The sequence below is a fragment of the Acetobacter aceti genome (genome assembly GCF_002005445.1).
Taxonomy (GTDB): Bacteria; Pseudomonadota; Alphaproteobacteria; order Acetobacterales; family Acetobacteraceae; genus Acetobacter; species Acetobacter aceti_B.
Window position 1 is genome coordinate 1,555,633 of record NZ_CP014692.1, and the last position, 57,509, is coordinate 1,613,141.

53 protein-coding genes and 2 pseudogenes (2 of these 55 only partly in view) are annotated in these 57,509 nt (G+C 56.8%); 27 read left to right on the forward strand and 28 right to left on the reverse strand.

What is annotated here, in order from left to right; genetic code table 11:
- The 7 genes from A0U92_RS07000 to A0U92_RS07025 all read right to left on the reverse strand — a co-directional run.
- Positions 1-641, reverse strand: the start of a protein-coding gene (locus A0U92_RS07000) for a [protein-PII] uridylyltransferase (RefSeq protein ID WP_077812603.1). It extends 2,326 nt beyond the left edge of the window; only the first 641 of its 2,967 coding nucleotides appear in the window; its start codon is at positions 639-641; its stop codon lies off the left edge, out of view.
- A 38-nt stretch (positions 642-679) separates the two neighbouring features.
- A complete protein-coding gene (gene mutS, locus A0U92_RS07005) occupies positions 680-3,316 on the reverse strand; it encodes a DNA mismatch repair protein MutS (protein ID WP_077814298.1) in 2,637 nt (878 codons plus the stop codon).
- A gap of 126 nt (positions 3,317-3,442) precedes the next feature.
- Positions 3,443-5,410: a lytic transglycosylase domain-containing protein gene (locus A0U92_RS07010; protein ID WP_077812604.1), complete on the reverse strand. Its 1,968-nt coding sequence runs from the start codon at positions 5,408-5,410 to the stop codon at positions 3,443-3,445.
- Entirely contained in the window at positions 5,407-5,997 is a 591-nt protein-coding gene (locus A0U92_RS07015; protein WP_077812605.1) for a TerC family protein, read from the reverse strand. The genes A0U92_RS07010 and A0U92_RS07015 overlap by 4 nt, the downstream gene beginning before the upstream one ends.
- A gap of 273 nt (positions 5,998-6,270) precedes the next feature.
- Entirely contained in the window at positions 6,271-6,741 is a 471-nt protein-coding gene (locus A0U92_RS07020; RefSeq protein ID WP_077812606.1) for a DIP1984 family protein, read from the reverse strand.
- Positions 6,742-6,791: 50 nt separating this feature from the next.
- Positions 6,792-6,938 carry a hypothetical protein gene (locus A0U92_RS17725; RefSeq protein ID WP_187668883.1) on the reverse strand — a complete coding sequence of 49 codons (147 nt, stop codon included), beginning with the start codon at positions 6,936-6,938 and terminating at the stop codon, positions 6,792-6,794.
- Between the two features lie 515 nt (positions 6,939-7,453).
- Positions 7,454-8,263 carry an IS5 family transposase gene (locus tag A0U92_RS07025; protein ID WP_077812350.1) on the reverse strand — a complete coding sequence of 270 codons (810 nt, stop codon included), beginning with the start codon at positions 8,261-8,263 and terminating at the stop codon, positions 7,454-7,456.
- A gap of 474 nt (positions 8,264-8,737) precedes the next feature.
- Here A0U92_RS07025 and A0U92_RS17250 point away from each other — a divergent pair, with 474 nt between their 5' ends.
- Positions 8,738-9,226 carry a hypothetical protein gene (locus A0U92_RS17250; protein WP_149026404.1) on the forward strand — a complete coding sequence of 163 codons (489 nt, stop codon included), beginning with the start codon at positions 8,738-8,740 and terminating at the stop codon, positions 9,224-9,226.
- 32 nt (positions 9,227-9,258) lie between these two features.
- Here the strand turns inward: A0U92_RS17250 and cysG are convergent, their stop codons facing one another.
- Both cysG and A0U92_RS07035 read right to left on the reverse strand, forming a co-directional pair.
- Complete coding sequence (gene cysG, locus A0U92_RS07030; protein ID WP_077812607.1) at positions 9,259-10,665, reverse strand: siroheme synthase CysG; 1,407 nt, start codon at positions 10,663-10,665, stop codon at positions 9,259-9,261.
- A 25-nt stretch (positions 10,666-10,690) separates the two neighbouring features.
- On the reverse strand, positions 10,691-11,221 hold the full coding sequence (locus tag A0U92_RS07035) for a UPF0262 family protein (RefSeq protein ID WP_077814299.1): 531 nt from the start codon (positions 11,219-11,221) through the stop codon (positions 10,691-10,693).
- A gap of 436 nt (positions 11,222-11,657) precedes the next feature.
- Between A0U92_RS07035 and guaB the strand changes: the two genes are divergently transcribed.
- From guaB to trpC, 5 genes are all read left to right on the forward strand, one after another.
- Complete coding sequence (gene guaB / locus A0U92_RS07040) at positions 11,658-13,136, forward strand: IMP dehydrogenase (RefSeq protein WP_077812608.1); 1,479 nt, start codon at positions 11,658-11,660, stop codon at positions 13,134-13,136.
- A gap of 88 nt (positions 13,137-13,224) precedes the next feature.
- A complete protein-coding gene (locus tag A0U92_RS07045; RefSeq protein ID WP_077812609.1) occupies positions 13,225-14,517 on the forward strand; it encodes an RsmB/NOP family class I SAM-dependent RNA methyltransferase in 1,293 nt (430 codons plus the stop codon).
- A gap of 50 nt (positions 14,518-14,567) precedes the next feature.
- The gene (locus A0U92_RS07050) at positions 14,568-15,164 is read left to right on the forward strand and encodes an anthranilate synthase component II (protein WP_077814300.1); all 597 of its coding nucleotides are present in this window, start codon (positions 14,568-14,570) and stop codon (positions 15,162-15,164) included.
- A 30-nt stretch (positions 15,165-15,194) separates the two neighbouring features.
- Positions 15,195-16,388 (forward strand): anthranilate phosphoribosyltransferase, encoded by a 1,194-nt coding sequence (gene trpD, locus A0U92_RS07055; protein ID WP_077812610.1) that lies wholly within the window; start codon positions 15,195-15,197, stop codon positions 16,386-16,388.
- A gap of 161 nt (positions 16,389-16,549) precedes the next feature.
- Positions 16,550-17,407: an indole-3-glycerol phosphate synthase TrpC gene (gene trpC / locus A0U92_RS07060; RefSeq protein ID WP_077814301.1), complete on the forward strand. Its 858-nt coding sequence runs from the start codon at positions 16,550-16,552 to the stop codon at positions 17,405-17,407.
- 82 nt (positions 17,408-17,489) lie between these two features.
- On the opposite strand, the gene A0U92_RS07065 is transcribed toward trpC, so the two are convergent.
- Positions 17,490-18,179, reverse strand: a complete 690-nt coding sequence (locus A0U92_RS07065; RefSeq protein WP_187668885.1) for a class I SAM-dependent methyltransferase — start codon at positions 18,177-18,179, stop codon at positions 17,490-17,492.
- Positions 18,180-18,400: 221 nt separating this feature from the next.
- Entirely contained in the window at positions 18,401-19,840 is a 1,440-nt protein-coding gene (locus A0U92_RS07070; RefSeq protein ID WP_077812612.1) for a helix-turn-helix domain-containing protein, read from the reverse strand.
- A 382-nt stretch (positions 19,841-20,222) separates the two neighbouring features.
- Between A0U92_RS07070 and pdhA the strand changes: the two genes are divergently transcribed.
- From pdhA to A0U92_RS07095, 5 genes are all read left to right on the forward strand, one after another.
- Positions 20,223-21,233 (forward strand): pyruvate dehydrogenase (acetyl-transferring) E1 component subunit alpha, encoded by a 1,011-nt coding sequence (gene pdhA / locus A0U92_RS07075; RefSeq protein ID WP_149026537.1) that lies wholly within the window; start codon positions 20,223-20,225, stop codon positions 21,231-21,233.
- A gap of 5 nt (positions 21,234-21,238) precedes the next feature.
- Positions 21,239-22,597 (forward strand): pyruvate dehydrogenase complex E1 component subunit beta, encoded by a 1,359-nt coding sequence (locus A0U92_RS07080; protein WP_077812614.1) that lies wholly within the window; start codon positions 21,239-21,241, stop codon positions 22,595-22,597.
- Between the two features lie 12 nt (positions 22,598-22,609).
- Positions 22,610-23,860: a pyruvate dehydrogenase complex dihydrolipoamide acetyltransferase gene (locus A0U92_RS07085; protein WP_077812615.1), complete on the forward strand. Its 1,251-nt coding sequence runs from the start codon at positions 22,610-22,612 to the stop codon at positions 23,858-23,860.
- Positions 23,861-23,927: 67 nt separating this feature from the next.
- Entirely contained in the window at positions 23,928-25,337 is a 1,410-nt protein-coding gene (gene lpdA, locus A0U92_RS07090; RefSeq protein WP_077812616.1) for a dihydrolipoyl dehydrogenase, read from the forward strand.
- Positions 25,338-25,508: 171 nt separating this feature from the next.
- Entirely contained in the window at positions 25,509-26,219 is a 711-nt protein-coding gene (locus A0U92_RS07095) for an HAD family hydrolase (RefSeq protein WP_236748303.1), read from the forward strand.
- Between the two features lie 21 nt (positions 26,220-26,240).
- On the opposite strand, the gene A0U92_RS07100 is transcribed toward A0U92_RS07095, so the two are convergent.
- From A0U92_RS07100 to A0U92_RS07110, 4 genes are all read right to left on the reverse strand, one after another.
- Entirely contained in the window at positions 26,241-27,719 is a 1,479-nt protein-coding gene (locus tag A0U92_RS07100; protein ID WP_077812617.1) for a mannitol dehydrogenase family protein, read from the reverse strand.
- 759 nt (positions 27,720-28,478) lie between these two features.
- A complete protein-coding gene (locus tag A0U92_RS18250) occupies positions 28,479-28,694 on the reverse strand; it encodes a hypothetical protein (RefSeq protein ID WP_236748304.1) in 216 nt (71 codons plus the stop codon).
- Between the two features lie 46 nt (positions 28,695-28,740).
- Positions 28,741-29,166, reverse strand: a complete 426-nt coding sequence (locus A0U92_RS18255) for a dihydrodipicolinate synthase family protein (RefSeq protein WP_236748305.1) — start codon at positions 29,164-29,166, stop codon at positions 28,741-28,743.
- A 58-nt stretch (positions 29,167-29,224) separates the two neighbouring features.
- Entirely contained in the window at positions 29,225-30,085 is an 861-nt protein-coding gene (locus A0U92_RS07110) for a DMT family transporter (protein ID WP_077812618.1), read from the reverse strand.
- A 15-nt stretch (positions 30,086-30,100) separates the two neighbouring features.
- On the opposite strand from A0U92_RS07110, the gene A0U92_RS07115 reads away from it, so the two are divergent.
- Positions 30,101-31,642, forward strand: coding sequence for an aminotransferase class I/II-fold pyridoxal phosphate-dependent enzyme (locus A0U92_RS07115; RefSeq protein WP_475638752.1), 1,542 nt, complete (start codon positions 30,101-30,103; stop codon positions 31,640-31,642).
- A gap of 120 nt (positions 31,643-31,762) precedes the next feature.
- On the opposite strand, the gene purN is transcribed toward A0U92_RS07115, so the two are convergent.
- Together purN and purM are read right to left on the reverse strand one after the other, a co-directional pair.
- Complete coding sequence (gene purN / locus A0U92_RS07120) at positions 31,763-32,389, reverse strand: phosphoribosylglycinamide formyltransferase (RefSeq protein WP_077812620.1); 627 nt, start codon at positions 32,387-32,389, stop codon at positions 31,763-31,765.
- An 11-nt stretch (positions 32,390-32,400) separates the two neighbouring features.
- On the reverse strand, positions 32,401-33,498 hold the full coding sequence (purM, locus tag A0U92_RS07125; protein WP_077812621.1) for a phosphoribosylformylglycinamidine cyclo-ligase: 1,098 nt from the start codon (positions 33,496-33,498) through the stop codon (positions 32,401-32,403).
- Positions 33,499-33,617: 119 nt separating this feature from the next.
- Between purM and A0U92_RS07130 the strand changes: the two genes are divergently transcribed.
- The 6 genes from A0U92_RS07130 to A0U92_RS17265 all read left to right on the forward strand — a co-directional run bounded on the left by A0U92_RS07130 (position 33,618) and on the right by A0U92_RS17265 (position 39,707).
- Positions 33,618-34,364 carry a P-loop NTPase family protein gene (locus A0U92_RS07130; protein ID WP_077812622.1) on the forward strand — a complete coding sequence of 249 codons (747 nt, stop codon included), beginning with the start codon at positions 33,618-33,620 and terminating at the stop codon, positions 34,362-34,364.
- A gap of 302 nt (positions 34,365-34,666) precedes the next feature.
- Positions 34,667-36,844 carry an RNA degradosome polyphosphate kinase gene (locus A0U92_RS07135; RefSeq protein ID WP_236748350.1) on the forward strand — a complete coding sequence of 726 codons (2,178 nt, stop codon included), beginning with the start codon at positions 34,667-34,669 and terminating at the stop codon, positions 36,842-36,844.
- 71 nt (positions 36,845-36,915) lie between these two features.
- The gene (locus A0U92_RS07140; RefSeq protein WP_077812624.1) at positions 36,916-37,794 is read left to right on the forward strand and encodes an aldose 1-epimerase family protein; all 879 of its coding nucleotides are present in this window, start codon (positions 36,916-36,918) and stop codon (positions 37,792-37,794) included.
- Positions 37,795-37,797: 3 nt separating this feature from the next.
- Positions 37,798-38,823: an endolytic transglycosylase MltG gene (gene mltG / locus A0U92_RS07145; protein WP_187668886.1), complete on the forward strand. Its 1,026-nt coding sequence runs from the start codon at positions 37,798-37,800 to the stop codon at positions 38,821-38,823.
- Positions 38,824-38,935: 112 nt separating this feature from the next.
- The gene (locus tag A0U92_RS17260; RefSeq protein WP_149026405.1) at positions 38,936-39,184 is read left to right on the forward strand and encodes a hypothetical protein; all 249 of its coding nucleotides are present in this window, start codon (positions 38,936-38,938) and stop codon (positions 39,182-39,184) included.
- A complete protein-coding gene (locus A0U92_RS17265; protein ID WP_149026406.1) occupies positions 39,168-39,707 on the forward strand; it encodes a hypothetical protein in 540 nt (179 codons plus the stop codon). The genes A0U92_RS17260 and A0U92_RS17265 overlap by 17 nt, the downstream gene beginning before the upstream one ends.
- A gap of 210 nt (positions 39,708-39,917) precedes the next feature.
- Here the strand turns inward: A0U92_RS17265 and A0U92_RS07150 are convergent, their stop codons facing one another.
- Together A0U92_RS07150 and A0U92_RS07155 are read right to left on the reverse strand one after the other, a co-directional pair.
- Positions 39,918-40,808 carry a lipid-binding SYLF domain-containing protein gene (locus tag A0U92_RS07150; RefSeq protein WP_077812625.1) on the reverse strand — a complete coding sequence of 297 codons (891 nt, stop codon included), beginning with the start codon at positions 40,806-40,808 and terminating at the stop codon, positions 39,918-39,920.
- 113 nt (positions 40,809-40,921) lie between these two features.
- Entirely contained in the window at positions 40,922-41,863 is a 942-nt protein-coding gene (locus A0U92_RS07155; protein WP_236748306.1) for a hypothetical protein, read from the reverse strand.
- A gap of 97 nt (positions 41,864-41,960) precedes the next feature.
- On the opposite strand from A0U92_RS07155, the gene A0U92_RS07160 reads away from it, so the two are divergent.
- On the forward strand, positions 41,961-42,938 hold the full coding sequence (locus tag A0U92_RS07160; protein ID WP_077812627.1) for a bile acid:sodium symporter family protein: 978 nt from the start codon (positions 41,961-41,963) through the stop codon (positions 42,936-42,938).
- Here A0U92_RS07160 and A0U92_RS07165 read toward each other — a convergent pair.
- The 5 genes from A0U92_RS07165 to A0U92_RS07185 form a co-directional block, all read right to left on the reverse strand.
- Positions 42,926-43,642, reverse strand: a complete 717-nt coding sequence (locus A0U92_RS07165) for a DsbA family oxidoreductase (protein ID WP_077812628.1) — start codon at positions 43,640-43,642, stop codon at positions 42,926-42,928. The two genes, A0U92_RS07160 and A0U92_RS07165, sit on opposite strands and share 13 nt — an antisense overlap.
- A 124-nt stretch (positions 43,643-43,766) precedes the next feature.
- A complete protein-coding gene (locus A0U92_RS07170; protein WP_236748307.1) occupies positions 43,767-44,591 on the reverse strand; it encodes a type II secretion system protein GspK in 825 nt (274 codons plus the stop codon).
- Between the two features lie 86 nt (positions 44,592-44,677).
- Positions 44,678-45,334, reverse strand: coding sequence for a type II secretion system protein GspM (gspM, locus tag A0U92_RS07175; RefSeq protein WP_077812629.1), 657 nt, complete (start codon positions 45,332-45,334; stop codon positions 44,678-44,680).
- A gap of 7 nt (positions 45,335-45,341) precedes the next feature.
- Positions 45,342-46,340, reverse strand: coding sequence for a PilN domain-containing protein (locus A0U92_RS07180; protein WP_236748308.1), 999 nt, complete (start codon positions 46,338-46,340; stop codon positions 45,342-45,344).
- Between the two features lie 221 nt (positions 46,341-46,561).
- Positions 46,562-47,356, reverse strand: a complete 795-nt coding sequence (locus tag A0U92_RS07185; protein ID WP_149026407.1) for a prepilin peptidase — start codon at positions 47,354-47,356, stop codon at positions 46,562-46,564.
- A 97-nt stretch (positions 47,357-47,453) separates the two neighbouring features.
- Here A0U92_RS07185 and A0U92_RS07190 point away from each other — a divergent pair, with 97 nt between their 5' ends.
- The 6 genes and pseudogenes from A0U92_RS07190 to A0U92_RS07215 form a co-directional block, all read left to right on the forward strand.
- Positions 47,454-49,145 (forward strand): GspE/PulE family protein, encoded by a 1,692-nt coding sequence (locus A0U92_RS07190; protein WP_077812631.1) that lies wholly within the window; start codon positions 47,454-47,456, stop codon positions 49,143-49,145.
- Complete coding sequence (locus A0U92_RS07195) at positions 49,142-50,398, forward strand: type II secretion system F family protein (RefSeq protein WP_077812632.1); 1,257 nt, start codon at positions 49,142-49,144, stop codon at positions 50,396-50,398. Before A0U92_RS07190 ends, A0U92_RS07195 begins: the two co-directional genes overlap by 4 nt.
- Positions 50,382-50,852 (forward strand): type II secretion system protein, encoded by a 471-nt coding sequence (locus tag A0U92_RS07200; protein WP_077812633.1) that lies wholly within the window; start codon positions 50,382-50,384, stop codon positions 50,850-50,852. The genes A0U92_RS07195 and A0U92_RS07200 overlap by 17 nt, the downstream gene beginning before the upstream one ends.
- Positions 50,842-51,252: a type IV pilus modification PilV family protein gene (locus A0U92_RS07205; RefSeq protein WP_077812634.1), complete on the forward strand. Its 411-nt coding sequence runs from the start codon at positions 50,842-50,844 to the stop codon at positions 51,250-51,252. Before A0U92_RS07200 ends, A0U92_RS07205 begins: the two co-directional genes overlap by 11 nt.
- A complete protein-coding gene (locus A0U92_RS07210; protein ID WP_077812635.1) occupies positions 51,249-51,836 on the forward strand; it encodes a prepilin-type N-terminal cleavage/methylation domain-containing protein in 588 nt (195 codons plus the stop codon). Before A0U92_RS07205 ends, A0U92_RS07210 begins: the two co-directional genes overlap by 4 nt.
- Positions 51,837-51,985: 149 nt before the next feature.
- Positions 51,986-52,409 (forward strand): annotated as a pseudogene (locus tag A0U92_RS07215) (transposase); the annotation flags it as partial.
- Positions 52,410-52,764: 355 nt separating this feature from the next.
- Here the strand turns inward: A0U92_RS07215 and A0U92_RS07220 are convergent.
- Both A0U92_RS07220 and A0U92_RS07225 read right to left on the reverse strand, forming a co-directional pair.
- Positions 52,765-53,064, reverse strand: coding sequence for a hypothetical protein (locus A0U92_RS07220; protein ID WP_077812637.1), 300 nt, complete (start codon positions 53,062-53,064; stop codon positions 52,765-52,767).
- A 67-nt stretch (positions 53,065-53,131) separates the two neighbouring features.
- On the reverse strand, positions 53,132-54,859 hold the full coding sequence (locus A0U92_RS07225) for a hypothetical protein (protein ID WP_077812638.1): 1,728 nt from the start codon (positions 54,857-54,859) through the stop codon (positions 53,132-53,134).
- Between the two features lie 362 nt (positions 54,860-55,221).
- On the opposite strand from A0U92_RS07225, the gene A0U92_RS07230 reads away from it, so the two are divergent.
- Positions 55,222-55,506: a hypothetical protein gene (locus A0U92_RS07230; RefSeq protein WP_187668887.1), complete on the forward strand. Its 285-nt coding sequence runs from the start codon at positions 55,222-55,224 to the stop codon at positions 55,504-55,506.
- 39 nt (positions 55,507-55,545) lie between these two features.
- On the opposite strand, the pseudogene A0U92_RS07235 reads toward A0U92_RS07230, so the two are convergent.
- Both A0U92_RS07235 and A0U92_RS07240 read right to left on the reverse strand, forming a co-directional pair.
- A pseudogene (locus A0U92_RS07235) lies at positions 55,546-56,313 on the reverse strand (IS5 family transposase).
- Between the two features lie 271 nt (positions 56,314-56,584).
- Positions 56,585-56,890, reverse strand: coding sequence for a hypothetical protein (locus A0U92_RS07240; protein ID WP_077812640.1), 306 nt, complete (start codon positions 56,888-56,890; stop codon positions 56,585-56,587).
- 415 nt (positions 56,891-57,305) lie between these two features.
- Between A0U92_RS07240 and A0U92_RS07250 the strand changes: the two genes are divergently transcribed.
- A protein-coding gene (locus A0U92_RS07250) for a phospholipase C (RefSeq protein ID WP_077812642.1) crosses the window boundary here: on the forward strand, positions 57,306-57,509 show its 5' portion. 1,698 nt of this gene lie beyond the right edge of the window; 204 of the gene's 1,902 nt are visible here — the first part of the coding sequence; the start codon lies at positions 57,306-57,308; the stop codon falls past the right edge of the window.

A 57,509-nucleotide genomic window follows, 5' to 3' on the forward strand; every position in this document is an offset into this window, starting at 1 on the left:
GCCTCGAACATGGTGAAGAGGCTGAAGTTACCAACTAGCAGCCGGGCGTCGAGAAGCGCGGTGCGGACCGTGGTGTCGGCTTCCGCCTGCGCGATGCAGTCGGTGATCGAGCGGGTCGCATGGCCCACTTTCAGGCCAAGATCCCAGAGGAAATACAGCACGTATTCCACCAGCGAGAGCGCCTCGCGTGATGGTTCCTCGCGGGTCAGGAAAAGAAGGTCAATATCGCTGAAAGGAGCCAGCAGTCTTTTTCCGTATCCTCCAGTGGCGGCGACGCTGATCTGGTTGAGCAGTGTTTCACCGCCTCCCAGAGCATCGGCTGCGAACACCACAAGGCCGGAGACCAGTTCATCCGTAAAGGCTGCGAGAATCTTTCCAGCCTGAACGCCTCTCAGTTCCCGTTTTTCGAAACGCCGACGGACATCGGTCTGATATCGGCCAAGATGGCGTCTGAAAATCGACAACGCGAGGTCGCGATCCGGAATTGTCCCGTTCCTGCCAGCATGTTCAGCCAACGCCTCCTTGAGCTGGAGCCCAAGACCCTGCGGGGTCAGGGTGCTTTCCGACAGGTCATTGAATGTCGTCTCGGACGTGTCTGACAGCACAGGATTGATGATACCTTCGACCTTGAGACTAGGCATGATAGCGGGAGATGCTCGACAGAAAAGCTAAAGGGATTTCATTCTCTTACAGAAAGGCGTTTTGCTTCAAGCGCCAATTTGCGAAGATCATACAAAGCTGCGAGAGCTTCCCGTGGAGACAGGGCGTCCGGGTCATGACTCATGATCGCATTGAGGACTTCTTCATATCTGGAAAAGTCTGTCGTCAGTTCGGGGGTCGGGTCCGTTGCGGGCGAGTGGATTGGGAGGCCATCGAACAGAGGCAGCGGAGCCGGGCCTGCGGCGTGGTCCTTTTCCAGTTCTTTAAGAAGCCGCGAAGCACGATCCACAACGGGCGTTGGTACCCCTGCCAGTTTGGCGACATGCACGCCCCAGCTTTTACGGGCCGATCCGGAGATGACTTCGTGCAGGAAAACTACCTGACCTTTCCAGTCTCTTACCGCCATGGTGTGAGGCGAAAGACGGGGAAGACTTCCTGACAGTTCGGCAAGTTCATGGAAGTGTGTTGCAAAAATGGTACGGCACCGCAGGGTGGAATGCATGGCTTCCAGAACGGCCCATGCGATGGAGAGACCGTCCAGGGTCGAGGTGCCGCGTCCGATTTCATCCACGACAACGAGGGAACGTGGACCGGCCTGATTGAGAATGGCCGCTGTTTCCGTCATCTCGACCATGAAGGTGGAGCGACCACGGGCGAGATCATCCGCGGCTCCTACGCGGGAGAACAGCTTGTCCACAATACCGATATGGGCCGATTTCGCAGGAACCGGCAGCCCGGCCTGTGCGAGGATGACCGCCAGCGCGTTCTGACGCAGGAAAGTCGATTTGCCGGCCATGTTGGGGCCGGTAAGGAGCATCACCCGATGGTCCGGCGCAAGGGAGCAGCCGTTGGCCGTGAAGCGCACGCCTGAGCCGAGAGCAGCTTCCACGACCGGATGACGGCAGGCGGTCAGGGTGAACGACTCGCTGTCGTCCACGGTGGCCCGACACCATGTTTCGCCGACGGCGAGGGAGGCGCAGGACTGCATCACATCGATAAAGGCGAGTGCCCGGGCCAGTGGAGGAAGGTGTTCGTCTTCCAGAGCCTGATTGACGAGCAGGTTGAAAATCTGCCGTTCGCGGATCGAGGCGCGTTCCGCTGCTTCCGCGATACGTGAATCAAGGTCCGAGAGTTCTTCCGTCGAGAAACGGGCGGCGGTTGTCGTGCCCTGACGGAAGCTGAGATCCTCGTTGGCGCGGAGTTTGGCGCCGGACGCGGTCGGTACCTCAATCACGTAACCAAGCTGGGCGTGGTGACGGATCTTCAGGCTCGCAACGCCAAAACGCTGGGCGTAGTCGTTCTGGAGCGTGGCGATAACGCGGCGGGAATCATCGCGGAGCGTGCGGTAGGCGTCCAGTTCGCCATCATAGCCGGTCGCAATGACACCACCTTCATCAAGGCGTGCCGGAAGGTCGTCGGCGAGCGCCCTGTCGAGTTCCGCAAGCAGTGCGTCACACTCGCCAAGATGTCTCAATATTTTCGAGATCAGCTCCGGCCTTGTATCCGGCGCGATGACGGCCAGTTCTTCCGCGATCCTGTGGGCTGCGGTGACGCCATCACGCAGGGTTGCCAGATCACGGGGCTGACCGCGTCCGAGCGAAAGCCGTCCGAGCGCGCGGTCTATGTCCGGCACGCCGCGCAGTGTCTGGCGCAGCAGTTCGACACGGGGGGTATCGGTTTTCAGCCAGTCCCAGCAGGCCTGCCGGGCGCTGATTCTGTCGGGCAGGGTCAGCGGGGCTGCGATCCATGACGCCAGAAGCCTTGAGCCGGGTGCGGTGGCGGTGCGGTTCACGGCGGAGAAAAGCGTGTGCTCGCTGCTGCCGTCTCGCGCCCGGAGCAGGTCGAGGCTGGCGCGTGTCGCCGGGTCAAGGCCGAGGGTGTGGCTGTCTTCCTGCGGGACCGGATGCGCCAGACGGGGCAGGGAACCGGCCTGCGATTTCCGGACATAGTCCAGCGCCATGAGACCGGCGGCGGCCTCTGAGTCGCTGAAGGTGCCGAATGCGTCCAGACTGGCGACGCCGAAGGCTTCCGCCAGACGGGTGCGCGCCGTATGGGCTAAGGGGGGCTGTTCGCCGGGTGCGCGCCGCAGATCGAAATCGCCGAGGTCACGATCGGGAGGAGCGAGAATTTCGGCGGGGTCGAGGCGGGCGAGCAGGTGGCCGAGTTCGGCGTCCGTGCAACGGGCTGTCTCAAACAGGCCAGTGGAAATGTCGATCCATGCCGCGCCCCATTCGACGGAGCCACGTCGGGCGGGGTGGGCTGCGAGCGCCATCAGAAGATTGGAGCGACCGGGTTCGAGAAGCTCGTCTTCGGTCAGCGTGCCGGGGGTGACCAGCCGTACGACCGCACGGGACAGCGGGCCTTTCTGGGTGGCTTTCCTGCCAGGCAGTTTTGAAGGGGGTGTTGATGTCTGTTCGGCGATGGCGACACGGAAGCCGCGTCGGATCAGGCGGGAGAGGTAGGCCTGCGCGGCGCTGACCGGCACGCCGCACATGGAGATCGGCTCGCCGCCATGCGAACCGCGCGCTGTGAGGGCGATGTCGAGAGCGGCAGCGGCTGTGATCGCGTCATCGAAGAACAGTTCGTAGAAATCGCCCATTCTGAAGAACAGCAGGAAGTCGGGATTCTCTGCTTTCAGTGCGAACCACTGCGCCATGGCGGGAGACGCGCCTTCTGCGGAAAGACGCTGTTTTTTGGAGGAACGTGCGGTTGCGCCGGTCTTCTGATCGGTCGTTTCCAAGATTGTCTCCGGAACTGTTTCTGTCAGAGGTGGAAGTTTCGTTTAATGCTTTCTCTGCGTCGCATATACAGCGATGCTTTCCCAGACGCGCTGCACGTAATTGCGCGGCTCTTCCAGCGGAATCTGCTCGATCCAGTCAATGAAGGCGTCCTGATCGGCGCCGGTACGGGCTGGATCGCCCCGGGTTTCAAGCCACTGGCTGACACGATGTGGACCGGCATTATATCCGGCGGCGGCATATTCCACCACATTGCCAAGCCGGTTATAGACGCGGCTCAGATAGGCTGTGCCAAGCTGCATGTTCAGTTCAGGCTGATGCAGGGCAGGAATGGTGACGGAGCCTTCGCCCATCTGATGCGCGGTTTCCCTTGCTGTGGCGGGAAGAAGCTGCATCAGGCCGATCGCGTTGGACGAGCTGACTGCATCGGGATTGAAGTTGCTTTCCTGCCGCATCAGAGCCAGTGAAAAGCCGTAAGGCAGATCCAGGGCAGGCGGCTGGAAGGGTTTCGGCCAGCCGTAATCAGGCAGACTGACGCCGTCCTTGCTGGCCTTGCGGGCGACCGCCACGCCGATGTCGGGAAGGCCGAGGCGTGTCGCCAGCGCTGCAATGGCTTCGCGGTCCTGCGGATCATTATCCTGTGCCAGAAGCAGGGTCAGGAAATCCCGTGCGTGCGTGGCGTCATTCCACGAGACGAGAATTTGCGCGGCGCGGGCGAGTTCGCTGCCATCCAGACGGGTGACGATGGCGGTCGCCGCATGTTCGTTGCCAGCGCTTGCTGTTCTCCACTGACGCAGGGCCGTGACAAGGGCTTCCGGGATTTCCGCTGGAGCAAGAAGCGTGTTGCCCGCACCCGCGAGTTTCGCAACCGCCATCTGGCCGTAGAAGGTTTCCGGCGCTTCGGCAGCCAGCCGCCAGTTGGCTCTGGCGGAGGTCATGTCGCCTGCCTGAGCCCGCGCCTGACCGAGCCAGTAGAACCCGCGCGCGCGGCTCAGGATGGATGGTGTTTCGGTCAGTTTGCGGAAGTGCGGTTCGGCGGCAGCAGGATCATGCAGGGCGCGGAGGGCGATCCAGCCGCTCAGAAAGAGGGCATCCGCCCGATTGCGGTCGCTGGTCTGCCGCGTGTCGTCGGCCAGAAGCAGAGCGTCTGCCGACCGGTTCTGATCAATCAGATCGCGGGCCAGTCTGTCGCGCTCTGTCCAGAACCGTCCTCGTGCGTCGGGAGCAGTATTCTCTTCGGTCCGGAAGCCGCTTGCCCGCCACAGGGCCAGAGCCTCATCGGTGCGACTGTTCTTTTCCAGCCAGTGGGCATGGTCGAGAAAGAGAGTCGCGTCGTTTGCGAGTGCAGGTGGAACCTGCGCCAGCAGAGCCTCAGCGGCGGCATCATTCCGTCGCAGGGCGAGACGCGCGGAAGCCAGCGCGGTGTGATCGCTGTCTAGGGACGCGATCGTCTGGGCGGCGGCCTGGATCTGTCCATGACGCTCTTCACGCTCGAAACGTACCCAGCTATCGGCAGGCGTCAGTGCTGAGCCGAACAGCGACTGAAGCGTGGACGCATCCTGCCGGGTGTCATTGCCGTCACGCCATGCCGCAATCCCGGCTGTGCGTAGTGATGCTGATCCACCCATCGCCTGCGCGCAACGGTCGAGGGCGGACCCGCTTCGGGGTGTCTGCGTGCGACATAGATCGGCGGCGATTGCGTTGTCCGGCTCTGCGGTCAGGGCGCGTTCATAGTGGGCCTGAATGACGGACCAGCGTGGCCAGACAGGACGGGTTGCGAGAAAATCGGCGTAGGTGCGGGCAGGGATGGCGGCGTCGTAGGACGCGACCAGTTGAAGCCATGTCGTCAGTCGTCCCGCAACGGTATCGACCTGACCTGTACCCGCCGTCTGCTGTTCGCTCGGCCATGGACCGGGGGTGCCGGACGTTTGGGACAATGCGTGAGGGGATGTTGAACAGGCGGAAAGGAGGACTATCAGGCTGACCGGGAGAAGCTGGCGGAATCTGTTCATGAGAACTGCCCCAGCACTTCGCCGCCACCCTTGTAAACCAGTTCTACAGCGACGCCGAAGACGACCAGCAGTCCGATCCACGCGATCCAGCGGAAGCGTTCGAGCAGTCTGGCGATCATGGTCGCGGCGAAGGCCATGAGCAGGATCGAGATGGCCAGTCCGCTGACCAGCACCCAGATGTGCTCGCCGGCGGCGCCTGCGACGGCCAGCACGTTATCGAGGCTCATCGACAGGTCGGCGATGATGATCCGGGTAATGGCCGAGCGGAGACCGCCGGATGTGGGGTTGCTGTCACCGTCATGATCTTCCGAGGTCTGCAATTCCCGGTACATTTTCCAGCAGACCCAGAGCAGCAGCAGCCCACCAGCAAAACGCAGCCCGATGATTCCGAGTAGTTGTGTGGCGATAAGCGCCAGCCCCAGACGGATCAGGGCGGCAGCGGCGACGCCGATAAAGACAGCGATTCTGCGTTGTTTTGTCTCAAGTTTCCTGACAGCCAGTCCCACAACAATGGCGTTGTCTCCTGCCAGAGTAATGTCGATCAGAACGACCTGGACAAGAGCCGTCAGGGAGGAGAGCGAAAGCATGGGCCTGCTATAGCGCAGGAAAGGGGAAAGCGACCAGTCCGCAGACTCGCGCTTTCCTCAATTCTCCGCGTCCTTTTTCCAATCCCCGAACCCACCCTCGCTGAACGCCGGAAACCTGTTCGTGGTGATAAAGGTAAGATGTGCCCTGTGCTGGTGTCAGGTGTGATGGACCTGCTCGGTTAATGCGGATTCGCACCGCTTTGATGTCCCGTATCAAACTGGGAATTCCCGGTCTGCCCTTCCGGGAGGGTGAACACGCTTTTCCGGTTTCAGCTACCGTGTCTGGTTATGCTCCAGCCATGTCTGTTGTCCAGTTGGCGGACTGAATTTTCGTATCCAGCGCACGCAGATCCCGCGACAACTGATCGATTCTTTTCTGAAGAGCGGAGACTTGACCGTCGCGACGAATTTGATCTCTGATCGTGTCTGCGCCGAACGGATAACTGTCGCGGCAGACGCCGTATCACGCAGCAAAGTAACCATCGCCTTGAGTCGATCCCGTTCCGCCAGAGCATCGGTCATGAAGCCTGTGTCGAAAGGTGTGGTGGCGTTTGTGTGGTTGATCGCAACGATCAGATCGCGCAGCTGGCGGGCTGATTTTTCATAAACGACCATCAGTTCATTGGGATCTTCAGGAGGCGTGTCACCTTCCTGCGCCAGAGCCGTTTTCCGGATGCGGACGGCAAGCTGTTCCATCTGCTTCTTGGTGTCGCTTCGCAGAATGAGGGCTTCGGCAAGTTTCATGGTCACTCTTCTTCAGGATGAGTAAGAATACATGAGGCTTCCGCAACGTTTCAAGAGGCTGTGACACCACGTGGTGTTTCACCACCTCGCCCGAAGATGAAGGGGGCACCACCTTTTGCTCGGCGGATGAGTTCGTCATTGATGGCGCGCTGTCGCAATCCGACACGAAAAACAGCAACGTCGTTCCTCGCGGTCATCCACATCGCGACCGCAGCAGACTGGATCAAGCCATGACAGGCCCTAAACACGTAGTAACCTGAATTTTCAGACGTTATCTTGCTTGTTCATTATTTTTCTTATATGGCTGAATAATAAGAATATTGTGTTGTATATTGTGCAATTTTTGTGCGGGTTGCCTGTGTTATGTTTGGCATAAAAAAATACTATATTTATATTTTGGTTCTTTTTTTTGCGTGAGTTTGTCTTTTGCTGAAATTGCTCAGGCTCCAAAAAATGCGGACTACTGTATTCCAGCAAAGCAATATATATATTTCAAGGAGGGGAGTGATATTCCTGTTGGTCGGGCATTTGAAATATTGAAGTATGTATCGGAGACATCTGTAAAACAATATAGTTACGTTCTTTTGGAGGGTAGCTTTGATAAAAATGAAAAACCTTATGATAAAAGTCTTTCCTCTAAAAGATTGAATAAGGTTATATACATACTGCGGAAACAGGGTGTTCCTGAGAATTATATCTGGTCTAGAAGGTGTTATGCACCTTGAGCGAGTATAGCGGCGTTTCTGAGCATGAAGCATGCGAAAGCGACGACATGGAGACTTGCGAGTGTTGAGGCATAGCGCTCGTAATCCTTGACGAGCCTACGGCATCGCGTGGCCCATGCGAAAGATCTTTCGACGACCCAGCGACGAGGTAGCAGAACAAAACCGCGCTTGGCCTCGGGCAATTTGACGACCTCAAGGGCGATACCGTGAGCCCGCGCTGCCTCTGCCGGCCTCTCACCCGTATATCCCTGATCGACATAGGCCAGTTCGACGCTTTCGTCCGTCACTTCCTGAATGGCGGCAGCGAGGCGTCCGACCTCGGCGCGATCGTCCCGATTGGCTGGCGTGACGTGCAGGGCCAGCAGATGGCCAAACGTGTCCACGGCCATATGCAGTTTCGAGCCCTTTTTGCGTTTGGCCCCATCATATCCGGCGCGTGCCCCGCTCTCCGGCGTCGAACGCAAGGTTCGGCTGTCAAGAATAGCCGCCGTGGGTTCCGCCTTGCGGCCTGAGGCCATGCGCAGCACAGCACGCAGGTCAGACGCCAGCGCTTCGAAGCAGCCTGCCTCCATCCAGCGACGGGATTGCTGATAGACCGCCGACCAGGGCGGCAGATCGTTCGGCATGGCGCGCCAGGCGATCCCGTAGCGGATCACGTAGCGCAACCCGTTGAACAGTTCGCGCAGATCATGCCGCCGCTGTTCCGCGTCCTCTCGCATCAGAACCAGATACGGAACAACCAACGACCATTCTTCGTCTGACACGTCAGAGGGATACGGCTTGCGAGCTTGCTTCATTCAGCATTACTGAAACAATCACGCGCGAAAGTACATAACACCCTCTAGAGATAATTTTGATAAAAGTACAAATACGGGTTCCGAGCGTGATTTTGCAGGAAAGTCTCCCGAGGCTCGAGTTGTGACTGCTTATATGCCTGATGAATACAGATTTTGCAGGAAAAAAGAAAAGAAAGATGCAGGTGACTATTTGAAAAAATATTGCACAAAAAAGAATACAATTCTTCTTGTGATTCGGCGATTGAGGATTTGGTGCAATGAGCCATCTTGGTCTTGATTTGAAATCATTGAGAAAATAAAATGAAAATGTTTATGTTAGTGATATGGTGGCTGTGTATTTGATTTGTCAGCGACTTCCGACTCAAACCTGAAAGTTCGAATTGTGCAGGCTATTGATTTGGGGTTTTCTGTAAAAAGAAAATCTTCCGAATTGCGTGTAGCTTGTAGTATTTTAGAAAAAATATTGATCCTAGATTGAAGATATTTGATGATATTAATAGATTTTACGCGCCGTTCTCTCCTCCATTTTTAGGAAATGCAACTAACGGAGCGAGTGTTTGGGAGGCTCCTGACTGTGAGTATATTTTAAAAAGACAGAGTCCCGATAAAAATCGAGCAATCAATGATTATGAAAAATGTCGTTTAGAATCTGCTCCGCTAAATAGGCCTAAGCGTAAACTGTGGGTAAATCCTTATGGAGGAAGACTTTTTATATCAGATGATGTGTTTTCGTATGGTGCTCTTATTAATATTGTTTGGCACGAAATACATCATTTAACGACAAGAGAACACCATTTGACGGATTCTGCTCCTTATTTGACTCCAGGTGATCCTTGGCCTGCTGCGATAAAAAATATTGCAGAATCTTTCCCTGAAAGAACCAGAGATCCAGTTACAGGCGAAGAGGTGTCCGTAGGACAATCATCATGGTCTTTTCTTGTTCATGAGAATAAATCTTTATAAGTTTCCAATATGATCCCAATCCAAGCTTTGGATCACGCCACACGGTGTTTCACCACCTCACCGACAATGATCAGTGCCGGACTGCGGAAATCCTGTTCGATCGTAAGGCGGGGCAGGGATGTCAGATCGGCGGTAATCACGCGCTGATCGGGTTGCGTGCCTTTTTCAATGACGGCGGCTGGCCATGTAGGGGGCAGACCGTGCGTCATCAACTGCTCACACAAAGAAGCGATGCCGCCGAGTCCCATATAGATCACGACTGTCTGGCCACGCAGCGCGATGGTGTGCCACGGCAGATCGAGTGTGCCGTCCGCACGGGCATGTCCGGTCAGGAACAGGCACGACTGCGCGCAGTCCCGATGTGTGAGCGGTATTCCGGATGAGGCGGCGCACCCGTTGGCGGCGGAAATGCCCGGCACGACACGGAATGGCACGCCCGCCTCCATGAGCGCCTCGATCTCCTCGCCACCACGCCCGAAGATGAAAGGGTCGCCGCCCTTCAGACGCAGCACGCGCTCGCCTGCCTTTGCGCGGCGGATGAGTTCGTCGTTGATGGAAGGTTGCGGCAGTGCGTGGTTGGCTTTCTGCTTACCGACGAAAATCCGTTCCGCATCGCGACGGACCCGGTCCAGAATGTCCGGCGGCAAGAGATGGTCGTACAACACGCTGTCGGCGTTCTGCATCAGCCGCAGGGCTTTCAGCGTCAGAAGATCGGCGTCACCGGGGCCTGCGCCGACCAGCCAGACTTCACCCCCCCCTTTTTCATCCGATGCGAGACGATCAAGGGTTGTGGAAGCGCCGCTTTCATCCCCTGCCAGAGCCTGTTCCATGCCCCTGCCATCCAGGAAATTCTCCCAGACCCGGCGGCGTGTTTCCGGTGAGGGGTGGATCTGGGCCATCTTCCTGCGGGCGTTCTGCATGAAGCGGGAGAGGCGGCTGATGCCTGCGGGAAGCATGGCTTCGATGCGTTCGCGGATGCGCCGCGCGAGCACCGGGGCTGCGCCGGAGGTGGAAATCGCCACCATGACCGGGCCACGTCGCACGATGGCGGGGGTGATGAAGGAGGACGGATCGGGGTCGTCCACGGCGCAGACGGGAATATTCAGGGCCTGTGCGAGTTCCGCGGTCAGATGATTGACGGCTTTGTCGTTTGTCGCCGCGTAAACCAGTCTTGCGCCCGGCAGGTGTGTTTCCAGCACCGCGCGGGTGGCCTCTGTGGCGATGTGTTCCACGCGCCCGGCGTGCAGTGCTCTTTGAAGCTCGTCGCACAGGGTCGGAGAAATCACAATGATCCGCGTGTCTGTCGCCAGCAGGAGAGACACCTTGTTTGCGGCGACCTCACCACCTCCAATGACAAGCGCCTTTGTCGTATTGTCGAGACGAAGCACGACCGGAAACCAGATATTTCTTGATTCTGCGAGAAGATCGTTCGCGGTCATGGGGCTCCGGTTAGGGAAAGAAGGTTCAGCCTCGCTGACTCAGGAGGCACATCAGGGTAAAAAGACGTCGCGCTGTCGGCAGGTCCATGGCGATCTTGCCGGTAAGCCGTTCGATCAGCAGGTCCGACGCCTCATCATGAACACCCCGTCGTCCCATGTCGATAGCCTGCACTTTGGTGCGGTTTCCTTCTTCCATCGCGGCTTCGAAACTGTCGATCATCAGAGCGTAATCCTTGATGAGGCGACGGAAGGGCGAAAGGGAGATGACATGCGCGTAGAGCGGCACGTCTTCTTCATTCCGGACGTCGAAAACCAGTCCCGACAGACCCTGAACGGCGATATGCAGGATGAAGGGGCCTGTCAGCCCTTCCGGACGGAAATGGGCGGTCTGACAGAGATCAAGGATGGCCTGCTCCCGGTCCTTGCGGCGCTCGGGATGGGCATCGGTGGCGGGATCGAGCGCGCTGTCAAGCACAACAGCCATGATGGCGTCCGGGCGGTCAGGAGAAAGGGTAGGTTCGTTCCGATGGCCTCGGTTGTGAAGAAGCTTTGTCACGCCTGTGTCTCCTCCCGATGCCGGGATTCTTCTGTTCTTGTTTTTATGGGCGATGAATCCAGTCTGGAATGAAAGGCCGCACCGCCATTTCAGGTTGGCACAGACTGACCTGCAAATCTTGCGAATCTTTCGAAAAAGACAGGTGAAATTCTGCAAAATTCCACGAGGGAAATCACACTCACGTGACATCATTGCTCTGGTTGTTCTTGTCAGCGTCCGGCAGAGTGCTTATGAGGAGCCGCCAACGGTGGGGAACCCGCGGCAGAGTGTCACGACCGCCCCTTCAAACTGACCAACAGCGCGGATAAAGCGTTGTGGTGCCGATTCCCGGTATCAGAGGTCTGAAGAAGCTGGTTTGGTCGGGGAAGCCGGACGCCTATTCTGTCCTGCGCATGAATCCGGGATGCCCGCAACACAGAGAGGGGTCCCGCGCGCCATGGCCATTTCACTTTACGATCGTATTACAGACGCCCTCGCATTCGATGACGTGCTTATGGTGCCTGCGGCGTCCGACGTGCTGCCTGCGCACGCTGACACCCGCACCCGGCTGACCCGCACCATCGACCTCAATATCCCGCTTGTTTCCGCAGCGATGGACACCGTCACCGAATATGCGATGGCGATCGCCATGGCGCAGCACGGCGGCATGGGCGTCATTCACAAGAATCTGGAAGCCGAGGAGCAGGCCGAGCAGGTCCGTCGCGTGAAGCGCTTCGAATCCGGCATGGTCGTGAACCCGGTGACTGTCGGACCGGACCAGACGCTGGCCGAGGTCCGTGCGATCATGAGCCATCACGGCATCAGCGGTCTTCCGGTGGTGCAGCCCGGCACGCAGGAACTGATCGGCATCCTCACCAACCGTGACGTCCGTTTTGCGACAGACCCGAGCAAGAAAGTCAGCGAACTGATGACGCGCGACAATCTTGTCACCGTCCGTCATGGGGCTGACGCCAACGTCGCGCGGCAGTTGCTGCACACGAATCGTATCGAGAAGCTGCTGGTCGTTGATGACGCCAACCGTTGCGTCGGCATCATCACCGTCAAGGACATGGACAAGGCCGTGGCGCATCCGCTGGCCATCAAGGACGGTCTGGGCCGCCTGCGTTGCGCCGCCGCGACAGGTGTGGGTGATGACGGGTTCAGGCGCGCCCAATTGCTCATTGAGGCTGGCGTGGACGTGGTGGTGATCGACACGGCGCATGGTCATTCCTCGGGCGTGCTGCGGGCTGTCGAGCGCGTCAAGGCAGCGAACAGCGAAGTGCAGATCATTGCCGGCAACGTGGCGACACCGGAAGCGGCCCGCGCCCTGATCGACGTTGGCGCGGACGGTGTGAAGGTCGGCATCGGGCCGGGATCGATCTGCACGACCCGTGTCGTTGCTGGCGTCGGTGTGCCGCAGTTCTCCGCCATTCTGGAAACGGCGGCCGCGTGTCACGAGCAGAACGTTCCGGCCATTGCGGACGGCGGTGTGCGCACATCGGGTGATCTGGTGAAGGCGCTTGCCGCTGGTGGCGATGTCGTGATGGTCGGCTCGCTGCTGGCCGGCACGGAAGAAGCGCCGGGCGAGGTCTTCCTGTATGATGGTCGTTCCTACAAATCCTATCGCGGCATGGGTAGCCTTGGCGCGATGGCGCGCGGTTCCGCGGATCGCTACTTCCAGCAGGAAGTGAAGGATACGCAGAAGATGGTGCCGGAGGGGATCGAAGGGCGCGTGCCCTACAAGGGTGCGATGGGCGCTGTTGTGCATCAGTTGGTTGGCGGTCTGAAAGCGGGCATGGGCTATACCGGCTCCGCCAATATTCAGGCGCTCCAGACCAGAACGCGCTTCCGTCGCATCACCAACGCCGGCCTGCGCGAGAGCCACGTTCACGACGTGTCCATCACCCGTGAAGCCCCGAACTATCGCCGCGACTAAGGCGACGTTTTGCGGTGGAGAGGCTGCGGTCTCTCCACTTTTTTGACTCCACAATTTCCAGACTTCGTATCAGGACGCAGGATACCCGATGACGCCTTCCGCCCGGCTTGCGGCCGCGATCGACCTTCTGACCGCAATGGATGCCGCGCCGCGCCGTCCTGCTGATGCGACAGCCAACAGTTTTTTCCGTGAGAGACGCTTTATCGGCGGCGGTGACCGTCGCGCGATTTCCGCCATTGTCTGGGATGTGCTGCGTCAGTGGCGTCAGGCTGAATGGTTGATCACACAGGTTGGCGGTGAAGCCACGCCGCGTCTGCGTGTTGCTGTCAGGCAGTTTCTGGCGGGTGAAAGTTTCGGCGACATCGCCCAGTCTTTTGTCGAGGGAAAGTTTGCTCCCGGCGCGCTCGCGCGTGATGAGCGTCGTTATCTGGAGACGCTCGCCACGAACAGACCGGACGCGACCAGCATGCCGCGGGCCGTGCGTCTGGAAGTGCCGGACTGGCTCCTGCCGCATCTGGAAGCGACGTTCGGCGAGACGCTGGAAACCGAACTGGCCGCCATGGCCGGAGAAGCGACGCTCGACCTGCGTGTGAATACGCTGCGTGGCGATCGGGAGGCAGCCCGGAAAGCCCTTTTGCGCGATGGTTTCCGGGCCGAATTGACCGAGTTGTCTCCGTGGGGGCTGCGTCTCTCCGGTCGTCAGCCGATAACGGCAAGTGCGGCGTTCAAGGAAGGGCTGGTCGAGATTCAGGATGAGGGCAGCCAGCTGGTTGTCGCCATGCTGGGAGCGCGGCCCGAAATGCGGATTCTGGATTACTGCGCGGGAGCAGGCGGCAAGACGCTCGCCATTGCGATGATGATGCAGAATCGCGGGCATATCGTGGCCTGCGATGTGTCGGTGCCGCGCCTTGAAGGAGCGGTGAAGCGTCTGCGTCGGGCTGGCATCCATAACGCCGAGCGTCATCTGCTGGTGCCGGGCGACAAATGGGCCAAGCGCCGGGCGAAGTCGTTCGATCGCGTGCTGGTGGACGCGCCCTGCACGGGCACCGGGACATGGCGACGTAACCCGGATGCTCGGGTCAGGCTGGAAGAGAACGATCTGAAGGAACTGACCGTCAAGCAGGCGGAGATTCTGGATCGTTCGGCAGCGCTTGTGCAGCCCGGTGGAAGGTTGGTCTATGCGACCTGTTCGATCCTGAACGCCGAGAACCGCGACCAGATCACGGCGTTCCTCGGTCGTCATCCGGACTTTGTCTCGGTTGTGCCGGACGCGCCGGAAGTGCCAGCTTCTCTGGCTGGTTCGTCCATGCTTTCACTGACGCCGGGGCGGAATGGAACCGATGGGTTCTTTGCTGCCGTGCTGGAACGGAAGGAGGGGTGACGTTGTGCTGTTCCGTTGACCGGAACGGCCTGGAACGTCATCATGACGCCATGATCCTGCTGATCGACAATTATGACAGCTTCACCTTCAACCTCGTCCATTATTTTGGCGAGCTGGGGGAGGAGTGTGAGGTCCACCGTAACGATGCGCTGAGCGTTGAAGAGGTGGCTGCCCGCAAGCCGGAAGCCATCGTGCTTTCACCCGGTCCGTGCACGCCGAACGAGGCGGGCATCTGCTGCGACGTGATCCGTGCGCTTGCGCCGACAACTCCCATTCTGGGTGTCTGCCTCGGGCATCAGGCCATCGGTCAGGTTTTTGGCGGCAAGGTGATCCGTGCGCCGGAGCCTGTGCATGGCAAGGTGTGGCCGGTCTATCACGAGAATACGGACGTGTTCGCGGGACTGCCGAACCCGGTCAGCGTTACGCGCTATCACAGTCTGATTGTGGAAGCGTCCACACTGCCAGAGGTTCTGGAACGGACGGCGTGGACGGACGACGGCATCATCATGGGGCTGCGTCATCGCCAGTATCCCGTGCATGGCGTGCAGTTCCATCCGGAAAGCATTGCGTCGGAGGGTGGCCACGACATGCTGCGGAATTTCCTGCACATGGCGCGCGCGTGGAATGACACGCGACGGGCGGCGTAGAATTGTTCCGATGAGTACAGGATGTCGGATATGAACCGGTCTTCCACGACTTCGGCTGAAGCTGAAAGGCAGGAAGCTGCGTCAGGCAGAGAGGAAAGGCTGGAAAGCCTGCCGTCTGCTGCTGAAAAAGAGGCTTTGACTGTGGGACCAGAACGCTTCCGGGAACGCTTCAGGGCGATCCTGCGTCAGATATCCACGAGAGAACCTCTGTCCGAACGGGAAGCTGAAGAAGCTTTCGGTCTCGTCATGGATGGTGTTGCTGACGAGGCGCAGATTGCTGGTCTGCTGATGGGCATGCGGGTGCGGGGCGAGACGCCGGCTGAACTGCTCGGCGCCGTGAAGGCCGTACGCTCCCGCATGCAAGCCCTGCACGCGCCTCCACCGGACGCCATTGATGTCTGCGGCACAGGTGGTGACGGCCATGGGACGCTCAACGTCTCCACGTCCGTTGCGTTCGTGCTGGCGGGACTGGGCGTTCCGGTGGCCAAGCACGGCAATCGGGCGCTGTCGTCGAAAGCGGGGGCTTCCGATGTGCTCACAGCGCTCGGTGTACCCCTGAAGGATGATATCGCCACCCTGGGCGCTGATCTGCGCGAGAGAAATCTGGCGTTCATGGCGGCTCCGCACCATCATCCCGCCATGCGTCATGCAGCCGGCGTGAGGCGGGCTCTTGGTGTCAGGACCCTGTTCAATTTCGTGGGGCCGCTGGCCAATCCTGCCTGTGTGACCCGGCAACTGGTCGGTGTGTCCGATGAGGCCTGGCTTGTTCCGATTGTCGATACGCTGGAAAAGCTGGGTTCGATACGGGTGTGGGCTGTCTGTGGTGAAGTCACGGGCTCTGCGTTGCGCTGGATCGACGAGATCACGCTGGCGGGTCCGACGCATGTGGAAGCCCTGCAGGATGGCGTGCGGCATCGTTTCACGCTGGAGCCGGGCATGGCAGGGCTGGTCGAGGCACCTGTCTCCGCGATTGCCGGGGGTGGGCCGGAAGAGAACGCCCGCGCGCTGGAGGCCTTGCTTCGCGGGTCTCATGGCCCATATCGTGATACGGTGCTTTTCAACGCGGCCTGTGGCCTGCATATTGCGGGCAGAGGTCAGATTCTGAATGATGCCGGGCAGGTAAAGCAGGACGTTCTGCGGGAGCTTGTCGCACACGCGGCGTACTCGATTGACAGCGGTGCGGCTCTGGGCGCGCTGGAAGCGGCTCGCGGGGTTACTGGATAAAACCGCAGGATCACTTTATAGGGATGTGGTATCCCATAACTGGGCTAATGTGCTGCATCGGGCGCGCCAAGTAACCGGCGTGTGAAATGGCTCTGATGACCGCATGAGCGCAATCAGTCAGCGGCAAGGTCATCCAATTCATTGACGAGTACGGAGACATGATGAACGAGACATCGGATCAGGCGCCAGTGACGGCCAGTGCTGAGGCATGCTCCGAACCTTCGGATGTTCTTGCCCGGATTTTAGCGCGCACAAAAGTTGAAGTCGCTCACCGTTCAACGCTGCTGAGTCTGAAAGACATCACGGCGAAGGCGCTTGAGACTCAATTTTCCTCGCGGGGTTTCGGGCGGGCGCTCAAGGACAAGACGGCTGAGTTGGCTCCCGGTTTTATTGCCGAAATCAAGAAAGCCTCTCCGTCGGCGGGCCTGCTGCGTGATGTGTATGACCCGGCAGGAATCGCGAAATCCTATGAAGCGGCGGGGGCGGCCTGTCTGTCTGTTCTGACTGAGAGCTCGTGCTTTCATGGCAGCAATGATGACCTTGTGACGGCGCGCGCTGCCTGTAGTCTTCCTGTGCTTCGGAAGGATTTTATCATTGATCCGTGGCAGGTCTACGAAAGCCGTGTGATCGGCGCGGACTGCATTCTCCTGATCATGGCGATCCTGACGGATGAGGAAGCCGCGGCGCTGGTCGATCATGCCAAGGGTCTTGATATGGATGTGCTGGTGGAAGTTCATTCGGAAGAGGAACTGAATCGGGCGCTCGCGCTCGACACATCACTGATCGGGATCAACAACCGCAACCTCAAGACGCTGACGACCGACCTCGACATGACCATCCAGCTTGCGCCTCTTGTGCCGCCGGACAAGATCATTGTGTCGGAAAGTGGTATCAAGACGGCAGAGGATGTGAAGCGTCTGTCAGCAGTGGGAGCCAGTGGTTTCCTTGTGGGAGAATCGCTTCTTCGCAATCCTGATCCGGGTGAGGCGTTGAAGGCTTTGCTGAAGCCGGTTCCCTGACGGAAAGAGACTGGTTCAGGACTGGAGCGGGTTATCCCTGTAGAAGGGGAGGCCCGTTTTTGTTTTATACAATTCTTGAATTTTACTTATTATCTGACCGTATCGAGATCCAGCTTTTGTTTAATCCACAAAAGCGTTCCCCAATTATTTTGGAATCCGGGAAAAGACAGCTCATTTCCTTGTGAGTCAGGCTATGGGCATCTTCTATTATATGCATTGCTTCTTCAACGGTATTGGCGCGTGGATAATACCCGGTTGCGCGCTTCATCAATATTTTTACACGCAACAATTTTGGTAACCAATGAAAGCCAATCATTTTTGTGTGGAACTCGTATGGGAACCAGAAATTTGGAGTTTGAATATAGTATGCCGGCGCAAGACGACGTGCCTCACGTGCAAATTCTTCCATTTTTTTCCAGGAACGGAGATGTTCTATTGTGCTATTTGAATGAACCAAATCAAATGAATTATCAGGGAACTCTTTCAGATCAGTAGCATCTTTCTGAATGCAGGAAATCCATGTGGTTTCTGATGTGAATTTTTTTAAATTTACAACAGTAACGTTAATTTCTTTTCCTTTTATAAGATATTCAAGGTTTTTCCAGTATTCTGGTGTGCCTCCAAGATCAATTATGTCACATTTATTTTTATCAGCAATAGATTTATTGATTAACGATATAATGTATTTAAATCGTGCAATGCGAAAACGGCTTAAAGGTAAGGGACCATTTTCTCTGTTTGTATTTTGAAAATTTTTTGTGGTGAAAGGCATGTGTGTGTCTCTTAAAAAAAGATAGAACGCATCATTTTTTATTTGTATCTGTGGCAGTGTGTATTTGTCTAGAAAATATCTCAGAATGTAATTTAAGCTTATCATGGTATTGAACTTGTTTGTCATTCTTATCGAAGAAGGCTTTTCAGACATTCTGACGATCGGGCGCCATTATAAGTTGACCCGACGTTTTCAGGTGGTTTTTCACTCCTGATCCTATGTCAGAGAAGCACCCTATAAGGCACAGCGCCTCTCTCATCACTGCTCGGATCAAGCCGGAAGCCGCTGGCGGGGACGGCCCTGTGGCGGCAGTCAATGCGGCTGCATGCCCGACATCCGGGACCAATCGGGACGAAATTTCTGTCGTCATCGATATTCAGGGCGGTCGAATAGATAATCTCAGACGCATGGGTAACGGAACAGCCAAGCACAATGGCCACCCGGCGTGTTCGCTCAAAAAAGGATGTGGGGGGACGCCCAACCGTTCTGGCAACGCTGATGAACACGCTGCCGTCGGTATCCTGTGAGAGCTGTGTCGCCAGTCGTCCGGGGACGGCAAAGCTTTCGAACACGTTCCAAAGGGCGCATAAGCCGCCGAAGCGGGCGCGACTGAAGCGTGTGGCGCTGTAACTTTTCAGGATGTTGCCCGCCACATCGGTCTTGATGAAGTAAAACGGGATGCCTTCCGCGCCGGGCCTCTGAAGGGTTGAGAGGCGGTGGCAGACCTGTTCGAAACTCACTTTGAAACGCCTCTGCAGCAGATCCAGATCGTGCTTCGTCTCTCGGGCGGCCTGTCGGAACCGTCCGTAGGGCAGGATCAGCGCGCCCGCAAAATAATTGCTTATACTGACGCGGACGAGCGCCTGCGCATCGCCGGCAGGCAGGCCCGAGCGGCGGATGGTCTTATCGATGATGCGGCTGAACTCGGTGTTTCCAATCAGTCTGGCAAGACAGAAGGAGCGGCTTTCCTCCGCCATGTCCTCTGACAGATGAAGTGTTTTCTCCCGACGATCAAAGCGCCACAGCGTATCCTGCAACGCGAAATCAGGATTGGTGATCACATTGATATCATGACGATCGAGCAGGTAGCGCTCAAGCGCGATGGAGAGTGGGGCGCTGTCTAAATGCTCTGCTTCATACAGGTCTTCCGCTGCTGTATCGATATCGTGGAAATAGTTTTTCTGGCCCTGCACCCATTCTCCGGCGGCTTCATAGTGAGGTGATCCCAGTGTGTCCGGGATATGAGGAAGATCCTGGCTGGATGTATCGGAGGAAAACTGGACGCGCCGTTCCGTAAGGGTTCGGTAGGAGCGGTACAGATCTATAAAATGGCGGGCCAGTCCGGGGAGTTCCTGAGCGGCCTTTCTGAACTCATCCACCTGAAGGTCGGACTTGAACATGGGGTCGGCAAACACCTCACGCAGCATCTGGATGGTGCGGATTTCCTCATTGTCTCCAAACCAGGAGGCGTCGACGGCGAAAGTTCTGCAAATAGTTAGCAGTAATTGGGCCGGAATCGGTCTCAGATCGTTTTCGATCTGGTTGAGGTAGCTGGACGATATATCAAGCAGGCGCGCCATCTCACGTTGCGTATGACCGAATTGACGCCGGATTTTGCGGATTCTGCTTCCGGCGAAAAGTTTTTTATGACCGATGCTCATGTTCACATTGTACACATTTTTACAGGGGCGTTACTTCAATTTTACACCTTTCCGATGCTTTGCAGAATGTGTTGCCCGAGTTACCAATTCGGCGCGTGATAGTGCGCCTGTCACACTTGTCATAAAAACCCGAGCGAAGGATGAGACGTTGGGAGTGGGAAGCAAATGGAACTCACAACAGAGTCCTTTCCATGGCTGGGATGAAGCAGGATCATGATTGATCGATATGAGATGAAGCCATTTTTGAGATCGGCTCCCTGCTTGGGTTTTTCTGTTTTAAATATATGAAATTAAAAGATATATTTTTATTCAGTGGCTGTTGTTATGCGCCAGATCCTGAAATCGATGAAGCAAAGGTAACTCCATGACCGAACAGAATACTATGGGGCAATCAGGCTCCGCCGACGCGACGGCCGGCCGGAATCATCCCGGACTGACAACGGACCAGCTCAAGCAGGCTTACTACGACATGCTGCTGATCCGTCGTTTTGAGGAAAAAGCCGGTCAACTTTACGGCATGGGCCTGATCGGCGGCTTCTGCCACCTTTATATCGGTCAGGAAGCCGTGGTCGTCGGTCTTCATATGGCCCAGAAGGAGGGTGACAAGGTCATCACCTCCTATCGTGACCACGGCCAGATGCTCGCTGCGGGTCTGGACCCGCGCGGTGTGATGGCGGAACTGACAGGGCGTGCGACCGGTCTTTCGCACGGCAAGGGCGGTTCCATGCACATGTTCTCGCGTGAGAAGAACTTCTATGGCGGCCACGGCATCGTCGGCGCTCAGGTGTCACTTGGCATCGGTCTGGCCTTCGCCAACAAGTACCGTGGCACGGACGAGGTTTCCATCACCTATTTCGGTGAAGGCGCTTCCAATCAGGGGCAGGTTTTCGAGAGTTTCAATCTCGCGGCGCTGCACAAGCTGCCCTGCGTGTTTGTCATCGAAAACAACCGCTACGGCATGGGCACCAGCGTCGAGCGCGCCTCGGCGTCCAAGGGACTGTGGAAGAACGGCGAGCCGTGGGGTATTCCGGGCAAGCAGGTTGACGGTATGGACGTGGAAGCGGTGAACGCTGCTGCGAAGGAAGCCATTGCGCATTGCCGTGCGGGCAAGGGGCCTTACCTGCTGGAAATGTCCACTTACCGCTATCGTGGCCATTCGATGTCCGATCCGGCTAAATATCGCCAGCGCGCGGAAGTGGATGAAATCCGCCAGAATCATGACCCGATCGATCATGTCCGCAACCTGCTCAAATCGGCAGGCGTGGACGACGCCGACTTCAAGGAAATGGAAAACAAGGTGAAGGAAATCGTCGCGGATGCGACCGAGTTCGCCAAGACGAGCCCGGAGCCTGATCCTTCGGAACTGTTTACCGACGTGCTGGTGGGAGAATAAAACGGATGGCTACTGATATCCTGATGCCAGCGCTGTCGCCGACGATGACCGAAGGCAAGCTGGCCAAGTGGAACAAGAAAGAAGGCGACACGGTCTCTTCTGGTGAAGTGATCGCTGAAATCGAGACGGACAAGGCGACGATGGAAGTCGAAGCTGTGGACGAAGGTATTCTCGGCAAGATCCTTGTGCCGGCAGGCACCGAAGGGGTGAGCGTCAACACGCCCATCGCCATTCTGGTCGAGGATGGCGAGGCTGTGCCGGACGCGCCGGCGGCGGGCGGCGGCTCCGCTCAACCTGCGGCGGAAGAAGCTCCGAAAGCGGCTGCTCCCGTGGCTGTCGCCGCTCCTGTCGCCACGGCGACAGGCGAGCCTGAAAAGGACTGGGGCGAGACGAGCGAGATCACCGTGCGTGAGGCGCTTCGTGACGCCATGGCTGCGGAAATGCGCCGTGACGAGGACGTCTTCCTGCTCGGTGAGGAAGTCGCCCAGTATCAGGGCGCCTACAAGGTTTCGCAGGGTCTGCTGGACGAGTTCGGCGAGAAGCGCGTGATCGACACGCCGATCACCGAACATGGCTTCACGGGCATGGCCACGGGTGCGGCGATGACCGGCCTGAAGCCGATTGTCGAGTTCATGACCATGAACTTCTCGTTGCAGGCGATCGACCAAATCATCAACTCCGCCGCCAAGACGCACTATATGTCTGGTGGTCAGATTTCCTGTCCGATCGTGTTCCGGGGTCCGAACGGTGCTGCGGCCCGTGTCGGCGCACAGCATTCGCAGTGCTTTGCAAGCTGGTACGCCCATGTCCCGGGTCTGAAAGTTGTGGCCCCATGGTCGTCAGCCGACGCGAAGGGCCTGCTGCGTGCGGCCATCCGCGATCCGAACCCGGTGATCGTGCTTGAGAACGAGATTCTCTACGGACACAAGTTCCCGTGCCCGGTGGATGAGGACTTCATCCTGCCGATCGGCAAGGCGAAAATCGAGCGTCCGGGCAAGGACGTAACCATCGTGGCGTTCTCGATCAGTGTTGGCACTGCCCTCGCCGCGGCCGAACTGCTGGCCGAGAAGGGCATCGATGCAGAGGTCATCAACCTGCGCACGCTTCGTCCGCTTGATACGGCGACCATCGTCGAGAGCGTGAAGAAGACGAGCCGTCTGGTCACGGTTGAGGAAGGCTGGCCATATGCCGGTATTGGCGCGGAAGTCGCCATGCAGGTCATCGAGCATGCCTTCGACTGGCTCGATGCGCCGCCGGTGCGCGTGGCTGGCCTCGATGTGCCGATGCCGTTTGCCGCCAACCTTGAGAAGCTCGCCCTGCCGCAGCCTGAATGGGTTGTGGACGCCGTTTCCAAAATCGTCTGAGGGAAAGACATCATGGCTATTGATATCCTGATGCCCGCTCTCTCGCCGACCATGACGGAAGGCAAGCTGGCGAAGTGGAACAAGAAAGAGGGTGACACGGTCTCTTCTGGCGAAGTGATCGCCGAGATCGAGACGGACAAGGCGACGATGGAAGTCGAAGCCGTGGACGAGGGTATTCTCGGCAAGATTCTTGTTCCGGAAGGAACGGAGGGTGTGGCGGTGAACACGCCCATCGCCATTCTGGTCGAGGACGGCGAGGTTGTGCCGGACGGCCCGTCCGCAGCCGCGCCGAAGACGGAGAAAGCCGAGGCTGCAAAGGCTGAGGCACCTGCTCCAAAGACTGCTGCTCCTGCGCCGCAGGTGAAGGCGTCGGTAGAGAAGGGGAGTCGCGTATTCGCTTCTCCGCTGGCGAAGCGGATTGCCAAGGATGCGGGCATCGATCTGTCCACTCTGAAAGGCAGCGGCCCAAATGGTCGTATCGTCAAGAAGGATGTGGAGGCTGCAAAGGCTGGCGGCGGTGCTTCGGCACCGAAGTCCGCACCTGTGGCGGCCTATACGCCGGGTGGTTCGACCAGCACGCCGCATTCCACCATGCGCAAGGTCATCGCCCGCCGTCTGACGGAATCGAAGACGACCGTTCCGCACTTCTACGTCTCGGTTGATGTGAAGCTCGACGCGCTGATGGCTCTGCGCAGCCAGCTCAACGCGGCGTCACCCGCCGAGGGACCGGATGCGTTCAAGCTGTCGGTCAACGATCTGCTGATCAAGGCCGCTGCCGTCACGCTGCGTCGCGTGAAGGGCGTCAACGTCTCCTACACGGACGAGGCGCTGATCGAGTATAATGACGTGGACATCTCGGTGGCCGTGTCCATCCCGGATGGTCTCATCACGCCGATCATCCGTCAGGCTGACCGTAAGTCTCTGCGTGAGATCAGCAACGAGATGAAAGATCTCGCCTCCCGTGCGCGTGCGGGCAAGCTGAAGCCGGAAGAGTTCCAGGGTGGATCGTTCTCGATCTCCAACATGGGCATGTTCGGCGTCAGTTCGTTCTCGGCGATCATCAACCCGCCGCAGGCTGGTATTCTGGCCATTGCTGCCGGTGAGAAGCGTGCGGTCGTGAAGCCGGACGGGTCGCTGGGTGTGGCCACGGTGATGACCGTGACGCTCTCGGTCGATCATCGCGCCATCGACGGCGCTCTGGCCGCCAAATGGACGTCTTCGTTCCGCGAAGTGGTGGAAAACCCGTTCACGCTGGTCGTCTGACAGGCCGTATCGTCGGGCGGGCAGGGAGAAGTTCCTGCCCGTCCGACGCTCAATCAGGAAATATCATATGAGCACCACCGATTTTGATCTGATTGTTGTGGGTGGCGGTCCCGGCGGCTATGTGGCGGCTCTCCGCGCGGCACAGCTGAAACTCTCGGTCGCGGTTGTCGAAGCCAACCATCTGGGCGGTATCTGCCTCAACTGGGGCTGTATCCCGACCAAGGCGCTGCTGCGGGCTTCGGAAATCAATCATCTTCTGCATGACCTGGGGCAGTTCGGCTTTGCCGTGGATAATCCACGCTTCGATTTCCAGAAGGTCGTGGGGCGTTCGCGTGCTGTGTCGAAACAGCTTTCGGGCGGCGTAGGCCACCTGCTGAAAAAGGCGAAGGTCCCGGTCTTCGACGGTTTTGCGAAACTGGCTGGAACAGACGGCAAGAAGCGCAAGCTGGCCGTGACCCTGAAGGACGGCAAGTCGGTCACACTGACGGCAAAGAACGTCATTCTGGCGACCGGTGCGCGTGCCCGTAAGCTGCCGGGACTGGAGCCCGACGGCAAATTCGTCTGGTCTTACCGTGAAGCGCTTGTGCCTGATGAACTGCCGAAGCGCCTGCTGGTGATCGGCTCCGGTGCGATCGGCACTGAGTTCGCCTCCTTCTATCGCAACATGGGTTCCGAAGTGACGCTGGTGGAAGTCGCGGATCGCGTGCTGCCGGTTGAGGATGAGGAAATCAGCGGTCTCGCCATCAAGGCGTTCGAGAAGCAGGGCATGAAGGTGCTGACCAGCGCGAAGCTCGGCACGCTGAAGAAGTCCGACACGGACGTTTCGGTCGAGATCGAAGCGGCTGGAAAGAAAGAAACCTATACGTTCGATCGCGTCATTTCAGCAGTGGGTATTGTCGGCAATGTCGAGAATATCGGTCTGGAAGGCACGAAGATTGTCGTGGATCGCACGCATATCGTGACGGACGATCTCTGCCGCACGGGCGAGCCGGGTGTGTTCGCCATTGGTGACGTGGCGGGTGCGCCGTGGCTGGCCCACAAGGCAAGCCATGAGGCGGTCATGTGCGTGGAAGCGATTGCCGGCAAGCATGTGCATCCCATCGACGTGACGAAGATTCCGGGTTGCACCTACTGCCGTCCGCAGGTGGCTTCGGTTGGCTACACCGAAGCGAAGGCAAAAGCGGCTGGTTATCAGGTTCGTGTCGGCCGTTTCCCGTTCATCGGCAACGGCAAGGCGATTGCGATGGGTGAGCCGGACGGTCTGGTCAAAGTCGTTTTTGACGCCAAGACTGGAGAGCTTCTGGGCGCGCACATGATCGGTGCGGAAGTGACGGAGATGATTCAGGGCTATGTCATCGCCCGTAGTGGTGAACTGACGGAGGCGGAACTGAAAGAAACCGTCTTCCCGCATCCGACAATCTCTGAGTCGATGCATGAAGCCGTACTGGCGGCTTATGACGGAGCGCTGCATTTTTAAATAGATCTGGCTGTTCTGGTTTATGACGCTTCTTTCGGGTTCTGAGCCTGAAAGGAGCGTTTTTTACATCCGATTGCGTGGCATTAGTGAATATCTTTTAATTTTCTGGATTTTTCATTTTTTGGCCTCCTGTTGTACACTCGCTTCAAGACAAAAAATACAGGAAGAAAAATGACAGAGCAGATCATTCCAGCCCATCTCCGCAGTGCAACTGCCCTCCCTGTCCATGGGGTGGTGTTCGATATGGACGGGTTGCTGCTCGACAGTGAGACGCTGGCTATGGATGCGCTGGTCGATGCCGGGAAAGACCTTGGCTACGACATTCCGATGAGTTTCTGTCGTTCCATGATCGGCGTGCCTGCGGATGGATGCCGCAAACTGGTGCATGAAGCGTATGGCGTGGATTTCCCCATGGAGGATTTCTTCGCCCGTCAGGAAGTAGTGCTCAGGGAATATGTCGACAATGGCAGGCTGGTTCTGAAAACCGGTGTGCTGCCCCTGCTGGATCTTCTGGATGACTTCCGCATCCCGCGGGCGATCGCCACGTCTTCAAGCCGTTATCGTACGGATCACCATCTGGAACTTGTCGGCCTCGACAAGCGTTTTGACGCGACGGTCACACGGGATGATGTCAGCGCTGGCAAACCTGATCCCGAGCCCTATCTGAAAGCCGCTGAAAAGATCGGCGTTGAGCCGAAATACTGCCTTGCGCTCGAGGACTCCCATTCCGGTGCGCGGGCTGCGCACGCTGCGGGTATACGGGTCATCGTTGTGCCGGATCTTCTTCAGCCAGCCGATGATATTTATGAAAAGGCGCTGGCGATCGTGGATGATCTCACTGTCGTCAGAGCCTATTTGAAGACTATTCTGAAAGCAGCCTGAGGCCACTTTCAGAAACTGCGTTCAGGCTGCGAGTTCACGCAGGACGGAGGGCACATCTTCCTCCGTCAGTCGCCGCAGCAGACCTGCAATCTCCGCTACGATACGATCATGATCCGGCAGAGGCGGCCCAAACACCTCTTCCATGGCGAGGAAGGCTTCCGCCTGTGCCTTGTGATCGTCGCGGGCTTCGGCGCAGATGCGTTGCAAGATCTTCGCCTTGGGGTCGGTCAGGGAAAGCTCCAGCGCGTCCTGATCGTTCAGCGCAAACCAGCGTATCCAACTGGCGATAAGCAGTGATGCCCCGGAAACGGAGCGGCCCGCGACAAGATTGTCCCGCATGGCGCGCATCACCCGGTCAGCCATCTTGGCCGAACCGTTGCGTCCCACCCGCTCTGCGTCATGAACGATGCCGGGATTCTGGAAGCGGACCATCAGCGCCTGCGTGTAATCGTCCAGCTCTTCCGCGGAGAGGGCAATGCTGGCTGTCTGCTCGTCGCGCATGAAACGGGCGGTGATGCGTCCGAGGGAGGGATCGCTGGCGGCTTCCGCGATTGTGTTCAGACCCGCCAGGGCTCCGGTATAGGCCAGCAGCATGTGGCTGCCGTTCAGCATCTGGAGCTTGGCGGCCTCAAAGACAGCGACATCCTGGACGAATTTTGTTCCGGGGTGGGCCTCCCAGTAGGGACGAGAGCCATCGAACGACCCGATGATCCACTGAAACCATGGTTCGGCAGAAACCGGCGCAGCATCGACAATTCCCCCGAGAGCGTGTTTGGCATCGGCGACGTCATCGACGTGACTTGATGGTGCAATCCGGTCGACCATCGTATCGGGGAACTGAACCGCCTCGCCAATCCATGCCGCCAGCCGGTCATCGCCACGCAGGGAGGCGTAATCCATAACGGCCTGCCTGAGGGTTGCGCCGTTATGGCTGACATTGTCACAGCACAGGATCACGGGCGGAACAGCACCACGCTGCTTCACCAGAGCAAGACCGTTCGCCAGAATACCGATGGCCGTGCGTGGATGCGGTGCCGAAAGATCCTGCTGGATTGCCTGCGCTTCCGGGTCGAGCCGTCCATCGGCGGTCAGGTAATAACCGCTGGCCGTCACGGTCAGGGAGACGATGCGTATCCGGGGATCGGCGACGCGTTCAGACAGATCGACCGCCTCGTCACCGGAAAACACCATCTCATGGATGGAGCCGATGACTGAGGCGACGGTCCTGTCTTCAACGCGGGTGAGCAGGGTATAGAGATTGTCCTGTGGCCGGAGCTGGTTCACGAGGTCGGGGCGCCGCATGGTGGCGCTGACAATGCCCCATTTGAGGCCGTCCGGGCCTTCCCGGTTGATGGCCGCCTGCGTTGCGACAGCCTGATGGGCGCGATGGAAATTGCCGCAACCGAGATGGAGAATGCCGGGTGTGAGTTGGGAGAGATCGAACTTGGGGTGGTAGACGTTCTGGGGGAGGTGGGGGAGAGTTTTTCGGCTGAGATACAATGAATTGCTCCTCTTTTTGGTTTTTAAATATGACTGCAAATATATTATTTGTATATATGAATAATTCTGAATTATAATTAATTTTTTATTTAATTATTTTCTACGTGTTGTTTTGTTTTGAACTACATAATTTTGAAATAAAAAACATTACTTACTTAAGTAAAAATAAAAATAATTTTTGAAATAATTAAAATCGTATTCATGTCTGTATCCATGAAGCTGGATATTTATTGCATTTCTCTTCAATATGCCGCTTTGGGTTCGGAAACTGAAGGTCAGTCTATCGAACAGGGTTGGTGGCAATAGATATGCAAGAATGCCATGAAACCTGAATGATATAGAATTATGAGAAGTAATTTCCTCGCAGGATCCAGAACAATCCGACCGTTATGAAAGCGATTACATGTTTGATTCAGGGAATCCTGTCTCTGTTGGCGATACAGATTTGTTCGTCTCTGAAGCCGGAAACCCGAAGGGCAGGGTAATAATCCTGCTGCCTGTCGGCAATGAGGGGGCAAACGGAATGTCGGCTTTCGATTGATTAAGCCTGAAAACAGACGTTGCTATTTATCCTAAAGTGCGGTGCATGCCCTCAGAACATTCTCAACCCGCTTCCGGTCTTGCGATGTTAAAGGCAGAACTGGACGCGGGGCTGGGCGGACGACAGTCCAAGAAGGTTGATGGCAGCATAAGCAACACGTAGGCTTCCAAATTCCCGAAAAAGTGCCCACATTGGTTCCAGCACCTGCTGATACTGGTTTACGGCACGGGCATCGCCTCATGTGCGGCTGTTACAATTGCCTTGGCCAGTTTTGGCAGGAAGCCGCCCAGAACACTGAACCAGCCATCGCATCCGGCAAGCAGGGCTTCCGCCGCAATCCAGTCTCCGCTGTAGCCTATAGCGAGTTTTCCAACTGGACTAGACCGTAGTGCAGCCAGTTCCTGCGCGACCGTACCTTCTGCTGGAGCAGGCATTTTTACTGCGGCGATATTGGAAACGTCCGCCAGCCACTCAAGAAGCTCACGGCTGAACCGGATTGTTGTAGATGCAGAGCGGCAGAGACGTAACTTCGGCGACTGCTTTGTAATGCTGATAGGCTTCTTCCTGCGTCAGAGGCGTGTAGGACACAGGAGCCATCAGCAATCCGTCGGCGCCCTCTGCCGCGACATCGTGTGCAAGGTTCTGGGCATCGTCGGTGCGCAGCGTACCGATCCCCACGATCAGCGGCGTTTTGCCCCCGACTGTTTTGACGGCTGCCCGGATGGCGCAACAGCGCTCGGTACGACTCAGATAGGCATAGATGCCAGTAATTCCCAAGAGGCCGATGGAATCCACTCCATTAGCCGACAGATGTCCCGTCAGGCGCATGACAGCCTCCGTATCCACCACACCATGTTCGTTGGCTGGCGTAATAGGGAAAGCCGAAAGGCCTTGAAAGATTGACATGTTAGTCGTCGGACATGGTTGCCTCGGTTGAATAGTCAGAATTGTTATTCTTTGCGGATCAGGAGAAACGTTTCGCACCGGCCACGCACAGAACGACGATGAGTGTCGAGGCAAGCATGGTCCAGGCAACCGGCTCATGCAGGAAAAGTGCTGCAAGCAGCAGGCCAAAGAAGGGTTGCAACAACTGCAACTGCCCGACGCCGGCGATGCCGCCCAGAGCCAGACCTCGATACCAGAAGATGAAACCGATCAGCATGCTGAAGACAGAAACGTAGCCAAGGCCGATCCATGAGGAGAGATGAATGTTTCCCCAACTGGTCGGCAGGTAAGCGAGCGCGATAATCGCCATGAGTGGCAGGGACAGCAGCAGGGACCATGAAATGACCTGCCAGCCCCCGAGACGGCGGGAGAGGGTCGCGCCTTCCGCGTAACCCAGGCCGCAGACAAGAATGGCGGCGACCATCAGAAGATCACCTGTGACATTACCGGCCTGACTGCCGTAAAGAGCAAAACCCGCTACAGCAGCTGCCCCTATGGTGGAGAACAGCCAGAAAGCGGGCTTCGGGTGTTCACCGCCCCGCAACACACCAAAAATTGCCGTAGCCAGAGGCAGTAGGCCAATAAAAACAATAGAATAGGCCGAAGTGATATGCTGTAGAGCCAGTGCCGTCAGAAGCGGGAAGCCAACTACTCCACCCACAGCGACAAGAAAGAGCGGAATAATATCCCGCCGTTCAGGTCGGGGTTGACGGAACGCAAACAGGAAAACGCTCCCCAGAAGAGCGGCGATCACAGCGCGTGCGCAGGTCAGGAAAATGGGTGAGAAATCCGCGACGGCAACGCGCGTTGCCGGTAGAGAGCCACTGAAGATTATGACGCCTAGCAAACCGCTGCCCCATCCTTCGGTCGTCCGTTTCATTACGGAAATCCTTGGTTGATAAATATTTGGATTGCTAGAATTTATGAGGACGAAATCCTCAGAGCCAGCTACAGTCCAATACAATTTTGGAAAACTGTATTGGTCGCAAAGCCCATACAATTTTTGAGGTTGGCAGTGGAATCTCAGCAGACGCGTACATCCGCCATTATGGAGGCAATCAGACAGCGTATCGCTGCGCGTGCTCTTGTGCCTGGTGATCGTTTGCCGTCCATACGACAGTTTGCGAAAACCATGCGGGCCTCACCGTCTACTATTGTTCAGGCTTATGATCGGTTGGTCGCAGAAGGCGTTATCGCGCCGCGCCTGGGTTCTGGCTTCTACGTAACAGGACGCACTCTTCCTCCTCTCTTGCTGGCTGAAGCCCACACACCAACGACCCGCGCTGTTGATCCGTTCTGGGTATCGCGTCAGTCTCTGGATTCTGACCCCACAACCCTGAAGCCAGGATGTGGCTGGCTACCCACCGAATGGATGCCGAATGACGCACTGCGTAAAGCGTTTCGCGCTGTGGCGCGTGGGGAGAATAGCATTCTATCGGAGTATGGCAGCACCAGAGGCGCAGTTCGATTGAGGCGCCTCCTGACCGCCCAGTTCGCCGAAGGAGGGCTTGATGTCAGCCCGGATCAGGTTTTGTTGACAGGTTCGGGTACGCAGGCAGTTGATTTGATCTGTCGTCTATTGGTCCGTCGGGGCGATACCGTTTTGGTGGACGACCCATGCTATTTCAATTTTCAGGCCCTTCTTCGAGCGCACGAAATCCGAATTGTCGGCGTACCATACACTGCGACTGGCCCTGATACTGAAGCTTTTGAGCAGATCATCCTGCGAGAAAAACCACGTCTCTACATCACCAATTCTGTTGTCCATAATCCAACAGGCTCTTCTCTTTCTCCTCAGACAGCATTCCGTTTACTAAGCCTTTCTGCGGCCTCAAATCTTCTAATTGTTGAAGATGATATCTTTGCAGATTTTGAAACAACGTTGGTACCACGTCTAGCGGTCATGGATGGGCTAGAGCATGTGATCCGGATCGGTAGCTTCTCAAAGACACTGTCTGCTTCGGTAAGATGCGGCTACATCGCCGCCCGACAGGATCTGATTGCCGGATTGATTGACCTTCAGGTGGCGACCAGCTTTGGAGGTCCTAGTCCTGTGATCACCGAAGTCATTGCAGATGTGCTGAAAGGCGGGAGCTATCGTAAACATATGCTGGAGATCCAGCGGCGTTTGGGGAAATCTCGCAAGGTAGTTGCCTGCAAACTGGAAGACTTGGGAATATTGCCATGGGTTGAACCCAAAAGCGGCTTTTACCTATGGTGCAGGCTGCCCGATGGACAGGACTCAACTGACATTGCGGTAAGAAGTATGGCTGATAACATCATTCATGCCCCGGGAAATGTCTTCAGTGTAAGTCAGTCTGCTTCTTCGTTCATGCGGTTTAACGTCACGCAATGCGAAGAAGAAAGGGTTTTTCACTCTCTTGAAGTTCTTTTCGCAGGGAGATCGCTGAGCAAGACCGCGAAGAGTGGGCTGTAATTCAAATCGATGCGTCATATGTCCGCTTTCGGGTTTGTGTCTCCCTATTTTTAATGTTTCTAACGAGGGCGAAAGCCGACATGCTCCAACAAGACAGTCAAAGCTCTCTCCACTATCTATTCAAACCACCAGCAGCCCGTCCTCACTCGAAACACTGTCGCTGTTTCCACCCAGCACGGCCTTCAAAGCCGCAGGATAAAGCACATGCTCCTGCACCAGCACACGGGCGGCCAGATCGTCCGCGCTATCCTTTTTCGGAAAGACAGGCACAGCCGCCTGAGCGATGATCGGTCCTTCATCCATACCTGCCGTCACATGATGCACCGTGCAGCCGTGGATACGCACCCCCGCTTCCAGCGCCCGTTCATGGGTATGCGTGCCGGGGAAGACTGGCAGCAGGCTGGGGTGGATGTTGATCATCCGTCCGGCCCATGCGTCCGTCAGGAAAGGCGTGAGCAGGCGCATGTAGCCAGCAAGGCAGACAAACTCGATACCCGCTTCCCGCAATCGGGCGTCGATGGCGCGTTCGTGCGCCTCCCGATCCTTGCCGAAAGCCTTGTGCGGCACCGCTTCGGCCGGCAGGCCAAGAGAGCGGGCGTAATCCAGTCCGGCCGCATCCTCCTTGTTGCTCAGGACAAGCGCGACGGACGCCGGAAAATCCGGTTCGGCACAGGCGGCGATCAGCGAGCGCATGTTACTGCCACGCCCGCTGATGAGAATGGCGATCGGGGTTTTGCGGATGCTCACGTCAGACTGTCTCAGGACCAGGAAAAGTCCGGAGAGACCACCATCTCCAGTGTGGGGGCGGCGTTCGCATCGGTGGCGGCTTCGATCTGGCCGAGAACGACCGGGGTTTCACCCATCTTGCTCAGGCGGTCCATGACAAGATCCGGCCTGGATGTGATCAGCACCATGCCGATGCCGCAGTTGAACACGCGCAGCATTTCCTCGGTGGCGACGTTGCCCGCTTTCGCCAGCCAGCCGAAAACCGGGGCAGGGGCCCACGGGCCGTCGATTACGGCTTTCACACCATTGGGCAGCACGCGTGGCAGATTGCCGGGCAGACCGCCGCCGGTGATGTGAGCGGCCCCACTCAGCAGACCTTCACGATGCAGGTCCAGAACCTGTGACACGTAGAGCTTTGTTGGCGTCATCAGCGCCTGTGCGAGTGTCTGGCCCGGCGCGAACGGGGCTGCGTCGTCAAGCTTGAGACCGGCGGCGGACAGGATACGACGCACCAGCGAGAAACCGTTGGAATGCACGCCGCTGGAGACGAGGCCGATCAGCGCGTCACCGGCGCGGATTTCGCCCGGCAGCAGCTTGCCGCGCTCGGCAGCGCCGACGGAAAAGCCGGCGAGATCATAATGACCGGCTGCATACATGCCCGGCATTTCCGCCGTCTCGCCGCCGACAAGAGCGCAGCCGGACAGACGGCAGCCTTCGGCAATCCCTTTCACAACCCTGGCGGCGTCTTCGACGGCCAGCTTGCCGGTTGCGAAATAGTCGAGGAAGAACAGCGGCTCCGCGCCCTGCACGACCAGATCGTTGACGCACATGGCGACCAGATCGATGCCGACCGTGTCATGCAGGCCGCTGTCGATGGCGAGGTTCAGCTTGGTGCCCACGCCATCAGTGCAGGAGACAAGGACCGGATCGGTGAAACCGGCGGCCTTGAGGTCGAACAGCGCGCCGAAACCGCCCAGTCCGCCCATGACACCCGTGCGGGTCGTGGCCTTGGCGGCAGGCTTGATCGCCTCGACAAGGGCGTCGCCTGCTTCGATGTCCACTCCGGCCTCGCGATAGGTGAGGCCTCTGGAAGAAGCGCTCTGTGAGGTTTCCGGGGGTGATGCGTTCATGGCGTCGGCTCGTTCTGGGCTGTGGGATGGTCTCGACAGGTGAGGGTCGAACATCCGGGACGTTTACGGTATCAGGTTTATGAGCACTCTTTAAGGCAGGCGGGGCGGCGCGCATAGCGGTGACGGAACAGGTTTATGATCCAGAACGCCCCGGTCAGCCCGGTTCGGGCGAAAAAAGGTCCGATGACATGCGCCAGTTGCCGCTGCCATTCGGACATAGGCGGCGTTTTGATGAGGCAGGATTCGTGTCGGGGCGCTCGAACGCGGCGGCGCGGACGTGGCTGTTTGCAACCGATGCGGAAAAAAGCTGGTCGGAGAACCGGCTGGCTCTCTGGGGTGGTCAGGGGCGTGGCAAGACGCATCTCCTGCGCGTGTGGGCGCAGCGCAACGATGCGATGATCGTGGATGCGGCGCAAGGACTGCCGGATATTGCGACATTGCTGGAGCGCACACCTCACGCGCTGGCGCTTGATGCGCTGCCTGAGCAGGGACTGGATGAGCTGGCGCTGCTGCGGATCATCAACACTTCCCGGGAACGTCGGATGCCGCTCCTCATGGTGGCGCGTACGCCACCAAGCCAGTGGACAGTGACGCTGCCTGATCTGTGCAGCCGCCTGCGCGCGACGATGACCGTGGAGATCGGGCCTGCGGAGGATGTGCTGCTTCATCGCCTGATGCTGCGTCTGCTGGCCGAGCGTCAGCTTGTCGTGCCCCGGCAGATTACAGACTGGCTGTTGCAGCGTCTGCCGCGGGAAGCCTCGGCGATAGAGGATGCGGTCAGTCGTATCGACGCGGTGACTCTTGCCTCGGGGCAGCCTTTTGATCTGCGGGCAGCCGCGCGCCTTCTGGCTGACCTGAGCGAATGAACAGGTCCATGGCGGTCTGAAATCAGGCAGATCCCTGTCTGTATTCTTAAATTGTCATATGACAAAAGGATGTAGGGATCATACGATTTAGCCCGCATAAAATGATACGCAGACAGTTATTGCGCTGAATCGCAGTCGCACAGGAGAGTATTTTGTCGGAGCATGAGGGAAACAGAACGCGAGGAGTGGGCCGTCGCGTGAAGGGAACCCGTGCGCCTGCGTCTACCACCAGATCGCAGGGCACTCGCCGGAAAACCGCAGCAACAGTCACGAAGGCTCAGGCGGGCACAGCCGTCGCACGAATACGGACGCGAAAAGCAGCGCCCGCGCCGGTTGAAATCACCGCTACTTCTCCGGATCGCTTCATCAATCGGGAATTGTCCTGGCTCGCCTTCAACCAGCGTGTGGTCGAGGAAGCCGATAACCGGCGTAACCCGCTGCTTGAGCGCCTGCGTTTCCTGTCCATCAGCGCCAGCAATCTCGACGAATTCTACTCCGTACGCGTCGCCGGTCTGGTGGGGCAGGTGCGGGAAGGGCTGGTTTCCCTTTCTCCCGACGGGCTGACACCCTCCCTCCAGCTTGTCGCCGTTCGCGAGCGCTGTGTGCAGCTTTTCCGTGAGCAGCAGCGTATCTGGATCCATCTGCGTGGCCTTCTGGCCGAAGCGGATGTGACGTTGTGCGGTCTTGAGCATCTCGATGCCGATGACCGGATCTGGCTCTCCGACTTTTTCATGGACCGCGTCTTTCCCGTCCTGACGCCTCTGGCTGTCGATCCAGCGCATCCGCTGCCGTTCATCCCGAACATGGGGCTTGCCCTCGGCCTGAGTCTCGTGTCCGAGGAAACCGGCACGTTTGTCATGAACGGCCTGATCCTGCTGCCCGCGCAGGTGGATCGTTTCATCCGTCTGCCATCGCTGCCGGGCAAGCCGCCGTCCGTGCGGTTCGTGCTGCTGGAAGACCTGATCAAACTGTGCATCGACCGGCTCTATCCGGGGCTGGCGGTCGTGGAGAGCGGCACGGTGCGCGTGATCCGTGACACTGATGTCGAGTTCGAGGACGAGGCGGAAGATCTTGTCCGCTCCTACGAGACGGCGCTGAAACAGCGTCGTCGTGGCGTGGTCATTCACGTCGATATGGAAGAAAGCGTGCCACGCGGTCTGGTGGATGCGATTGTCGACGAGCTTGATCTGCCGCCTGAAGAAGTTTCGATTCATTCAGGCATGATCGGTGTGGTCGATCTGAAGCAGATGATCGTCGATGACCGTCCCGACCTTCTGTTTCCCCCATACACCCCTCGCTTTCCGGAACGGATCGTGGATTATGGCGGTGACTGTTTCGCCGCCATTCGCGCCAAGGATCTGATCGTCCACCATCCGTTCGAAAGCTTCGACGTGGTGGTGCAGTTCCTGCGTCAGGCGGCGCTCGACCCGAACGTGATCGCCATCAAGCAGACGCTTTACCGCACGTCGCGCGACAGCCCGATCGTCAAGGCGCTGATCGAAGCCGCCGAGGCGGGCAAGTCGGTCACAGCCATGGTCGAGCTGCGGGCTCGGTTTGATGAGGAAGCGAACATCCGCCTGTCCCGCGCGCTTGAAGCGGCGGGCGTGCAGGTGGTGTTCGGTTTCTCGGACCTCAAGACCCACGCCAAGCTGAGTCTCGTCGTGCGCAGGGAGGGTGGAACAGTCCGGTCCTACGCACATTTCGGCACCGGCAATTATCATCCGATCACGGCGAAGATTTATACGGACCTCTCTTTCTTCACATGCAGCCCTGAGCTGGTGCGTGATTCCGCGCGTCTGTTCAACTATGTCACCGGTTACGCCAAACCCGCCCAGATGGAGGCGATCGGCTTCTCACCGCTGACATGCCGCAAGATGCTGAAAGAGCTGATTGACGATGAGATCGAGCATGTCCGTCAGGGACGGCAGGGGCATATCTGGCTGAAGATGAATGCGCTTGTTGACCCGAAGCTGATTGACAAGCTGTATGAAGCCTCGTGCGCCGGTGTGAAGGTCATGGGCGTCGTGCGCGGTATGTGCTGCCTGCGGCCGGGCGTGCCGGGACTGTCCGAGAACATCCGCATCAAGTCGATCGTCGGACGCTTTCTCGAACATGCGCGTATCTATGCGTTCGGTAATGGCCATCGCCTGCCATCCCGTTCCGCCAAGGTGTTCATCTCTTCGGCGGACTGGATGACGCGCAACATGGACTGGCGGGTAGAAAGTCTGGTGCCGATCACCAACGCGACGGTCCACGCGCAGGTGCTCGACCAGATCATGGTGACCGACCTCAAGGACAACCTGAATTCCTGGATTCTGGAAAAGACAGGTGTCTGGCGGCATCTTGATCCGGGCAGCAAGCCATTCTCGGCGCATGAATGGTTCATGACCCATCCATCGCTGTCGGGCAGAGGGTCGGCGGCGACCCAGATCACCGGGCGTTCCGCGCAGCCTCCACGTGACCGTCTGGCGGACGACTGAACCCTGTTGTCTCTCTTTGCGAAGCTCCGGAAATCTTTCTATAAAAGGGAAGGATTTTCGGAGACGCCCAGATGAGCACTGACCGGTTTGTGTTCGGTGATGAAAAACTCACAGCGACAGTATCCGCTCAGGGAGCGGAACTGGTTTCCCTGACGCTGCCGGACGGCACGGGTGTGCTCTGGGACGCTGGTCCGGCATGGCGGCGGCACTCGCCTGTATTGTTTCCGATCGTGGGACGTCTTCCCGACGATCAGGCGATTATCGGCGGCAGACCTTATCGCATGACGCAGCATGGTTTCGCCCGTGACTGCGTTTTCCAGTGGGTCGAGCAGAAGCCTGACAGTTGCACTTTGTCGCTGGAAGCGGACGATCAGACGCTCGCCGTCTTTCCGTTCCGGTTTCGTCTGTGGCTGACCTATCAGATCAGCAACGGAGAGCTGACGGTTCTCTATACGGTTCGCAACATGGAAGAAGGCAGGGAGCTTCCCTTTTCGCTGGGAGCGCATCCCGCTTTCCGCTGGCCTTTGGAAAAAGGCGGAAAGCGCGAAGACTATCGCCTGACTTTTGAAGAGCCCGAGCCTGAACCCATCCGTCGTCTTGAAGGTGGTCTGCTCGATCCTGCGTCGCGTCCGACGCCTGTGGAAGGCGCTGTTCTGGCGTTGCTCGATGATCTGTTTGTTGAAGACGCCATCATCTTCGACCGGATCAGAAGTCGTGTCGTGACGTTCGGACGTCCGGGTGGGCTGGCTCTCCGTATGTCATGGCATGGATTTCCTGAGCTGGGCGTGTGGACCAGGCCGGGCGCTTCGTTCCTGTGTATCGAGCCATGGCAGGGTTACGCCACACCGCATGGTTTCAAGGGGGAGTTTCGTGACAAGCCGGGTGTGGTGAGTGTTCAGCCTGGTCAGGAATGGTCGGCGTCCTGGTCAGTGAGCGCTGTTCAGGTCTGACCCGTGGCGGATCAAAAAAAAAGACGGACTGCTCCGGCGGGGAAGCGTCGTTCCTGGCTGCGGACAGGCGCCGGGGTAGTGGCGGCTGTCTTGCTGACGGGAGGCGCCGTCACCGGGGCAGGGTGGTGGCGCTATACCGCGCCCGGTCCGTTGTCCTCACCGACAGCATTAAACATCCCACATGGCGGATATGCCAGCACCATTGCCGCTCTGCGTCAGGGGCAGGCGCTTTCATCCGGTGTGATGGATGACTATGTCTTTCGCACAGCCATCGCTTTGACCCGGCATGAGGGGCAACTGCACGCGGCGGAGCTGATGTTTCCGGCTCATGCTTCCATGCGGGACGTGTTGTCGGTTCTTCGCCATGGTCGGCCTGTTGTCCACCAGTTGACCATTCCCGAAGGACTGACCGCCAGCCAGATAACGGCGCTCGTTGAGGCGGCGCCTTTTTTGAAGGGCGGCATCACGAGTTTGGCGGAAGGTGAGGCTCTTCCCGAAACCTACAGCTATTTACGTGATTCGGATCGCGCGGTGCTTATAGGCAGAATGAAGCAGGCCATGCAGCGGCAGGTCGAGACTGTCTGGAACGGTCGTGATCCATCCATCGGCCTGTCTGATCCGGCGCAACTGGTGACGCTTGCCTCCATGGTGGAGAAAGAGACCGGCTTGCCGGAAGAGCGGCCCCGTATCGCGCGCGTCTTCCTGAATCGTCTCGGCAAGGGCATGAAACTTCAGTCCGATCCAACGACCGTCTACGCCCTGAATGGGGGAGCGGGGCCTTTGGGAAGACCTCTTGTTCATTCGGACCTGATGATTCAGAGCCCCTATAATACTTATGTGAGTACGGGCCTGCCTCCGGGCCCGATCTGCTCGCCAGGGGTTGCTGCGTTGCAGGCTGCTGCTCATCCTGCTGCGGGCGATGAACTGTATTTTGTCGCGACCGGCTCAGGTGGCAGCCACTTTGCGTCGTCGCTTGATGAGCATAACCGGAATGTTTCGGCTCTTCGGAACAAGTCACAGGATAAGTAAAAAAACAGTTAATTTATGTAATTAAATTACAACATGTTTTTGTATTGGTTGTTTTACGAATTATTATATTAAAATATCCAAAATTACTTATTGTATTTTTGGGGATTTTAATATGAAAATGAAAAATGTATATATTCTAGGGCCATCTCATATTCATAGTGATTTTACAAATATAGTTTCTGATGATATAAAATATGGTCTCATTTTTAATGGTTGTACTCTGGATGGTCATTGTGGAATTCCAAACTGGTCAAGATATATTTATGATAAAATAAAAGAAAATTATGAAATTAATAATGATGTCGTATGGATTGTTTCTGATTTTAAATTTAATAACATGGATTATGAAAAAAATAAATGATATAGTTGGAACTGGCAATTATTTTCTTGATTCAATGGGGTTTCCAGGAAATGTTGATAAAAATTTCATGGATACTCAGCATATATCGACACTTGGGTTTCATTCATTAAATATAATAGATAAAATAATTAAATATTTTCCAAATATAAAAATTTTATTTTGGTGTTTATATGTTAGAAGTAGATTGAATAATTCAAGTTATCCAAATTGGCTAAAATATAAATCAATAAAAAACAGATATATGAAAAATATCATTGATATTGATAGATTTACCTCTCCGGAAGTATTTTCAACATTTGTAAAGGATTTGGGAGGGCATCCAAATAGATTTGGATATTATTTTTTAGATGAAATTATAAACAAAAAAAGTTTATCGAATATCAATATAAAAGAATTTGATTTTATATCATCAAGAAAATTTGATTTTTTGCGCGGAAATGGAGACTTCATATCGGAAATTTATTTCGATTCTAATGGGTCTATTGGTCTGTACAATAATGTAAATGAAAAAAATGGTCTATAGATAATGGAAGTGTTTTATTTAAAAATGAAAAAGATGAAATTTCTACAATTTTCAATAGATATGAAGTTCATGGTGAATATATATATATTTTATAGGAGATTTCCTTTTGGAGAGTGAAGGGCAGAAACACATAATCAGAACAAAAATGAATTAGGTTTTGTCCTGATTATATGACCTCCAGAATAAATGGAACCGCTAACTGAATTGTGCTCAGTAGCTTTTTGACGGGACTGACGGCCGAGATCTGAGCGGAGCCAGAGACTGGCTCTGGATTCCGCTGCCACTGTTGACTACGGGGGCGCTGTTATAGGGTGTGAGCTGAGCCTCACCCGAAGAAGTGATGTCGCCGGAAGAAGAGCTACCGCCAACAACCGGGTTGGCAGTCATTGCAGCCGCGGCCGACGCGTTATAGCGGCTCAGGATGGCGCGTAGCGGATCGGCTCCGGCGTTGTTCACGCGCATGGAGATCACAATCTCGGTCGGCCCGACTATCTGGTTGTAATAAGCGCGGTTCGCGTCGCTGTCGACCGTCAGCTTGGCGCCGCTCAGAGCTACGCCTGCAAACAGACCTTCCGATTTCTGGATTGCCATGATGTCGGTGTTGGAACGCCCGGCTGTGCCGCTTTCGATGCCGCTGCCCATCGTTGCAAAGGACGCCGCAGCGTTCGCGCCGAACTGAAACTGGCTGTCGAGCAGCGCCTGCAGTCCGCGATCGCTCATGACGAAGAACATGATTGCTGAAGACTGTATCCCCAGCTGAAAACCGATCGAGCCAGAACCGAATCGGTAGAAGGCAGGGTCAGACCATGATCCACGGGCGTCACGTGAAAGAAGCAGGCATCCTCCACCTGAGCCACCGATCCCGATCGACATGCGGAAGATGGAAGGGCAGACCATTACGGCCCGGGACTGTCCCAGATAGCGGTAAACGCGATCGGTGGTTTTCGCGCCCGTGAACATATCCTGAACCGCGAGGGTGGCCTTGTCGACCAGCATCTGTTCGGTGCTGCTGTCGGCGGCGTGTCCCACGGTGGAAAGGCCAAGCATCCCCACCATCACAGTGGAAGAAAGAAAAAGCCGGGTCAGGCGGCGAGCCCGCATAGGAGATCTCCTGTCACGAGGACGGTGGCGACCAGAATCGCCGGAATATATGGCTCAAGCATGGCGACAGATGCGCCCGGACGCAATTTGCCGGGCACGCAGAGCTCTTAACCCTATCTGAGAGGAAGAGGAACACCGTTCACAGTCAGGATACCGCCTTCCCAGTTCGTGTCCCATGTATTGCTGTCACCACTCTTGTGGCTGACAATCCGGGCCAGCACCAGAGCGGCGGCAATCTTTGTCTGGGAATCCTGCTGCGCCTTCTGGATGAGCGTGCTGATATCCCTGATTTCCAGATGACCGCTTGCGGAGGCGCTGTCGTGCTCGCCGGTCAGGGTAGCGCGTCCGTTCCCGGAGAGTTCGACCGTGTCCCGTTTGGCTGAAAAGGACTGGATGGCGACATGCACGGCGGGAAGCCGGGCGGATTTGCCCGCCGTGGCGGCCATCAGGCTGGCCAGTTCATCGGCGGGCAGGGAGAAGGAGGCCTGAGCGGAGGATGGTATCAGCGACGTCGCCGCTGTACCGCTGGTGGCGACACCACTGAAGCTCAGGACGGCCCTGGCGTCGGGTCCTGCTCCGTTGATGGCGAGCCCGGCATTGGCCATCGACACATGCAGGGCGCCATGTTTCACGGCCACGGAGGTCCAGGCCAGCTTCAGCGAATGACCTGCGGCAAGACTATCCTGAGCCACCTGGCCCTCGGCTTCCAGCCACTGCGAGCAGGCGGCGTTGTGATGGCCGATCAGGGCCGCCAGCAGCAGCACGGAAGCGGCGTCCGCGACATCGCCAGCGGTGCCGGTCGTGCCTGCAAGAGTCTGGCTCGCGGCGCTCAGCGAACCACCGTTTGCTGGAAACGTCACTGTAATGTGACTGAAGGCGGCATGATCTTCACCACTGTCCGCGTTTTCATGATGGATTGTGGCGCATCCGGCAGGAACGCTGGCGGCTAGCGCCGGTTCGACGCCCCAGAGTGCGGCGGCAAATCCGAGAACGGAAGCCGTCATCTGCCAGAGAGAGCGGCGGCGGAGAAGGGAGTGAGTGGATAAGTGCTTCATGTGATCTTAAAAGTGGCGCAAGTGATCCCTATGCGCAATCTGCTCCTGCGCTGTAACACCTGAATCTTTCTGTCTTTTCACATTGGAAGACCATCCGATGCCGTTCAAGCTGGACCCCTTTCTTGTCAGCCTGCTGGCGACGCTCGGCGTTGCGACCGTCGCTCCCGCCCAGGGAGCCGCCGTTCCTTTCTTCAAGGATCTGGCGATCGTGCTGATTGCGTTGATGTTCTTCCTGCAGGGCGCAAGGCTTTCCCGAACGGCGGTCCTCAGCGGTCTGACGGCCTGGAAACTGCATCTCACGATTCTCGCCTGCACGTTTGTTCTGTTTCCGGTGCTTGGCCTCACACTTCATGCGCTTGCGCCGGGCCTGCTGCATCCTGATGTATGGACCGGCGTGCTGTTTCTCTGCTGCCTGCCTTCGACCGTACAGTCCTCGATCGCCTTCACCTCCATAGGCAAAGGCAATGTTCCCGCCGCAGTCTGTTCGGCAACGGCTTCCAATATCCTGGGCATCTTCATAACGCCGCTGCTGGTCGGGCTGATCCTCGCCAAGGAGGGTTCAAAATCAGGGGGGGCGATGGACATCGTGTTTCAGCTGCTGCTGCCGTTCATACTCGGACAACTGCTTCAGCCCTGGATCGGTGACTGGGCCCGCCGTCACAAGAAGCTGCTGTCTTTTTCTGACCGTGGCTCAGTTCTTGTCGTGGTCTACTCAGCCTTCAGTGACGCCATTGTGCAGGGACTCTGGCACAGCCTGCCACTCTCACAGCTAGGCATCGTGGCTCTTGTAGACAGCGCTCTGCTGGCTTTTGTGCTCGTCTTCACCATGCTCGGAAGCCGTCTGCTTGGCTACTCCCGAGCGGACGAGGTCGCCATTGTATTCTGTGGCTCCAAGAAGACACTGGCGTCCGGCGTGCCGATGGCCAACGTGCTGTTTCCGGCCTCGAGCGTTGGTCTCGTGGTGCTGCCCCTGATGCTGTACCACCAGATTCAGCTTTTCGTCTGCGCCATACTGGCTCAGCATTTTGCTCGTGAGGCGAAGAGTGAAGAGGCAGCCGATTTTCAGAACCGCTGAGACAGCAAAGACGTCCGTTCAGCATCGAATCGGATTTCTGCCTTCGATCCGGTGACCCAGAACGCTGCATCCATAAGGCGGTTCAGGGCAGGGGCGTCATGTACTCCTGTCAGAGCCAGTCCTCCGATAATGAAGGATGGCACGCCGTTAATGCCGGCTTTCTGAGCCTGAATCTGTCCGGCCGTTACAGTGCCGGCCAACGTCTGGCCGCTGAGAAAATGAAGCGCCAGATCGTGATCAAACCCCTGCCGGACTGCGATTTCCGCCAGCAGGGCAGGGTCGCTGATATCCTCGCCGTTCTGGAAAAAAGCCTCGAAAATGGAGAGAACGAGAGTGGTACAGTCACCTCGCGCAGAGGCCCATTCAATAAGTCTGTGTGCATTCATCGTGTTGGGGACGCGATGAATGCGATTGAAGTGAATGGCGCACCCGAACTCGGCTGCCTGGATTTCAATCAGACGTAGCAGGCGGTCTGCCCGCTCCCTGCTGCCGTGCCGGGCTTCAAGATAGTCGTTGAATGTCATGGCCTCATTCTGCGAAGCTGGATTGAGCAGAAAGGGCCGCCACGTATAGAGCGTTTCAACATCCGTGCGACGTCTGAAAACGCTGATCAGGCGAGTGATGCCCATGCAGCACCAGGGGCAGACGAAATCGAAGACGACTTCGACGCTCATCCTTGGTCTGGAAGGGGCGAGCATGTTCATGGAGATATCCTAGGGACAGGACGGGGAACATGCACCTTGTTTCATGAGGTGTTACATTTTTGTATTATGCTCCGACTGCACGCTGCCCTCCGCAGTTACCACCCGTGAAGCACTTTTGATGTGCTTACCGTGTCACTGTCTCCCATCGTACGACCCTCCAGGGGACCGGCCTTGCTTCAGGCATCAGGATAACTTCGGCATGACGACTCATGCGGGCCAGTTTCTTTGAAGCGACAGCATCCACGATAATCAGCGTTTCTTCCTCAGAATCAGTATCATCCGGCTTCTGATCGGCACCCATTGAAACGCCGGAATGGAGCATCGCCTGCCTGACAATCGGATCACGGCTTGTCTGATCGGGCAGATGCAGTTGCGCGAATGAAAGATGCGGCTGGATACGCGCAAGGATAGCCGGCGTCATGCCCGGTACGGCCAGAAGATCCCCAAAGGTGTGAAAAGGCTGGCCAGAGGATGTGCAGGCAGCCTGACCGGGAATGTTTCCTTCGCCTTTATAGCCGGGCATGCGCCAGGCCATGATGCTGGCGGACAGGAAATTGGCCTGATCACTGGAGACGCCAGAGGTCGTCAGCAGTGACGATAGAAGAGCCTGGCCCGCGACATTCGGGTTGATATGGTCTCTGTCAGCGTGGCTGCTGACGCTGATGGTGATCTCGCCTTCGTCCGGGCTGGAGCGCCACTCCGGACGCGGAGGAGACTGGCCGGTGCTGATCGAAAACAGTTCCGTCGTGATCGCTTCGTCAGTGATGGTTTCCATCTGCGCTCTCTGGAGCGTGGATGCTTCCAGCACCAGTCCGGATTTTCCAAGAACCAGCGCCTGAGCGCCAATCAGCGACAGAAAACCCAGCGTCCACAGCACCAGCAGAAGTGCGAACCCATCCTCATTGCCTCGACGGGGACGGATGGCGGCGACAGTGCTTTTCGATTTCACGTCAGTCGCTCAGCCCGGCAATGCCTGACGCCATGGACATGGAAAAGGTGACAGTCATGAAAGCAGGAATCCGTCGTCAGAGAGATTCATTGCTGCTGGCCCGTGGTGGCGTCCGCATTGGACCGGCTGGAGGCTCCCTTTGCATCAGAGCGGGAATCCCGCAGGGCGAGAATGGTCAGGGAGACGTCAATCGTCCGGCCCTGCGTGGCTTCCTCAGCGGATGATGTGCCCGCCGCCTGAATCTGAATATCATCGACGAGCAGATGCGGCGTCGTGCTGGCTGACAGTGTGTCGAGAAGCCTGACAAGTGCTCCCCAGGAGGTTGTCAGTGAAATACGCACGCCGAGTTGCTCGAAAAGTCCGCTATGTCCAATGGGAAGAGGTTCCATGCTGGTGGGCTCCACCTGCACGCCCCGTGCGGCGTCATGCACAATTTCCTGAAGCCGTGCGAGCGCCGTTTCCCGGGAGCTTTCGACAAGCAGCGGAGAGTCTCCGTTGGCATTGTGCGCCGCCTGTTCGTAGCGCTCCTTCAGGGCAGGAATGTTGTCCACCAGCGCCTGTGTATGGGCAAGAATCTCTTTCTGGTCCGCAATGCCCGCCTGTTCTCGGGCATGAAATCCGAGCAGTCCGGACACAAGGAACCACGCGATCAGAACAAGCAGGAACGTGATGGCCAGCGCCAGCATCCGTCCGGCGCGTCCTTCCGGCAAATGGGCAGGCAGGTGAGAGAGATTTGCTGACATTGTCGTCTCAGCCCGGCGCTTTGGCGTTGATGGTGAAGACGTCCATCTGCTTGTTCTCTGAGCGTGTGACTGGTCCGGAGAACGCCGCGTCCGAGAACGCCGCGTCGTGTTCAAGAACGCCGATCAGTCTGGTGGCCTGTGCGGATTCTCCCTCCATGGTCACATGGCGTTCGTGAATATGCAGCGCTGTCAGGAAGGTTCCATCCGGCAGGGCGTCCGTCAGCGTTCCGATGATATGCAGAGGGGAACCGATGCGCTGTTCTTCACGCGCCAGAGCTGCTGGAGCGGCGGTAAAGGCTGTGATTCGCCGCCGGATATCTTCGGCCTGTGCGCGTCCGTCGTTCAGAGCGGTAATGGCGTGATTGAGGCGGAACAGCGTGATCTGCTGGGAAATGAATGGCGCCGCGACGAGGATTGCGGCACAAAAGCCCAGCACACGCCTGACAGGATGACTTTTCTGGGCTGTTTTTCCCAGTGGAATGGTAAGCGGCGTCTCCGCAGCGGAATCCATACTGATGCAGGTCGGAGTGATGCCTGCGTGACCAAGGGTGTCCAAAGCGGAGGAAACAAGAAAACGCGGCGCTACCAGCAGCCTGAAAATGGCCTGCTCGCCACGTTCTGCACCGGGCTTGCGCTGCACGCTCCACAGAACATCGTCCTGCCGAAAGGGGGTCAGGCGATCGAGATCATAGCCGATGGTGCGGGCTGCGTTCCCTGCGGCGACGCGCGGCAGAGTGACATCGCGCGCAAGAATGCCCCCTTCTGGCAAAACGAGAGCAATTTCAGGCATGCGTGGCTGCGGTAGCCAGCGACTGCGTGAAGCAGGGAACTCCTCGCGACAGGCAGCGACGTCGGCGGGATCCAGCATTCCATCCGGACTGACTTCAAGCCGGATGGTCTTTCTGGCTCTGAGTGAGAGAGCGGCAGGAAGGATCTCCGTCATGCGATCGCGCCACCACCGGACGCACTCGCGCAACAGCCGCGTGGACGAGGACTGTCCCGTCATGAACGGTCCAGAGAAGCAATGGTGTAAGGCGGAAGCACCTGGCGCAAAGATCCTGTTCGGGCAGCCTGCGGAGAATGCGTGGTGCCATACCATTCTCTTGCGAGGAGAAGACAGGGTGGGAGTGTTATAGATTTATGACACGTTAACCGACGGTCTGGTTTTCACACTCCTGTCTCATGTAGTCAGATTTCCTGACGCAGCCTGTTTTCCGGGTGCGCTGATTATTGCGCTGTCAACGTCAGCCGGGCCAGCCATATGGCGGCTGCCAGACAGGGGCCGAAGGGAACCATGATCGTCATGCTGAAGCGTCGAGCGCGAAGGATGGTTGCAAGCGCAATCACGATGCCGAACGCCGACGCCATCACCACCACGATCGGCAGGGCGGCCAGCCCGACCCACGCGCCACCTGCCGCCAGAAGCTTCACGTCACCGCCACCCAGTCCGGCACGTCCTCGCAGGACGCGATATCCATATGCCACCAGTGCGAACAGGCTCCAGCCACAGGCCGCCGCAAGCGTGCGATCCAGCAGACCGTCAGCGCCAGCGCTCAGGAACCCTTCCGCCAGACCGGTCAGCAACAGCGGTAATGTCAGGACGTCAGGCAGTCTCATGCAGATGCGGTCAATCCACGCAAGCGCCAGCAATATCCAGCCGAGAAAGCAGTCGGCCAGCAGAAGCGGCAATGAAAAATCATCATCTGCAAACGGAAACCCCTGCTCATGATTCATCAGCAGGCGTGCCGTGATGACGCAGGCGGGAACGGCAAGCGCCGCAAGCTCGATCCTGAGATGATGCGGATCAATCCTGCTGCCGCACTGTCGGCATTTCCCTTTCTGCAGCAGATAGGACAGGACGGGGATCATCTCATGCGCCCGCAGGGCGACATGGCAGTCCTCGCAATGCGAACGGCTCATCGCGAAAGATTCGCCTCGTGGAATACGCCTCACAAGGACGCCGAGAAAACTGCCTATGAAAGGCGCGATGATAAAGGGAACGAGAAGAGCGAGAGGCATCATGGCGGCGCGACAGTGGCGAATTGCCTCTGGTTGAGCAAGTCAGTGTCGGGAAACCCGGTATTGGGCAATTTCAGGTTCTGCAAGCTGAGGCATGATCATGTCGGCTGAAACGATGGATCTGGAAACAGCCCTTCTGGATCGTGGCGTTTGCGACGCCCGTGCGCTTGAGCGCTCTCGCACGGTTTCCGAGGAAACCGGACAGTCGCTGGCGCAGGTGCTGCTCCAGCTTGGCCTCGTCAGCGAAACCGATCTGTCCCGCACCTATGCCACCATACTCGGCACGGAGGTGCTTGATACAGCCCGTATGGGCGCAATCGCCGAACCCATCATGCCGGACCAGCTGGGCGGTCGCTTCTTGCGGCAGGCGCGGTCCATTCCGCTCTCCTGCGAGGGAAGAATCCTGCATCTGGTCATGGCGGACCCACTCGATTCCTTCACTGCCGGTGCCGCCGCTCTGGCGACCGGGTGCCGGGTTGTGCGGGAGGTGGCGCGGCCAGCGGATATCGAGGCAACTCTCAATCGCCTCTATCCGGAGGGTGAAGAGGACGGAGAGGGTGATGGCGAACCGCTGGCTGACGAGGGTGAAGCTGCCGAGGACGATACAGACCGTCTGAAAGACCTCGCCAGTGAAGCGCCGATTATCCGGCTGATGAACCAGATTATCTTCCGCGCCGTGGAAACCAGAGCGTCCGACATTCATATCGAGCCGTTCGAGGACCGCCTGCTGGTCCGCTACCGCTATGACGGCGTGCTGCATGAAGTGGACAGCCAGAGTCCGCGTCTGACGGCGGCGCTTATTTCCCGTATCAAGATCATGGCGCGGCTCGACATCGCGGAACGTCGGCTGCCGCAGGATGGACGTATCAAGCTCGCGGTGCGTGGGCACGAAGTGGATTTCCGTGTCTCGACGGTGCCGTCGCTGCATGGCGAGATCGCGGTGCTGCGTGTGCTCGACCGTACGACCGTGAGTTTCGATTATAGCCGTCTGGGTCTTGCTCCCGAGATCATCTCGGCCTTTCGGGAGGCGCTTGAGACACCAAACGGCATCGTTCTGGTGACCGGACCGACCGGATCAGGAAAAACCACGACGCTTTATACGGGTCTTGCCGGACTCAATTCTTCCGAACGCAATGTGATGACGGTGGAAGACCCGATCGAGTATCAGCTCGCGGGCATCAACCAGCTTCAGATCCGGCCGTCAATCGGACTGACCTTCGCCAGCTTCCTGCGCGCCATCCTGCGACAGGACCCGGATGTCATCATGGTCGGTGAAATCCGTGACATCGAGACCGCGCAGATTGCCGTGCAGGCGGCCCTGACCGGCCATCTGGTGCTCTCTACGCTGCACACGAACTCAGCCGCCGCCGCTGTGACCCGACTGCGTGACATGGGGCTGGAGGACTATCTTCTGACCGCCGTTCTGCGCGGGATTCTGGCCCAGCGTCTTGTGCGGCGGCTCTGTCAGGAGTGCCGTCGTCCGGAAGACGTGTCTCCGGAACTGGCGGAGCGACTGGGGCTGGATCAGCACACGAAGCATACCTTGTGGCATCCGGTCGGCTGCGCGCATTGTCGTCAGACGGGTTACAAGGGACGAAGCGCCGTTGCGGAATTTCTCCAGCCTTCTCGGGAGGTGACACGCCTGATCCTCTCCGGCGCGGACCATTCGGAAATCGAACGCGCGGCTGTGGCTGAAGGCATGAAAACGATGTTCCACGCCGGTCTGCAGGCGGCCCTGAAAGGCGAGACGTCGCTCGAAGAAATCAGTCGTATCGTCGGGCAGGACGAATGACCTCCACACTGACTGACACAGGTTCGGAAGTCTGGCGTTATCAGGCGGTCAACGCGGAGGGCCACGTCGTCCACGGCGAGATGACGGCCAATTCGGAGATGCAGGTCACCAGTCGCCTGCGTCGCCAGAACCTGATGGTCATGAAGATTTCTCCTGCGACACGCGGCGGAGCGCTTGCTGGTGAAATTCTCTCGCTGCTCGGTCGCAAGAAGGATCTGCGTCTCAAGTCCGGCGAAGTCGCGGACTTCACCCGCAAGCTGGCGACGATGCTGACAGCCGGTCTGGATCTTGATCGCGCCCTGCGTTTTCTGGGTGATACGGCGGTTGGGCCACGGAATGGACGGGTCATCGGGGCATTGCGTGATCGTGTGCGCGACGGTGAATCCTTCGCTGATGCGCTGGAAACGATGCCCGCGATTTTCTCGAAGCTCTATGTCGGGCTGGTGAGGGCGGGCGAGGCGGGCGGCGCCTTAGGGGATGCGCTGCTGCGTCTGTCGGACCTGCTGGAACGCGAGCGCAAGCTGAAAGCGACCGTGCAGTCCGCGATGATCTATCCGGTCGTGCTGATTGTCGCGTCGGTTTTCTCCATTGCCCTGTTGCTGACCCATGTCCTGCCGCAGTTCGTGCCGCTGTTTGAGGAAAATGGCGCTTCCCTGCCTCTGGCGACAAAGATTGTCATTGCGGCGGGAGATTTTCTGACGGCGTGGGGCATGCTGCTGCTTGTGGCGGGCGTGGTGCTGGTGGTGTGTGTGCGGATTGCCCTGAGGAAACCTGCTGTCAGGCTGGCGACAGACACGTTTCTGTTGCGTGTGCCGGTGATCGGGACACTGCTGAGCGAGATCATGGCGGCGCAGTTTACCCGAACGCTCGGCACATTGATGCGTAACGGCGTGCCTCTGGTTGGCGCGCTTCGCATAACGGAAGGTGTTATCAGCAACACTGCCGGCGCAACCTGTCTTTCGGAAGCGACGCGGGATGTGCGGGAAGGGCGCAGTCTTGCTTTCTCACTTGAGCGAAGCAAAATCTTTCCTGAAACGATGACGCATTTTCTCAAGGTGGGTGAAGAAACCGCCCAGCTTGCACCCATCGCCCTGCGGTCGGCGGACATTCATGAAGAAGCCAGCCGCGTCACCATCCAGCGTCTTCTCGCCATTGTTGTTCCTGCGATCACCATCATCATGGGTGTTCTGGTGGCGGGTATCGTGTCGGCGCTTCTGCTTGCCATGCTGAGCCTTAATGACCTCGCACACTGATGAAAATTCTCGATCATCGGACGCAGGTTTCACATTGCTTGAAATCATGGTGGTGCTGGTGATTGCGGGACTGCTGATGGGCATGGCGCTGGAGAGGGGACCGATGAAGAGCGACGCTCTTACTTTCGCCAATGCCCGATCCCGTGTGCTGGACAGTCTGCATGATGCGCAGAGGCTCTCAGAAACAAGTGGGGATGCCGTCATGCTGGAGGTCAATGCAGCGACTTCGCAGATTACGACGCTGCATGACCATGTCTCACGGGTGCGTCGGATTACAGGGCCGGCGAAGATTTTGCTGCCGAAACCCGGTGGTGGTTTTCTTCAGCGTGGCGACTACCGTTTCACGGCTGACGGGGGTGTATCCGGTCCTCCCCTTGTGGTTGTTCTGGGAAAACATCTCTGTCTGATCAGGGTTAGTCCTGTCACGGGCCGGATTGAAGCCGATGAAACCTGATCTGACGATGTCAGCCAGGCAACGGGATACGGGCTTCACGCTGCTGGAAGTCATCATCGCCCTGATGATTTCCGGTTTTGCGCTGACGGCGATGCTCGGATCGCTGGAGGCCGGTCTGGCGAGTGGCGGTCGCTCACAGCGCGATCTTTACGCGATCTCGCTGGCCAGATCACAGCTTGCGGGCGTAGAGGCCACTCTCTCTCTGCGTCCGGGTTCGCAGAGTTACGATCTGGAGGGGCGCTATCATTCGACTGTTGAAATTCGTCAGATTGCGGAGGCTGCTCCCAAGAGCTCTGGGGACAGGATTGGTCTGTTTTCCATTTCCGTGCAGGTGCAGGGCGCGACAGGACGATCTGTCACTCTGACAGGCAGGGCGGTGCGACCCGCAGCGCAGGAATGAGAGACGACGGCTTTACTCTTCTGGAGATTCTTGTCGTGACGGTGGTCTTCGGGCTGCTGTCGGTGGCCTTGTGGGAAGGTATTGGCGTGGGTACGCATGGCTGGTCCATGGCCGAGCATCGTCACGATGATGAAATATCCGGTCAGGGGATTGAAGACGCATTGCGTCGCCTGATCGAGCGGGCCGATGTTCCGGACAATGGAGGCGCAGGCAAGTTTTCCGGTCAGGAAGACCGATTACGGGTTATATCGTGGCTTCCGGAAAAGAACGGCTATGAGAAGGAAGTCGAAGCGGCGTTTGGCGTAGGGGCACACCACGAACTTGTCGTGCGATGGCAGCCCTATCGTCGGGCAATCTGCGCCGAACAGCCTGACGCTCTTCATGAAGAGATTCTCGCTCGTGGCGTCAGTTCAATCGAGTTTTCATATTATGGTCTGCAAGGCGGTCGGCATGTCTGGCAATCGGTCTGGAACAGCCCGAACCTGCCTCTTCTCGTCAGGGTGCAGGTTCGTTTCCTCGCGCCTGGAAAAAGCTGGCCAACGATGATGATCCGTCCGCTTCTCAGTGGCGCGGAGACAGGATGAAAAGGGACGTGAAAGAGGTTTGAGGCTGTCACGCAATAGTAATTATTTATTCATTGTTGCTTCTTGAGAAAAGCTATTAGAATCAGAAGAATAACGATTTTTTCTCTTCTTCAGGAATAAACGAAAGCACCATTCTTTATATATCATATCCGCGCGAGATGGGGTGCGGCTCGGGGGTGACCTGCCGGCGCCGCCTGCGCGACTGGCAGGACGCCGACATATGGGCGAAACTGCACCGTGAATTGCTGACTCGGCTGCATTGCGGGGGCCGGATCGACTGGAGCCGGGCTTGCATGGACAGCTCGTCCATTCCTGCAAAAAAGGGGCTATGCGACAGGTCCGAACCCGACGGATCGTGGAAAACCGGGCTCAAAACGCCACGTCGTCACTGACCGACAGAGTATGCCGCTGACCGTCCTGCTCTTCGACGCCTACGTCCATGACAGCCGGATGCTCGAACCTCTGCTCGATGCGATCCCCGCCATCCGTGGTCAACGCGGCCGCCTGAAACATCGTCCCGCAAAGCTCCATGCCGACAAGGGACATGAATACCGGCGCCGCCGCACCGCCTGCACGCGCATCGCTTGCGCTCTCATCTGCTTCAAAGCGCTCAATTCATGGTTTTGAAAGGCGCTCTTAATATCAGCCCAAAAAAATCCACTACCCGCGCACAGGTCTCTTTATAAAGTCCTGCATCTCGGCCAAAAATTACGCGGGAAGCTCCATCAAAGATGACAAAAGATAATATGAAAGACGCAACCGCATCGAGATCATGATCGGACGTCTCAAGGACTGAAGGCGTGTCCCGACACGCTACGACAGATTCTCAACCATCCTTCTCTCAGCCATCTACCTCAGAGCAACCGTCATTGTTCTAGCCAAGAGTTCTCGGCCTTGAAGCGGCAATAGCGGCAAGTGAAACCCAAAATTAAGCAGCAGGTCCGTCAATCACTGTTCCTTCAATCCCTCCACGTTTTTTATTCCCCAAACTCTCCTCAATCAGAAGAAGTTCTTGGTAACGACCGTGACCAATGGCTGTCATTTCACGACCAATTGCTACAAAATCCCCGGAGTTCCATGTTCCGTTTCGTGACAGCGCGAATCCCACAGCATAAGCCGCGCCTGTAAGAAAATTATGCAAGCATTCTTCGTCGTCACGTTCGAGAAAACACTGCTCGGCAATCTTTCTCGCTATATCGTTCGAATCTATTGTGATTCGTCTTTTCATGACGCCTCTCTTACAATAATTGGCACCGAAGGGGCTTTGCGTCACCCCTTCGGAATTACTAAGCGAATTATTCGAAAGGATAATACCGGAACGAGAAGAAGACCATATTATCATCCGTATGGGGGGTGCCACCGACACCTGAAAACGATGCCATGTTCGTGTAAGAATATTGAGCACCTACCTTTACAGTGCCGTAGTCTCCATGAAGCCAATTATACCAGAAGCCAAGAGTGCCCTGTACTACGCGGCGAGTGCTCGCCTGGCATAGTGAGGCAGCAGCTCCCTCGATGTTGCACCCCGTGACATTGTAGTTTGGATTTCCATAACCGTAAGCTTTCCCACCGGCATTGAACGAACTGCGGGAAAGAATGTCTTCCATGCCGCCATAGGCATAAACCTGTAGCGCTTTGGTTGGTTTGCTCTCCAGCCCGATCAGAACTTGCGCTTCCGGCAGAAGAGATATCCCTCCTCGTGCATTGAGAGTGTAATCTGGCAAGCCTGACGTTGCGTAACGTCCTATTCCATACCCAGCCATGCCAGAAGCACGGAAAGCCAGCTTATCGCCAACGATAGGCAGAATCATACCGCCGCCGCCGCCGCCGCCGAATGCCGTGTGACTTGCACCATTCCCAAGATAACTAACACGGTCGTGCAAGAAGCGACCGACTCCGAACGCCTCATAATGACCGTAACCAGGATCGGCAGTCCCTTTTATCACGACATCGGGAGCAACATCGGTGGAGTAGGTCGTGTCCGGGTTGTTAACATTACCGCCAGTCGTATTGACTGTTACGCTTGTGGCACCGTTAGGTTTGTAGGTTCCACCCGAACCTACTCCAATAATGGCCTGCGGGTTGGCAATTTCTAATCCTAGGTGATATCGACTATGATCGAAGCCTTTAACTATACGTACGCCTGTATTTCTCAACCATGTAAAGCCCGGAACGTATTGGGCGTCGATTACCGCTGGTAAAGTAATATCGCGTGGCGCCATACCTTTTTTGAACATCGTAGCCAACGACCACATTTGACCTCCTACAAAAGAAAGGTCGTCCGCTTTATCGTCGATTTCGCCGTAGAATACACGATCACGCAAGACATAACTGTTACTTTCGCGGGAATTCGAAGAGGATCCTGCCCCTTGGAAATCCATTTCCACGTAAGCTGAAGCTTCTATATTGTCTGAGACGTTGCCCTTGACAAGTGCTGTAAAGCGACTCTGTCGTTCAGTCTGATGATACTCATTCATATGGGCGTTTGGTGAATTTTCCCAAGGGATACCAGAAAAATTCGAACTGATATCAGCGGCTTGATTGCGCGAGCGATAAATACCAGCTGACTCGAGAAAGCCACCCAACCGAATGGTGACGCCTCCGACTTGGAACTCGCCTTGCTTGAGCTGTGGTCCGCTATGGGAGGCTTGGACCCCTTTTCCGACGGCATATGCTGGAACCCCTCGGACTGCCAAGGCGGCTCCATAAGGTGCGGGTGTGTCGACTGGATAGGCACCCTTTGCATACGCACGTTGGAGTTCGTAAGGGTTACTATCCTCCATTTGTTCACGCGCATGACGTGCCATGGTGCGTGTCTCGGCAATGTCATGTTCATGCCGGGTCTGAGCAATTTTCATTTGTTTGAGTTGACTCTGAAGCAGCAGGATTTGTCGCTCCATCGAGTTGATCTGCGTCACTGACTGCGCATGCGCGTGCTCAGGAAACATCTGATGCAAACATGCCACTGCGCTGGTGACTAGTAAGACTTTCAACGGTGTTGCCCGGGAAAGATGCGGTGGCATCTGAATTCCTTAAAATGATGTAATCCCGGAGCGGATATATTTAGGCCTCTCACTTTCTGTCGAAAGAATGTTTTATGACAAAGGATGGCATTTAATCGCGCGGACAATCGTTCCGACCAAATTATGGATCGATATATGTTACTAACGTTGTTCGTTTCATTTCTAGATAGAGATGTTACAAATTTCAATTAATCACGCATATATATAGATTTGTTAGTAACGAAATTAAAATGTCACATTACCATCTGCTTAATTTGACAATGACGACCGATACAATATGTCTATCGCATGTCAAATTATGTCTATTTTAGTTCGGAGGTAATATGTCAAAACGTGGCAGGCGGCCGATGGGAACACGGGCCATGACAGGGGCTGAACGTCAGTCCAGAATGAAAAAGAAATTACGGGAGAAGGTAAAGTGTATAGATGTACTAGCGGAGATACTATTTCTTTATGATAGAAATTTTAGTAACGAAGAAATAATACAAGTAATAAATTTATTTTCTACAAATAACAAAAATGACTACATGAATCTGGTAAATGAGTATCAAGAGAAATCTTGTAAAACCAATCAGATTGCACTGAACGAAATGTCACCCTTCAATTCGGACAAACATGCGCTATCAACTCGTTCAGATGGTGATTGACAGCGGAAAGGCTTTGCGAGTTTTGATTAAGAGGGCCTTTCAAAACCATGAATTGAGCGCATTGAAGCAGATGAGAGCGCAAGCGATGCGCGTGAAGGCGAGATGAATGTCGGCCCGTCTTTCGTAGCGAACGGCGAGGCGACGGAAGCGGGAGATCCATGCGAATGTTCGTTCGAAGCCCCAACGATGCCTGCCGAGATTTTGACTGCTTTCGACATCCCTGCGTGCAGGCGGTGCGGCAGCGCCGGTATTCATGTCCTTTGTCGGCATGGAGCTTTGCGGGACGATGTTTCAGGCGGCCGCGTTGACCACGGATGGCGGGGATCGCATCGAGCAGAGGTTCGAGCATCCGGCTGTCATGGACGTGGGCGTCGAAGAGCAGGACGGTCAGCGGCATACTCTGTCGGTCAGTGACGACGTGGCGTTTTGAGCCCGGTTTTCCACGATCCGTCGGGTTCGGACCTGTCGCATAGCCCCTTTTTTGCAGGAATGGACGAGCTGTCCATGCAAGCCCGGCTCCAGTCGATCCGGCCCCCGCAATGCAGCCGAGTCAGCAATTCACGGTGCAGTTTCGCCCATATGTCGGCGTCCTGCCAGTCGCGCAGGCGGCGCCGGCAGATCACCCCCGAGCCGCACCCCATCTCGCGCGGCAGCATCTTCCACGGAACGCCTGTCAGAAGAACGAACAGTATCCCCGTGAGCGCCGCGCGGTCGGGTACACGCGGGCGTCTACCTTTCGCATACACAGGAGGGCAGGAGTGCTGCGATCACCAAACACAGAGCATCGGAAACGAGAGGAATAGCCACATCCTCCCATTACCTGCCCGCATAAAAGTAAAAGTGATTTTGAAAGGCAATATAAATTCATGGTTACTTAAGGATGCATTTACAGAAACTATATTTATATTCAATAAGAATGTCGATTACCTTGTTTTCTTATGATTTATGCTCTTGCAAAATCTTGTTTATATTTAGCGATAATGTCGGGCAAATAGGGTTCTGTCGTCAGCTATAAAACTGTTGCTTTGACGAGCGCATGCAGTTCATTGCGTCATGAGAAACAGGCGAACGTGTGATGTCAGATCGTGAAATTCAGGTCTGTTTCGGGAAGTTCTTTATATAAAATTATCTTCTTTGAAAAAAAAAGTTTCGTCATGACGGTCAGGTCGGGTCTGTCTTTGCGTATGGCTGGAGGTATCACTCTGGCCTGCTTGATGTGGTGTCTGGCTTTTGCCCAGCAGGTGCTTGAGACTGTACCATCCCGAGCGATATCAGCGGATTCGGACGTAATCAGCGAAAGTGTTGATAAAATTCTGAATCGACCGCTTTTGAACCGGATCACCGACGTAAAGAGATTGCTCACGAGGAAAATGGCGTCTTCCATCTTGTGGGCATTCCGGGACATGCCGACACGTGGAAGGCAATTTTCAAACACGATAAAGGGGATGGGAAAAGCCGCGTTATGGTCGGGAGCGAAAGGGTGAACGACTGGACGATCGCATCCATTGATCCGGCTGGTGTCAATCTCACTCAGGGTAAAAACAAAACCGATTTCGCTGATCTTTTCAAAATACGCATCGTCTCTTTCTCCCGGAAAGGAAGCAGGCAGAACGGTTCATGGCATGAGTATAGGTGCGACTGATCCGCATCGGGCCTGGTGAAATGTGTAACTGACCACTGCAATTCGTTTCAAATCTGTGCCTTTCATAAAATGATAACACTACATGAAAATTCTTTCATTTAATTAACGCCCTGTCTCCTCCACCCCAGCCGGGGCCGGTCGATCGGAGTGGTATCAGATGATCCATAATTCGCCGATATCCGGTCATACCGTGCGAAAAGAAAGGTTCCGTGACGTGTTTGTAAAGCGCACGCGGCTTGCACTATCAGCTCTGCTGTCCATGTCTGTCTTTTCTCCAGTGTCCGGTCACGCAAGTGACTGGAACATCTGGTCTGGCGGCCAGCAGCAGTCCAGCTCTTTCGGAAATACATTCCCGACAAGA

Bases quoted from the DNA above. Each gene is read 5' to 3' on its own strand.
- trpC (WP_077814301.1), top strand. From the start codon at position 16,550: ATGAACGAGACATCGGATCAGGCGCCAGTGACGGCCAGTGCTGAGGCA.
- A0U92_RS07185 (WP_149026407.1), bottom strand. From the start codon at position 47,356: ATGATGCCTCTCGCTCTTCTCGTTCCCTTTATCATCGCGCCTTTCATA.
- A0U92_RS18255 (WP_236748305.1), bottom strand. From the start codon at position 29,166: ATGTCAATCTTTCAAGGCCTTTCGGCTTTCCCTATTACGCCAGCCAAC.
- A0U92_RS07015 (WP_077812605.1), bottom strand. From the start codon at position 5,997: ATGCTTTCGCTCTCCTCCCTGACGGCTCTTGTCCAGGTCGTTCTGATC.
- A0U92_RS07180 (WP_236748308.1), bottom strand. From the start codon at position 46,340: ATGACGGGACAGTCCTCGTCCACGCGGCTGTTGCGCGAGTGCGTCCGG.
- A0U92_RS07155 (WP_236748306.1), bottom strand. From the start codon at position 41,863: ATGAAGCACTTATCCACTCACTCCCTTCTCCGCCGCCGCTCTCTCTGG.
- A0U92_RS07210 (WP_077812635.1), top strand. From the start codon at position 51,249: ATGAGAGACGACGGCTTTACTCTTCTGGAGATTCTTGTCGTGACGGTG.
- A0U92_RS17265 (WP_149026406.1), top strand. From the start codon at position 39,168: ATGAAAAAAATAAATGATATAGTTGGAACTGGCAATTATTTTCTTGAT.
- pdhA (WP_149026537.1), top strand. From the start codon at position 20,223: ATGGGGCAATCAGGCTCCGCCGACGCGACGGCCGGCCGGAATCATCCC.
- A0U92_RS07110 (WP_077812618.1), bottom strand. From the start codon at position 30,085: ATGAAACGGACGACCGAAGGATGGGGCAGCGGTTTGCTAGGCGTCATA.
- A0U92_RS07225 (WP_077812638.1), bottom strand. From the start codon at position 54,859: ATGCCACCGCATCTTTCCCGGGCAACACCGTTGAAAGTCTTACTAGTC.
- A0U92_RS07070 (WP_077812612.1), bottom strand. From the start codon at position 19,840: ATGAGCATCGGTCATAAAAAACTTTTCGCCGGAAGCAGAATCCGCAAA.
- purM (WP_077812621.1), bottom strand. From the start codon at position 33,498: ATGAACGCATCACCCCCGGAAACCTCACAGAGCGCTTCTTCCAGAGGC.
- cysG (WP_077812607.1), bottom strand. From the start codon at position 10,665: ATGACCGCGAACGATCTTCTCGCAGAATCAAGAAATATCTGGTTTCCG.
- trpD (WP_077812610.1), top strand. From the start codon at position 15,195: ATGAACCGGTCTTCCACGACTTCGGCTGAAGCTGAAAGGCAGGAAGCT.
- lpdA (WP_077812616.1), top strand. From the start codon at position 23,928: ATGAGCACCACCGATTTTGATCTGATTGTTGTGGGTGGCGGTCCCGGC.
- A0U92_RS07220 (WP_077812637.1), bottom strand. From the start codon at position 53,064: ATGAAAAGACGAATCACAATAGATTCGAACGATATAGCGAGAAAGATT.
- mutS (WP_077814298.1), bottom strand. From the start codon at position 3,316: ATGGCGCAGTGGTTCGCACTGAAAGCAGAGAATCCCGACTTCCTGCTG.
- A0U92_RS07165 (WP_077812628.1), bottom strand. From the start codon at position 43,642: ATGAACATGCTCGCCCCTTCCAGACCAAGGATGAGCGTCGAAGTCGTC.
- guaB (WP_077812608.1), top strand. From the start codon at position 11,658: ATGGCCATTTCACTTTACGATCGTATTACAGACGCCCTCGCATTCGAT.
- A0U92_RS07190 (WP_077812631.1), top strand. From the start codon at position 47,454: ATGTCGGCTGAAACGATGGATCTGGAAACAGCCCTTCTGGATCGTGGC.
- gspM (WP_077812629.1), bottom strand. From the start codon at position 45,334: ATGTCAGCAAATCTCTCTCACCTGCCTGCCCATTTGCCGGAAGGACGC.
- A0U92_RS07230 (WP_187668887.1), top strand. From the start codon at position 55,222: ATGACAGGGGCTGAACGTCAGTCCAGAATGAAAAAGAAATTACGGGAG.
- A0U92_RS07150 (WP_077812625.1), bottom strand. From the start codon at position 40,808: ATGCGGGCTCGCCGCCTGACCCGGCTTTTTCTTTCTTCCACTGTGATG.
- A0U92_RS07095 (WP_236748303.1), top strand. From the start codon at position 25,509: ATGACAGAGCAGATCATTCCAGCCCATCTCCGCAGTGCAACTGCCCTC.
- A0U92_RS07205 (WP_077812634.1), top strand. From the start codon at position 50,842: ATGAAACCTGATCTGACGATGTCAGCCAGGCAACGGGATACGGGCTTC.
- A0U92_RS07065 (WP_187668885.1), bottom strand. From the start codon at position 18,179: ATGCCTTTCACCACAAAAAATTTTCAAAATACAAACAGAGAAAATGGT.
- A0U92_RS07020 (WP_077812606.1), bottom strand. From the start codon at position 6,741: ATGAAACTTGCCGAAGCCCTCATTCTGCGAAGCGACACCAAGAAGCAG.
- A0U92_RS07080 (WP_077812614.1), top strand. From the start codon at position 21,239: ATGGCTACTGATATCCTGATGCCAGCGCTGTCGCCGACGATGACCGAA.
- A0U92_RS07085 (WP_077812615.1), top strand. From the start codon at position 22,610: ATGGCTATTGATATCCTGATGCCCGCTCTCTCGCCGACCATGACGGAA.
- A0U92_RS07025 (WP_077812350.1), bottom strand. From the start codon at position 8,263: ATGAAGCAAGCTCGCAAGCCGTATCCCTCTGACGTGTCAGACGAAGAA.
- A0U92_RS18250 (WP_236748304.1), bottom strand. From the start codon at position 28,694: ATGCCTGCTCCAGCAGAAGGTACGGTCGCGCAGGAACTGGCTGCACTA.
- A0U92_RS17260 (WP_149026405.1), top strand. From the start codon at position 38,936: ATGAAAATGAAAAATGTATATATTCTAGGGCCATCTCATATTCATAGT.
- A0U92_RS07240 (WP_077812640.1), bottom strand. From the start codon at position 56,890: ATGGAAGACGCCATTTTCCTCGTGAGCAATCTCTTTACGTCGGTGATC.
- A0U92_RS07160 (WP_077812627.1), top strand. From the start codon at position 41,961: ATGCCGTTCAAGCTGGACCCCTTTCTTGTCAGCCTGCTGGCGACGCTC.
- A0U92_RS07140 (WP_077812624.1), top strand. From the start codon at position 36,916: ATGAGCACTGACCGGTTTGTGTTCGGTGATGAAAAACTCACAGCGACA.
- A0U92_RS07050 (WP_077814300.1), top strand. From the start codon at position 14,568: ATGATCCTGCTGATCGACAATTATGACAGCTTCACCTTCAACCTCGTC.
- A0U92_RS07200 (WP_077812633.1), top strand. From the start codon at position 50,382: ATGACCTCGCACACTGATGAAAATTCTCGATCATCGGACGCAGGTTTC.
- A0U92_RS17725 (WP_187668883.1), bottom strand. From the start codon at position 6,938: ATGACCGCGAGGAACGACGTTGCTGTTTTTCGTGTCGGATTGCGACAG.
- A0U92_RS07045 (WP_077812609.1), top strand. From the start codon at position 13,225: ATGACGCCTTCCGCCCGGCTTGCGGCCGCGATCGACCTTCTGACCGCA.
- A0U92_RS07010 (WP_077812604.1), bottom strand. From the start codon at position 5,410: ATGAACAGATTCCGCCAGCTTCTCCCGGTCAGCCTGATAGTCCTCCTT.
- A0U92_RS07195 (WP_077812632.1), top strand. From the start codon at position 49,142: ATGACCTCCACACTGACTGACACAGGTTCGGAAGTCTGGCGTTATCAG.